Source organism: Streptomyces sp. NPDC042259, assembly GCF_055582085.1.
On the sequence record NZ_JBVJDW010000004.1, the window covers coordinates 166,423 to 221,669 of the forward strand.

50 protein-coding genes and 3 pseudogenes (2 of these 53 only partly in view) are annotated in these 55,247 nt (G+C 72.1%); 29 read left to right on the forward strand and 24 right to left on the reverse strand.

Annotated features, from left to right (window positions below; translation table 11 throughout):
- Positions 1 to 1,712: the 5' portion of a helicase-associated domain-containing protein gene (locus tag ACZ6MA_RS13005; protein ID WP_469433378.1), read on the reverse strand. 805 nt of this gene lie to the left of the window's left edge; the window shows 1,712 of its 2,517 coding nt (coding positions 1-1,712); its start codon is at positions 1,710 to 1,712; its stop codon lies off the left edge, out of view.
- A 163-nt stretch (positions 1,713 to 1,875) separates the two neighbouring features.
- Between ACZ6MA_RS13005 and ACZ6MA_RS13010 the strand changes: the two genes are divergently transcribed.
- Positions 1,876 to 2,871, forward strand: coding sequence for a hypothetical protein (locus ACZ6MA_RS13010; RefSeq protein ID WP_469433380.1), 996 nt, complete (start codon positions 1,876 to 1,878; stop codon positions 2,869 to 2,871).
- Between the two features lie 141 nt (positions 2,872 to 3,012).
- Here the strand turns inward: ACZ6MA_RS13010 and ACZ6MA_RS13015 are convergent, their stop codons facing one another.
- The 3 genes from ACZ6MA_RS13015 to ACZ6MA_RS13025 are packed head-to-tail and all read right to left on the reverse strand — an operon-like array spanning position 3,013 to position 5,956.
- On the reverse strand, positions 3,013 to 3,858 hold the full coding sequence (locus ACZ6MA_RS13015) for an ABC transporter ATP-binding protein (RefSeq protein WP_469433382.1): 846 nt from the start codon (positions 3,856 to 3,858) through the stop codon (positions 3,013 to 3,015).
- A complete protein-coding gene (locus tag ACZ6MA_RS13020) occupies positions 3,855 to 4,928 on the reverse strand; it encodes a FecCD family ABC transporter permease (RefSeq protein WP_469433383.1) in 1,074 nt (357 codons plus the stop codon). The genes ACZ6MA_RS13015 and ACZ6MA_RS13020 overlap by 4 nt, the downstream gene beginning before the upstream one ends.
- Entirely contained in the window at positions 4,925 to 5,956 is a 1,032-nt protein-coding gene (locus tag ACZ6MA_RS13025; protein WP_469433385.1) for a FecCD family ABC transporter permease, read from the reverse strand. The genes ACZ6MA_RS13020 and ACZ6MA_RS13025 overlap by 4 nt, the downstream gene beginning before the upstream one ends.
- Before the next feature lie 126 nt (positions 5,957 to 6,082).
- Between ACZ6MA_RS13025 and ACZ6MA_RS13030 the strand changes: the two genes are divergently transcribed.
- A complete protein-coding gene (locus ACZ6MA_RS13030) occupies positions 6,083 to 6,736 on the forward strand; it encodes an HAD family hydrolase (RefSeq protein WP_469433387.1) in 654 nt (217 codons plus the stop codon).
- Here ACZ6MA_RS13030 and ACZ6MA_RS13035 read toward each other — a convergent pair.
- The gene (locus tag ACZ6MA_RS13035) at positions 6,697 to 6,951 is read right to left on the reverse strand and encodes a hypothetical protein (protein ID WP_469433388.1); all 255 of its coding nucleotides are present in this window, start codon (positions 6,949 to 6,951) and stop codon (positions 6,697 to 6,699) included. The two genes, ACZ6MA_RS13030 and ACZ6MA_RS13035, sit on opposite strands and share 40 nt — an antisense overlap.
- A gap of 231 nt (positions 6,952 to 7,182) precedes the next feature.
- On the opposite strand from ACZ6MA_RS13035, the gene ACZ6MA_RS13040 reads away from it, so the two are divergent.
- The gene (locus ACZ6MA_RS13040) at positions 7,183 to 7,566 is read left to right on the forward strand and encodes a cold-shock protein (RefSeq protein WP_130879373.1); all 384 of its coding nucleotides are present in this window, start codon (positions 7,183 to 7,185) and stop codon (positions 7,564 to 7,566) included.
- Positions 7,567 to 7,602: 36 nt separating this feature from the next.
- Here the strand turns inward: ACZ6MA_RS13040 and ACZ6MA_RS13045 are convergent, their stop codons facing one another.
- The 4 genes from ACZ6MA_RS13045 to ACZ6MA_RS13060 are packed head-to-tail and all read right to left on the reverse strand — an operon-like array spanning position 7,603 to position 11,232.
- Entirely contained in the window at positions 7,603 to 8,454 is an 852-nt protein-coding gene (locus ACZ6MA_RS13045) for a 1,4-dihydroxy-6-naphthoate synthase (protein ID WP_469433390.1), read from the reverse strand.
- Positions 8,451 to 9,167: a futalosine hydrolase gene (locus ACZ6MA_RS13050; protein ID WP_469434082.1), complete on the reverse strand. Its 717-nt coding sequence runs from the start codon at positions 9,165 to 9,167 to the stop codon at positions 8,451 to 8,453. Before ACZ6MA_RS13050 ends, ACZ6MA_RS13045 begins: the two co-directional genes overlap by 4 nt.
- 17 nt (positions 9,168 to 9,184) lie before the next feature.
- Complete coding sequence (locus ACZ6MA_RS13055; protein WP_469433391.1) at positions 9,185 to 9,652, reverse strand: DUF2771 family protein; 468 nt, start codon at positions 9,650 to 9,652, stop codon at positions 9,185 to 9,187.
- A gap of 26 nt (positions 9,653 to 9,678) precedes the next feature.
- Positions 9,679 to 11,232: an MFS transporter gene (locus ACZ6MA_RS13060; protein ID WP_469433393.1), complete on the reverse strand. Its 1,554-nt coding sequence runs from the start codon at positions 11,230 to 11,232 to the stop codon at positions 9,679 to 9,681.
- 303 nt (positions 11,233 to 11,535) lie between these two features.
- On the opposite strand from ACZ6MA_RS13060, the gene ACZ6MA_RS13065 reads away from it, so the two are divergent.
- The 3 genes from ACZ6MA_RS13065 (at position 11,536) to ACZ6MA_RS13075 (ending at position 16,374) form a co-directional block, all read left to right on the forward strand.
- Positions 11,536 to 12,420, forward strand: a complete 885-nt coding sequence (locus ACZ6MA_RS13065; protein WP_469433394.1) for a DUF3027 domain-containing protein — start codon at positions 11,536 to 11,538, stop codon at positions 12,418 to 12,420.
- A 345-nt stretch (positions 12,421 to 12,765) separates the two neighbouring features.
- Positions 12,766 to 16,065 carry a sacsin N-terminal ATP-binding-like domain-containing protein gene (locus ACZ6MA_RS13070; protein WP_469434083.1) on the forward strand — a complete coding sequence of 1,100 codons (3,300 nt, stop codon included), beginning with the start codon at positions 12,766 to 12,768 and terminating at the stop codon, positions 16,063 to 16,065.
- A 117-nt stretch (positions 16,066 to 16,182) separates the two neighbouring features.
- Positions 16,183 to 16,374 (forward strand): DUF1059 domain-containing protein, encoded by a 192-nt coding sequence (locus ACZ6MA_RS13075; RefSeq protein ID WP_356449479.1) that lies wholly within the window; start codon positions 16,183 to 16,185, stop codon positions 16,372 to 16,374.
- A gap of 17 nt (positions 16,375 to 16,391) precedes the next feature.
- Here the strand turns inward: ACZ6MA_RS13075 and ACZ6MA_RS13080 are convergent, their stop codons facing one another.
- Together ACZ6MA_RS13080 and ACZ6MA_RS13085 are read right to left on the reverse strand one after the other, a co-directional pair.
- Positions 16,392 to 18,779 (reverse strand): HAD-IC family P-type ATPase, encoded by a 2,388-nt coding sequence (locus ACZ6MA_RS13080; protein WP_469433395.1) that lies wholly within the window; start codon positions 18,777 to 18,779, stop codon positions 16,392 to 16,394.
- Positions 18,780 to 18,799: 20 nt separating this feature from the next.
- Entirely contained in the window at positions 18,800 to 19,090 is a 291-nt protein-coding gene (locus ACZ6MA_RS13085; protein ID WP_469433397.1) for a DUF2530 domain-containing protein, read from the reverse strand.
- 257 nt (positions 19,091 to 19,347) lie between these two features.
- Between ACZ6MA_RS13085 and ACZ6MA_RS13090 the strand changes: the two genes are divergently transcribed.
- On the forward strand, positions 19,348 to 20,817 hold the full coding sequence (locus ACZ6MA_RS13090; RefSeq protein WP_469433399.1) for an NCS2 family permease: 1,470 nt from the start codon (positions 19,348 to 19,350) through the stop codon (positions 20,815 to 20,817).
- A 27-nt stretch (positions 20,818 to 20,844) separates the two neighbouring features.
- On the opposite strand, the gene ACZ6MA_RS13095 is transcribed toward ACZ6MA_RS13090, so the two are convergent.
- Complete coding sequence (locus ACZ6MA_RS13095; protein ID WP_469433400.1) at positions 20,845 to 21,585, reverse strand: VC0807 family protein; 741 nt, start codon at positions 21,583 to 21,585, stop codon at positions 20,845 to 20,847.
- Positions 21,586 to 21,787: 202 nt separating this feature from the next.
- Between ACZ6MA_RS13095 and ACZ6MA_RS13100 the strand changes: the two genes are divergently transcribed.
- The 3 genes from ACZ6MA_RS13100 to thpR all read left to right on the forward strand — a co-directional run bounded on the left by ACZ6MA_RS13100 (position 21,788) and on the right by thpR (position 24,734).
- Complete coding sequence (locus tag ACZ6MA_RS13100) at positions 21,788 to 22,219, forward strand: MarR family winged helix-turn-helix transcriptional regulator (protein ID WP_184736458.1); 432 nt, start codon at positions 21,788 to 21,790, stop codon at positions 22,217 to 22,219.
- 97 nt (positions 22,220 to 22,316) lie between these two features.
- On the forward strand, positions 22,317 to 23,687 hold the full coding sequence (locus ACZ6MA_RS13105; RefSeq protein WP_469433402.1) for an MFS transporter: 1,371 nt from the start codon (positions 22,317 to 22,319) through the stop codon (positions 23,685 to 23,687).
- Positions 23,688 to 24,170: 483 nt separating this feature from the next.
- Positions 24,171 to 24,734, forward strand: coding sequence for an RNA 2',3'-cyclic phosphodiesterase (gene thpR / locus ACZ6MA_RS13110; protein WP_469433403.1), 564 nt, complete (start codon positions 24,171 to 24,173; stop codon positions 24,732 to 24,734).
- A gap of 167 nt (positions 24,735 to 24,901) precedes the next feature.
- Here thpR and ACZ6MA_RS13115 read toward each other — a convergent pair whose 3' ends face one another.
- The 4 genes from ACZ6MA_RS13115 to ACZ6MA_RS13130 form a co-directional block, all read right to left on the reverse strand.
- On the reverse strand, positions 24,902 to 25,882 hold the full coding sequence (locus tag ACZ6MA_RS13115; protein WP_469433404.1) for an aldo/keto reductase: 981 nt from the start codon (positions 25,880 to 25,882) through the stop codon (positions 24,902 to 24,904).
- Between the two features lie 73 nt (positions 25,883 to 25,955).
- Entirely contained in the window at positions 25,956 to 26,327 is a 372-nt protein-coding gene (locus ACZ6MA_RS13120; RefSeq protein WP_469433405.1) for a VOC family protein, read from the reverse strand.
- A 112-nt stretch (positions 26,328 to 26,439) separates the two neighbouring features.
- The gene (locus ACZ6MA_RS13125; RefSeq protein ID WP_469433406.1) at positions 26,440 to 26,868 is read right to left on the reverse strand and encodes a nitroreductase family deazaflavin-dependent oxidoreductase; all 429 of its coding nucleotides are present in this window, start codon (positions 26,866 to 26,868) and stop codon (positions 26,440 to 26,442) included.
- Positions 26,865 to 27,482 carry an NAD(P)-dependent oxidoreductase gene (locus ACZ6MA_RS13130; RefSeq protein ID WP_469433407.1) on the reverse strand — a complete coding sequence of 206 codons (618 nt, stop codon included), beginning with the start codon at positions 27,480 to 27,482 and terminating at the stop codon, positions 26,865 to 26,867. The genes ACZ6MA_RS13125 and ACZ6MA_RS13130 overlap by 4 nt, the downstream gene beginning before the upstream one ends.
- Positions 27,483 to 27,541: 59 nt before the next feature.
- Here ACZ6MA_RS13130 and ACZ6MA_RS13135 point away from each other — a divergent pair, with 59 nt between their 5' ends.
- The 3 genes from ACZ6MA_RS13135 (at position 27,542) to ACZ6MA_RS13145 (ending at position 30,129) form a co-directional block, all read left to right on the forward strand.
- Positions 27,542 to 27,925 (forward strand): winged helix-turn-helix transcriptional regulator, encoded by a 384-nt coding sequence (locus ACZ6MA_RS13135; RefSeq protein ID WP_469433409.1) that lies wholly within the window; start codon positions 27,542 to 27,544, stop codon positions 27,923 to 27,925.
- 123 nt (positions 27,926 to 28,048) lie between these two features.
- A complete protein-coding gene (locus ACZ6MA_RS13140) occupies positions 28,049 to 28,612 on the forward strand; it encodes a dihydrofolate reductase family protein (protein ID WP_469433411.1) in 564 nt (187 codons plus the stop codon).
- Positions 28,613 to 29,601: 989 nt separating this feature from the next.
- Positions 29,602 to 30,129, forward strand: coding sequence for a hypothetical protein (locus tag ACZ6MA_RS13145; protein ID WP_469433412.1), 528 nt, complete (start codon positions 29,602 to 29,604; stop codon positions 30,127 to 30,129).
- 67 nt (positions 30,130 to 30,196) lie between these two features.
- Here the strand turns inward: ACZ6MA_RS13145 and ACZ6MA_RS13150 are convergent.
- A pseudogene (locus tag ACZ6MA_RS13150) lies at positions 30,197 to 30,748 on the reverse strand (helix-turn-helix domain-containing protein); the annotation flags it as partial.
- Positions 30,749 to 31,152: 404 nt separating this feature from the next.
- On the opposite strand from ACZ6MA_RS13150, the pseudogene ACZ6MA_RS13155 reads away from it, so the two are divergent.
- The 3 genes and pseudogenes from ACZ6MA_RS13155 to ACZ6MA_RS13165 all read left to right on the forward strand — a co-directional run.
- Positions 31,153 to 31,293 (forward strand): annotated as a pseudogene (locus tag ACZ6MA_RS13155) (replication initiator); the annotation flags it as partial.
- A gap of 402 nt (positions 31,294 to 31,695) precedes the next feature.
- Complete coding sequence (locus tag ACZ6MA_RS13160) at positions 31,696 to 32,049, forward strand: hypothetical protein (protein ID WP_469433413.1); 354 nt, start codon at positions 31,696 to 31,698, stop codon at positions 32,047 to 32,049.
- A gap of 95 nt (positions 32,050 to 32,144) precedes the next feature.
- Positions 32,145 to 33,287 (forward strand): hypothetical protein, encoded by a 1,143-nt coding sequence (locus ACZ6MA_RS13165; protein WP_469433415.1) that lies wholly within the window; start codon positions 32,145 to 32,147, stop codon positions 33,285 to 33,287.
- Positions 33,288 to 34,036: 749 nt separating this feature from the next.
- On the opposite strand, the gene ACZ6MA_RS13170 is transcribed toward ACZ6MA_RS13165, so the two are convergent.
- The 5 genes and pseudogenes from ACZ6MA_RS13170 to ACZ6MA_RS13190 all read right to left on the reverse strand — a co-directional run bounded on the left by ACZ6MA_RS13170 (position 34,037) and on the right by ACZ6MA_RS13190 (position 37,311).
- Positions 34,037 to 34,492 carry a transposase gene (locus tag ACZ6MA_RS13170; RefSeq protein ID WP_469433417.1) on the reverse strand — a complete coding sequence of 152 codons (456 nt, stop codon included), beginning with the start codon at positions 34,490 to 34,492 and terminating at the stop codon, positions 34,037 to 34,039.
- 101 nt (positions 34,493 to 34,593) lie between these two features.
- On the reverse strand, positions 34,594 to 35,307 hold the full coding sequence (locus ACZ6MA_RS13175; protein ID WP_469433418.1) for a nuclear transport factor 2 family protein: 714 nt from the start codon (positions 35,305 to 35,307) through the stop codon (positions 34,594 to 34,596).
- 86 nt (positions 35,308 to 35,393) lie between these two features.
- Positions 35,394 to 36,092 carry a helix-turn-helix transcriptional regulator gene (locus ACZ6MA_RS13180; RefSeq protein WP_469433419.1) on the reverse strand — a complete coding sequence of 233 codons (699 nt, stop codon included), beginning with the start codon at positions 36,090 to 36,092 and terminating at the stop codon, positions 35,394 to 35,396.
- A gap of 75 nt (positions 36,093 to 36,167) precedes the next feature.
- A pseudogene (locus ACZ6MA_RS13185) lies at positions 36,168 to 36,826 on the reverse strand (IS5 family transposase); the annotation flags it as partial.
- Between the two features lie 53 nt (positions 36,827 to 36,879).
- Positions 36,880 to 37,311, reverse strand: a complete 432-nt coding sequence (locus ACZ6MA_RS13190) for a hypothetical protein (protein ID WP_469433421.1) — start codon at positions 37,309 to 37,311, stop codon at positions 36,880 to 36,882.
- Positions 37,312 to 37,457: 146 nt separating this feature from the next.
- Between ACZ6MA_RS13190 and ACZ6MA_RS13195 the strand changes: the two genes are divergently transcribed.
- The 3 genes from ACZ6MA_RS13195 to ACZ6MA_RS13205 all read left to right on the forward strand — a co-directional run bounded on the left by ACZ6MA_RS13195 (position 37,458) and on the right by ACZ6MA_RS13205 (position 39,414).
- Entirely contained in the window at positions 37,458 to 37,718 is a 261-nt protein-coding gene (locus ACZ6MA_RS13195) for a GntR family transcriptional regulator (RefSeq protein ID WP_469434085.1), read from the forward strand.
- Between the two features lie 587 nt (positions 37,719 to 38,305).
- Positions 38,306 to 38,683 (forward strand): beta/gamma crystallin domain-containing protein, encoded by a 378-nt coding sequence (locus ACZ6MA_RS13200; protein WP_469433423.1) that lies wholly within the window; start codon positions 38,306 to 38,308, stop codon positions 38,681 to 38,683.
- A 293-nt stretch (positions 38,684 to 38,976) separates the two neighbouring features.
- Positions 38,977 to 39,414 carry an NUDIX domain-containing protein gene (locus tag ACZ6MA_RS13205; RefSeq protein WP_469433424.1) on the forward strand — a complete coding sequence of 146 codons (438 nt, stop codon included), beginning with the start codon at positions 38,977 to 38,979 and terminating at the stop codon, positions 39,412 to 39,414.
- Positions 39,415 to 39,615: 201 nt separating this feature from the next.
- Here ACZ6MA_RS13205 and thrS read toward each other — a convergent pair whose 3' ends face one another.
- Positions 39,616 to 40,890: a threonine--tRNA ligase gene (gene thrS / locus ACZ6MA_RS13210; RefSeq protein WP_469433425.1), complete on the reverse strand. Its 1,275-nt coding sequence runs from the start codon at positions 40,888 to 40,890 to the stop codon at positions 39,616 to 39,618.
- A gap of 187 nt (positions 40,891 to 41,077) precedes the next feature.
- On the opposite strand from thrS, the gene ACZ6MA_RS13215 reads away from it, so the two are divergent.
- Together ACZ6MA_RS13215 and ACZ6MA_RS13220 are read left to right on the forward strand one after the other, a co-directional pair.
- Positions 41,078 to 42,097 (forward strand): hypothetical protein, encoded by a 1,020-nt coding sequence (locus ACZ6MA_RS13215; protein ID WP_469433426.1) that lies wholly within the window; start codon positions 41,078 to 41,080, stop codon positions 42,095 to 42,097.
- A gap of 17 nt (positions 42,098 to 42,114) precedes the next feature.
- Positions 42,115 to 42,471 carry a darcynin family protein gene (locus tag ACZ6MA_RS13220; RefSeq protein ID WP_469433428.1) on the forward strand — a complete coding sequence of 119 codons (357 nt, stop codon included), beginning with the start codon at positions 42,115 to 42,117 and terminating at the stop codon, positions 42,469 to 42,471.
- An 83-nt stretch (positions 42,472 to 42,554) separates the two neighbouring features.
- Here ACZ6MA_RS13220 and serC read toward each other — a convergent pair whose 3' ends face one another.
- Positions 42,555 to 43,673 (reverse strand): phosphoserine transaminase, encoded by a 1,119-nt coding sequence (gene serC / locus ACZ6MA_RS13225; protein ID WP_469433429.1) that lies wholly within the window; start codon positions 43,671 to 43,673, stop codon positions 42,555 to 42,557.
- A 195-nt stretch (positions 43,674 to 43,868) separates the two neighbouring features.
- On the opposite strand from serC, the gene ACZ6MA_RS13230 reads away from it, so the two are divergent.
- The 8 genes from ACZ6MA_RS13230 to ACZ6MA_RS13265 form a co-directional block, all read left to right on the forward strand.
- On the forward strand, positions 43,869 to 46,823 hold the full coding sequence (locus ACZ6MA_RS13230; protein WP_469433431.1) for an FAD-binding and (Fe-S)-binding domain-containing protein: 2,955 nt from the start codon (positions 43,869 to 43,871) through the stop codon (positions 46,821 to 46,823).
- A 121-nt stretch (positions 46,824 to 46,944) separates the two neighbouring features.
- On the forward strand, positions 46,945 to 47,754 hold the full coding sequence (locus ACZ6MA_RS13235; protein WP_469433433.1) for a TIGR03084 family metal-binding protein: 810 nt from the start codon (positions 46,945 to 46,947) through the stop codon (positions 47,752 to 47,754).
- A complete protein-coding gene (locus tag ACZ6MA_RS13240; RefSeq protein WP_469433434.1) occupies positions 47,751 to 49,448 on the forward strand; it encodes an acyclic terpene utilization AtuA family protein in 1,698 nt (565 codons plus the stop codon). Before ACZ6MA_RS13235 ends, ACZ6MA_RS13240 begins: the two co-directional genes overlap by 4 nt.
- Complete coding sequence (locus ACZ6MA_RS13245; RefSeq protein WP_469433436.1) at positions 49,403 to 51,046, forward strand: acyl-CoA carboxylase subunit beta; 1,644 nt, start codon at positions 49,403 to 49,405, stop codon at positions 51,044 to 51,046. Before ACZ6MA_RS13240 ends, ACZ6MA_RS13245 begins: the two co-directional genes overlap by 46 nt.
- A gap of 10 nt (positions 51,047 to 51,056) precedes the next feature.
- Positions 51,057 to 53,282, forward strand: a complete 2,226-nt coding sequence (locus tag ACZ6MA_RS13250) for an acetyl/propionyl/methylcrotonyl-CoA carboxylase subunit alpha (RefSeq protein WP_469433438.1) — start codon at positions 51,057 to 51,059, stop codon at positions 53,280 to 53,282.
- On the forward strand, positions 53,279 to 54,442 hold the full coding sequence (locus tag ACZ6MA_RS13255; RefSeq protein WP_469433439.1) for an acyl-CoA dehydrogenase family protein: 1,164 nt from the start codon (positions 53,279 to 53,281) through the stop codon (positions 54,440 to 54,442). The genes ACZ6MA_RS13250 and ACZ6MA_RS13255 overlap by 4 nt, the downstream gene beginning before the upstream one ends.
- Before the next feature lie 17 nt (positions 54,443 to 54,459).
- Positions 54,460 to 55,200: an enoyl-CoA hydratase family protein gene (locus ACZ6MA_RS13260; protein ID WP_469433441.1), complete on the forward strand. Its 741-nt coding sequence runs from the start codon at positions 54,460 to 54,462 to the stop codon at positions 55,198 to 55,200.
- A protein-coding gene (locus ACZ6MA_RS13265) for a TetR/AcrR family transcriptional regulator (protein ID WP_469433443.1) crosses the window boundary here: on the forward strand, positions 55,188 to 55,247 show its 5' end (the start). 531 nt of this gene lie beyond the right edge of the window; 60 of the gene's 591 nt are visible here — the first part of the coding sequence; it begins with the start codon at positions 55,188 to 55,190; the stop codon falls past the right edge of the window. Before ACZ6MA_RS13260 ends, ACZ6MA_RS13265 begins: the two co-directional genes overlap by 13 nt.

A 55,247-nucleotide genomic window follows, 5' to 3' on the forward strand; every position in this document is an offset into this window, starting at 1 on the left:
TCCGCGAGCACCCCCAGCGTCTGGGCGAGGGGCCGCTCCAGCGGGCCGGGCGCGACGGCCGTCAGGTCGGCCTGCAGCAGTACGTGGTCGAGCGGCTCGGGCAGCAGCGGCGCGAGGAGCGTGGCCGCGGCCGTCTCGACGGGCGAGGCGGCGTCCGGCACCGCCACGGCCAGGGCCCGGCCGTGGGCGGCGAGGGCGCCACGGCTGGTGACGCCCAGCAGGTCCGCCTCGGTCAGGGCCCAGCGGGCGAGCCGGGTGCGGAGGTCCTCGGTGCCCGGTTCGGCGGTGGTCCGCGGGGGGCGTTCCCAGTGCAGCCGGTCCAGGAGCGTCGCCGGGGCGACGGAGGCGCCCGGGGGCAGCGTGGCGAGGAGGGCGAGGACCCGCCGGCGGACCTCGGGGGCCGCGCCGCGGTCCAGGTCGGGGCCGAGGGCCGCGAGGGTCCGGGCCTTGGCGTCGCGTTCCCCGACGAGCCCCGGGGTGCGGGTGGCGGCCAGCCAGGCCGTGGCCAGACGCGTCCAGCGCTCCTCGGCGGGCAGCCGGAGCCAGTCGTCGTACGCGGGGGTCGGGGCGTAGCGTTCGTCCACCTCGCCGTCGGCGGCCAGCAGCCCCGCCGCGTAGGCCAGCTCGATCCAGAACGCGGCGGCGGACTCGGTGGTGTCCAGGGCGGCGGCGGTGCGCTTGAGGTCGCGGACGCTCAGCCCGCCCGCCCGCAGGACCAGCGGGCTGCCGCTCTCCCATTCCTTGAGGAGGTCCTCGACGATCGTCAGTGCCGTGTACGCCTGCCCGGCGGCCGTCGCGTCCACCACCCGCGCGGGGTGCTCGGTGACGGGCGCCAGCTCGGGGGCGACGGGCTCCGGCGCGCGGTGGGCCCGCCCGGGGCGCAGGTGCAGGGCCACCTCGCGGGGCAGCACCACACCACCGGGGCCGGTGGACAGCAGCAGCCCCCGGTCGAGCAGCCAGCGCAGATGGGGGGCGGGATCGGCGGTCACCGTGCCGTACGGCGGGCCCCAGAGCAGCTTGCCGAGCACGGCGGTGGCCTCGGCGGGCGCCTGGGAGAGCAGCGCCGCCATCCGCCGGCGGTCCTCGAACAGTGCGCTCAGCGCCGTCACGGCCGTCACCGGGTCGTGGGTGGCGGGCAGCCCGGCGGCGGCGACGATCTGCTGGACGCGCCCCGGTGACATGCCGGCGGTGGCCTCGGCGACGGTCGGCCCCAGACCCGTGGGGGAGGGGTGGGCGGCGCTGGGCGCCAGCACCTCGCGGACCGTGCGCACCAGCCGCAACCGGTCCTCGCCGCCCCAGACCAGGGCCTGCTCGCGCAGCGTCGCCACCGCGCGCGGCAACTCCTGCCCGATGCGGGGGTCCTCGTCCGTGTCACCGGTCATGAGGGAGCGGAGCGTCTCGTACGGGCATGGGTCGGGGGCCACGGCGAGCGCCTCGGCGACCTGGAGGGCGAAACGGTCCAGCCGCTCCAGCGTCCGCACCACGGAGGCGCGGGTGCCGGCGCGGGTGGCGAGCTGGGTGAGGTCGCCGGGCACGGGGTTGAGCAGGTCGGGGCGGGCGCGCAGCAGCGCGGCGAGGTCGTCGTCGGAGCGGGTGCGCAGCTCGTCGGCGAGCGTGCGGGGCGCGCCGCGGCCGGCTTCGCCCGTGCGGGGCGAGCCGCCCCCGCGGGGCGCTCGGCCCGTCTTCGCTGTCTCCCGCCGCGCAGTGGTCATTCTGTTTACGGTACCGGGTCGCGGGGGGTGGGCCCCGGGCTGCGTCGGCGGCCGTGGCGCGCCCGGGTGCCTCGCCGCGTTCCCTCCGTCGGCCCGGCGCGGAACCGGTACCTTCGGGGAGGTAACGGCTGGTGGGTCTTGGCTGGTGGTTTTAGGGGATTCGGTGGGGATCGAGAGTGATCAGCTTGTTTACGACTACTTGAGCCAGGTCGGGGACCTCGCTCAGCGCAGACCGCTCACCTCCGGCGAGCGCATGCGGCTGGTCACCCGGCTGCGCACGGAGATCGAGCGGCGCCGGTCGGTGGAGGGGGCCGACTCCCCGGCCGCCGTGCGCCGGATCCTCGACGATCTGGGCACCCCGGACGAGGCGGTCTCCGACGCGCAGGCCCCGGGCGGCGGGTCCGGGCCGGGCTCCGGGCCCGGCTCCGGCTCCGGCTCCGGTGACCCGGGCCGGGTGCCGATGCCGCGCCGCGAGGGCGAACCCGTCCGGTTCCCCGCCGCAGCGCCCCCGCACCTGGCGACCGAGGAGGAACTCGGCCGCACCGGTACCGGCGGTGACGCGGCGGACCGCTGGCAGCAGGCGGGCCCGGGGCCGTTCACGGCCGGGGACCGGGTGCACGGGTTCGTCGGCGGCATCGAGATCCCCGAAATGCTGAAGCCGCCGCCGGCCTTCGCTTCGGCCTCGGCTCCGGCTTCGGCTCCGGGCGAGCCGGTGCGGGAGCGGAGCGAGCAGGAGACGGAGGGCGTCGACGACGCCGGGCAGCGCCCCGGCGCGGGCCGCCCCGGACTGTGGCGCTCCGGGGACGGCACCTCCATGAGCCCGCTCCTGCTGCTCGTCGCCACGCTGCTGCTCGTCGGCGCGGTGCTCGGCAACTGGCTCGTGCTCGCCGCGGGGTGGGCACTCGCCTACGTCACCCGCCGGCTCTCGCACACGGAATCGAAGATGGCGGTCATGGGCGTCCCCGGCCTCACCGTCGCCGGTGGCATCGTCTGGCTCTGGGGCCGGGCCCACGGCCGCTGGGGCGCCCCGATCCCGCAGGGCGAACTGGGCACGGCCCTCTCGGCCACGTGGCCCGTGGTCGTCCGCGTCGCCGCCGTTGCCTCGGCGTTGTTCGTGGTGTGGCGGGCCGGTCGCCGCGGGCGGCGGGACGGCTCTTAGCCGAAGGCTGGTGTCGGCTGAGCCCAGCCGTATCAAGCCCGTCCGGCGTTTGAGGACGCGCCCGCAGGGCGCTCGCCGCCGCAGGCGGCCAAGACGGCCCGCAGCCGAAGAAACCGCCGGCCAGGCGAGAGGCGGTCGTCCTCAATCGCCGGACGGGCTAGATGTGGCCACCGACGGCCCGTCGTCCCTCCCGGCCAGAGACCACGGCGCTGACGGCACCACCAAAGGGCTGCCCGTCACCGGATCCGGTACGACCACCGAGTCCAGGCCGAAGACCTCGCGTACCAGGTCCGCCGTGACGATGTCCGACGGGCGGCCCCGGGCGATCACCCGGCCCGCCTTCATCGCCACCAGGTGGTCGGCGTAGCGCGCCGCCTGGTTCAGGTCGTGCAGCACCGCGACGACCGTGCGGCCGCGTTCGTGGTTGAGCTGGCGGACCAGGTCCAGTACCTCCACCTGGTGGGCGATGTCGAGGTACGTGGTCGGCTCGTCCAGCAGCAGCAGGTCCGTCTCCTGGGCCAGTGCCATCGCGATCCACACCCGCTGACGCTGGCCGCCGGAGAGTTCGTCGACGGCCCGTTCGGCGAGGGCCGACACATCCGTGCGGGCCATGGCGTCGGTGACCGCACGCTCGTCTTCGTCCGACCACTGCCGCCACCACCGCTGGTGCGGCTGCCGGCCGCGGGCGACCAGGTCACCGACGGTGATGGCCTCGGGGGCCACGGGCGTCTGCGGCAGCAGGCCGAGCGACTGGGCGATCCGCCGGGTGGGTATCCGGGAGAGTTCCTCGCCGTCCAGCAGCACGGCCCCGCCCTTCGGCTTCAGCAGCCGGCCGAGCGCCCGCAGGAGCGTCGACTTCCCGCAGGCGTTCGGACCGACGACGACCGTGACCTGCCCGTCGGGGACGTCGAGGTCGAGGGCGTCCACGACCGTGCGGTCCTCGTAGGCCAGGGTCAGGGCGCGGGCGGTGAGCCTGGTCTCGGTCACGCTGTGCCTCCGGGGCGGCTGCGAATGATCAGCCAGATCAGATAGGGGGCGCCGACGGCGGCGGTCAGCACGCCCACGGGCAGTTCGGTGGGCTCGAAGAGCTTTCGGGCGAGCAGATCCGCGAAGACCACGATGACCGCGCCCAGCAGCGCCGAGCACAGCAGGGGGATCTGCGCGGTGCGGGCCGTCCGGCGGGCGATCTGCGGGGCGAGCAGGGCCACGAAGTCGACGGGCCCGGCCGCGCCCGTCGCGATCGAGGCGAGCACCACGCCCAGCAGGACCAGCCCGAACCGCACCCGGCCCAGCCGCACGCCCAGGGCGGTGGCCGTGTCGTCGTCCATGGCCACCGTGCGCTGCGCCCGCGCCGCCCAGAGCACGAACGGGGTGAGGGCGAGCAGCGCCCAGCACACCGGCGTCGCCTCGTCCCAGCCGCGCCCGTTGAGCGAGCCGGTCATCCACACCTGGGCCTGCTGGGCGACCAGATAGTCGCCCTTGGTCATGAACAGATGAGTGATCGAGCGCAGCGCCACCGCGAAGCCGATGCCGATGAGCACGAACCTGGCGGCGTGCAGCCCGCGCCGCCAGGCGAAGGCGTAGACGAGGGCGGCGGCGAGCAGTCCGCCGATGACGGACAGGTACGGCAGGAAGGCGTAGGAGGTGACGCCGAAGGTCATCGCCCCGACCGTCAGCGCGCTCGCGCCCTGGGTGACGCCGATGATGTCGGGGCTGGCGAGGGCGTTGCGGGAGACGGTCTGGATCAGCGCCCCGGCGACGCCGAAGGCCGCGCCGATCAGCACTCCGACGGTCATCCGGGGCAGCCGCAGCGTGCCCACGACCAGTTCGTCGGGCGACGGCTGCCCGAGGACGACCCGCACGGCCTCGGTGGGCGCGACGAAGGTCTTGCCGACGCACAGGTACGCCACGCACACGGCGGCGAGCAGCACCACGAGGCCGAGGGCGACGGTCGCGGCCCTCCGGTGGACGAGGAACGAGCCGCGCCCGGCCCGGACGAGCAGATAACCGGCCGGCCGCAGCCGCGCACCAGGTGGGGGAGGGGCGGTGGCCGTCATGCCGCCACCGCCTTGCGGCGGACCAGGGTGACGAGGAAGGGCACGCCGATCAGGGCCGTCATGACCCCCGAGGGCACCTCGCCCGGCGGGAAGAGGATCCGGCCGACGACGTCGGCGACGAGCAGCATGACGGGACCGACGAGCGCGGCCATGGGCAGCACCCAGCGGTGGTCGGAACCGACGATCGCGCGGGCGATGTGCGGGACGGCGAGGCCGACGAAGGCGATCGGCCCGGCGGCGGCGACGCCCACACCGGTGAGGACGGTGGCGCCCAGACCGCCGACGATCCGTACGGTCGCGACGTTCTGCCCGAGGCCCCTGGCGACGTCCTCACCGAGCGCGAGGGCGTCGAGCCCGCGCGCCACGGACACCACCATCACCAGGCCCACCAGCAGGAACGGCCAGATCTGCGCGACGATCTCGGGTTGCCGGCCGGCGAGCGAGCCGACCTGCCAGAACCGGAAGTCGTCCAGCACGCGCGCGTGAGTGGTGAGGATGGCGTGGACGACCGAGACCAGCAGCGCGTTGATCGCGGCGCCCGCGAGCGCGAGCTTGATCGGCGAGGCACCGCCGCGCCCGCGCGAGGCGATGGCGTACACGGCGACGGCCGCGATGCCCGCGCCCGCGAAGGCCCACCACACGAAGCCCGTCAGGGAGTGCACCCCGGCGACGGTGAGCGCCAGGACGACGCCCACCGAGGCGCCCTGGCTGATACCGAGGATGCCGGGGTCGGCGATCGGGTTGCGGGTGATGCCCTGCATGGCCGTGCCCGCCACGGCCAGCGCGGCGCCGACCATCAGACCGATGAGGGTGCGGGGCAGCCGCATCTCCCGGACGACGGTGGCCGTGGTGTCCGTGCCGCCGTGCAGCAGCGCGTCGAGGAGTTCGGAGGGCGGGGTCGGGCGGGCGCCCACGGCGAGGCTGAGTACCACCGCGGCGAGCAGGGCGACGACCGCGGCCGTCGTCCAGCCGACGCGGCGGCGGAGCACGGCGGCTCCGGGGCTGCTGATCGGGACGGCGGCTGACATGGGTTCCACTTCGCGCTCGAAGAACTTCGCGGTCGAAAACGCCGACAACGCTGAGGGCGGGCGGACCGAAGCCCCAACTTAGGCAAGGCTTAGTGTACGGGTGGGGCCGGCGGCACAATGTGGGGCATGACCTCGCTCCCGCGCACGCACCGGTTCACGGTCGGCTTCGACCTCGACCTCACGCTGGTCGACTCCAAGCCCGGCATCCGGGCCGCCTACGAATCCCTGGTCGCCACCACCGGGACGCCCATCGACATCGACCTCGTCTGCGGCCGGCTCGGCCCGCCGCTCGAACACGAGCTGCGCAACTGGTTCCCCGCGGAGAAGGTCGGCTGGGCCGCCGACCTCTACCGGGCCGCGTACCCCAGGCTCGGGATCGTCCCGTCCCCCGCCATGCCCGGCGCCCGCGAGGCCATCGCCGCGGTGCAGGAGCTGGGCGGGCGGGCGATCGTCGTGACCGCGAAGTACCCGGTCAACGCCCGCCTCCACCTCGACCACCTGGGCCTCGCCCCCGACCTCCTCATAGGCGACCTGTGGGCCGAGGACAAGGCGCTGGCGCTGCGCGAGCACGGAGCGAGCGTCTACGTAGGCGACCACGTCGGCGATGTGCGCGGGGCGCGTACGGCCGGTGCGCTGTCCGTCGCGGTCGCGACCGGGCCGTGCGACGGGGAGGAACTGCGCGCGGCGGGCGCCGATGTGCTGCTCGACGACCTCACGGCCTTCCCCGACTGGCTGCGCGGCTACCTGGCCGGGAGGGACGCGGCCGCGTCCCGCGCCTGACGGCGCTGCTCCGCGATCGACCGCAGCACCCCGGCCCCGGCGACGAGGAAACCGACGCCCATCAGCATGCACACGAAGTACGCGGCGGGGGGCAGCGGATCGGCGCCGAGGAAGAGCGGCGCGACCGTCGCCAGGGTGGCGACCGCGCCCACGAGGAAGACGACGGCGCCGACGCGTACCAGCAGATCCCCGGCTCGGGGCGTTTCGTTGCTCACCCGACCAGGGTAGATCCCTACCGGTCGGCGTGGACGCCCATCGCCGTACGGACCGGACAGACGCCAGATGCGCAGAGGTACCACCCGGGGACGTCTTGTCACCGGGCCCGGGACCATTAGCCTTGGGGGTAGCGGGTCTTGCGACCCGCTGTCGTGCTATCCAGAGCTGTTTCGCCGTTGTTTTGTGCAGTTTCCGGCGTTTCCCGACGAGATACGAGGACGAGGACAGACGTGCCTACCGGCAAGGTCAAGTGGTTCAACAGCGAGAAGGGCTTCGGCTTTCTCTCCCGTGACGACGGCGAGGACGTCTTCGTCCACTCCTCGGTGCTCCCGGCCGGGGTCGACACCCTCAAGCCCGGCCAGCGGGTGGAGTTCGGTGTCGTGGCCGGCCAGCGCGGTGACCAGGCGCTCACCGTGACGCTCCTCGACCCCGCCCCCTCGGTAGCGGCCGCCCAGCGCCGCAAGCCCGACGAACTGGCCTCGATCGTCCAGGACCTCACCACCCTGCTGGAGAACGTCACCCAGCAGCTGGAGCGCGGCCGTTACCCCGACAAGGCACACGGCGCGAAGATCGCGGGCATGCTGCGCGCGGTCGCCGACCAGATGGACGTCTGAGACGTCCGAGCGGGATACGGCGGCGCACCGAAGGCGCTACGGAAAAGCGAGCGCGTCACGGCCGAGGGGAGGTACGAGCCCCTCGGCCGCGGCACGCGTGAGCAGACCGCGCACCGCCGCGTAACCGGCCTCGCCGAGGTGGGCCGTGAATTCGTTGACGTACAGCCCGATGTGCTGGTCCGCGACCGCCGGGTCCATCTCCTGCGCGTGCTCCAGCACATACGGCCGCGAGGCGAGCGGGTCGTCCCAGGCCATGCGCACCGACGCCCGTGCCGCCTCGGCCAGTTCGCGCAGCCGTTCCGTGCCCAGCGAACGCTTGGCGATGATCGCGCCGAGCGGGATGGGCAGCCCGGTGGTGGACTCCCAGTGCTCGCCCATGTCGGCGAGGCAGGCCAGCCCGTAGTCCTGATAGGTGAACCGGGCCTCGTGGATCACCAGGCCCGCGTCCACCTTGCCGTCCCGGACGGCCGGCATGATCTCGTGGAACGGCAGCACCACGACCTCGCCGACGCCGCCGGGCACCTCGGTGGCGGCCCACAGCCGGAAGAGCAGATACGCGGTCGAGCGCTCGCTCGGCACGGCGACCGTCTTCCCGGCCAGCCCGGCGGCGCTCCCGCCGTCCTTCGTCAGCACCAGCGGACCGCAGCCCCGGCCGAGCGCACCGCCGCAGGGCAGCAGCGCGTACTCCTCCAGCACCCACGGCAGCACCGCGTACGACACCTTCAGTACATCGAACTCGCCGCGCTCGGCCATGCCGTTGGTGAGGTCGATGTCCGCGAAGGTGACGTCCAGGGCGGGCGCGCCCGGCACCCGGCCGTGCGCCCAGGCGTCGAAGACGAAGGTGTCGTTCGGGCAGGGCGAGTACGCGATCTTGAGGAGCTCGCTCATGGGGTGACCTCGGCTTTCTCGGCGGATGACGCGACGAGCGCGGGCGGGAGCCGGCGGAAGGCGTCCGTGAGTGCGGCCAGCGCGTCACCGATCCGCCAGGCGGCCCGGTCGCGCGGTCCGACCGCGTTGGACACCGCCCGCAGCTCCAGTGCCGGCACCCCGTGCGCGGCGGCGGCCTCGGCGACGCCGAAGCCCTCCATGGCCTCGGCCAGCGCCCGGGGGTGGCGTGCCGTCAGCTCGACGGCCCGTTCGGCGGTCCCGGTCACCGTGGAGACGGTCAGCACCTCGCCGCGCGCCGCCCCGGTCGCCTCGGCCACGGCCCGTACGAGCGGCTCGGGCGCCCGGTGGCCGGTCACCCCGAAACCCAGCTCGGTGACGGACAGGAAACCGTCGGCCGTCCGCGCGCCCAGATCGGCGGCGACGATCACGTCGGACACCACCAGCGAGGCGAGCGGCGCGCCGGGCTGGAAACCGCCCGCGATGCCCGCGGAGACGACCAGGCCGTACGGCTCACCGGCGACGGCCGCGGCGGTCAGCGCGGTCGCGGTCCCCGCCGCCGCGGCGGCGGGGCCGACCCCGGCGGCGAGCACGTCGAAACGCGCCGTGCGGTGCAGGGTCGCACCGCCCGGCAGCGGAACCTCCGCGTGGTGTGGTGCGGCGGCCGTCACCGCCGCACGCTCGGCGGGTACGGCCGTCACCACGAGTACGCGCATCACAGGGGCCCGGTGGGTCAGTCGTTGTCGAGTTCGAGCTTGACGTTCCACACGCCCTCGCTCGTGACCACGTTGAGGACCGTGGACTTCTCCATGCGCTGGGCCTGCTGGTTGACGAAGAGCGACTGCCCGTCCAGGGACGTGTAGGTCTGCTTCGTCTGGGCGGTCTTCTGCTGGCTGTTGGTGGCCACGATCCAGCCCTTGTCGGCGATGTCGGGCTCGACGCCGACGCGCACCTTCTCGCCCGGCTTCACCTTGATGGTCTTGGGGGCCTTGCTCGCCAGGCACTTGGCCAGCGCCTCTTCGTCGAGCTTGGTGCCCTTGTCGAGGCAGACGGCCTCGGTGGTCACCGTGTTCGTACCCACGGTCACGGTCGCCAGCGGCGTCGGCTTGTCGCAGGCGGAGAGGGCGACGAGCCCGAAGGTCACGGCACCGACGGCGGCAGCGGCACGGCGGCGCTTGCCTCGGATAAACGCAGCGGTCATACGGGCAGGCTATCGGGCCCGTCCGCTCACGCCACGCGCGGGTGCGGCGAGCCGCGCCGGGCGGCCGTCAGCAGCCCCCGCACGGCGGTCGCCACGCCGAGCGCGAGGAACCCCGCCGCGACCGACATGCCCAGGACGCCGTTGAGCGGCAGCAGGATGCCGATCGCCCCGCCGACCACCCAGGACATCTGCAGCAGCGTCTCGGAACGGGCGAACGCCGACGTCCGCACCTCCTCCGGCACGTCCCGCTGGATCAGCGAGTCCAGCGACTGCTTGCCCAGCGCCTGCGAGATGCCCGCGACGGCCGCCACGGCGGCGATCGTGACCGGGCTGTAGAGGACGGCCGCGGTGACCGCCATCGCCAGGGACACGGACAGCACCAGCGCGATCATCGCCTCCGGCCCGCGCGAGCGCAGCAGCGCGCCGATGGCGGTGCCCAGCGCGTTCCCCCCGCCCGCCGCGATGGCGACGACACCCAGCGACATCGCCGGGCTCAGCCCCCCGAGCGGGTGAACCCGGAGCATGAAGGCCAGGAAGAACGTGAGGAAACCCGACAGCATGCGCATGGCGCTGTTCGCCTGGAGACCGTGCAGCACCGAGCTGCCCACCGTGCGCAGCCCCGGCTTCTTGTTCTTCTTCCGCTGAGCCCGCTGAGCCCGCCGGGTGCCCTGATCCGCCTGGTTCCCCCGCCTCGCGTACTTCGCGAGGAGCGCCCACGCGGCACGCTTCCCATTCCGCTCCGGCTTCCCCTCCCGCTCCGGCTTCCCGGCGCGCGGGGGGCGGAGTGGACGGTGCTCGCCCGACACCAGACGCGCCCGGGCCTCGCCCTTCGCCGAGTCGACCTTGTGCGGCAGCGAGAAGGACAGGAACGTGCCGAACGCGAACACCGCGCACGCCCCGTAGAGCGGGAACTCCGGCCCCAGCTGATGCAGCCCCGCGCCCAGCGGGGCCGCCAGTCCCGTGGCCAGCAGCCCCCCGAGCGTCACCCGGGAATTCGCCTTGACCAGCGAAATGCGCGGTGGCAGCAGCCGGGGCACCACGGCGGACCGCACCACCCCGTACGCCTTCGAGGCCACCAGCACGCCGAGCGCCGCCGGATACAGCTCCAGACCGCCCGTCGCCACCGCGCCCGACATGGTCAGCGCGAGCAGCGCCCGGGTCAGCATGGCGCCCGCCATCGCCGCCCGGCGGCCGTGCGGGAGCCGGTCCAGCAGCGGCCCGATCACCGGGGCGAGCAGCGCGAACGGTGCCATGGTGACCGCCAGGTACAGCGCCACCCGCCCGCGCGCCTGGTCGGTGGGGACGGAGAAGAAGACCGTGGACGCCAGCGCGATCGTGATCATCATGTCGCCGGCGGAATTCACCGCGTGCAACTCGATCAGTTTGCCGAGCCCGGACTCGCCCGCGCCGTGCGCGTGCGTGGCCTTGCGGACCCCCCGGGCCGCCCCGGTAAAAGGGCTGCGCAAGACCCGGCCCACGCTCCGGCCCGCACGGCGGAGCGGACCGCCTTCGGCTGACCGGATGGCTCCCACCACGCCATACTGCCCCAACTCACACCCCCGATGGCACTTTCGGCGCATCCACGGGCCGGACCGGGCCCGCGATCACCCCGTCCCGGGGCACACCGGCGGGAGGCTCGCCGCAGCCCGGCTATCCCCCGCACGGCCCCGCGGGGTAGCGTGCGTAGCGCGCCACCGGCGGTCGTTCTTGGCCGCGCCCCGAGTCTCGATCCCGCAGAATGGGAGTGACTAGGTGCGCCCGAGGCCGTTCGGGCGCGGACGTCGACGCGGTCCTGCGGTCCGCTCCGTCCGCCGACCCGGCCGTTCGGCAGGCGCACTCGTGAGACGGCGTGGAAGAGAGAATCGATTCTTGTGAGTGCTGCGATGCGAAGCCGTACCCCGGACCGCCTGTGCGCCGAGGCGGTCGAACTCGCCCGTGCGGCGGCCGAGGAGGCCGCGCTGCCCGGAATGGTCGGCGAGCACGTCGAGGTCGCCGCCGACGGGGACCGCGTCGTCACCCACTACTTCGCCTGCGCGGACCCCGGGTACCGCGGCTGGCGCTGGGCCGTCACCGTCGCCCGGGCCTCCCGCGCCAAGGCCGTCACCCTCGACGAGACGGTCCTGCTGCCGGGCCCGGACGCGCTCCTCGCACCCGAATGGGTGCCCTGGAGCGAGCGGCTGCGCCCCGGCGACATGGGCCCCGGCGACCTGCTGCCCACCGAGGCCGACGATCTGCGCCTGGAGCCCGGCTGGACGGGTGAGGACGTCCCGCCGCCGAACTCCGCCGTCTCCGAGGAGATGGCCCAGCTCGCCGAGGCGGAGGACGCCGACATCACGGCCGGGCCGCCCTCCGCGCAGCCCACCACGCCGCTGCGCGGCACGATCGCGGGCGTCGCCGAGGAACTGGGCCTGCGCCGCGCCCGGGTCCTCTCCCGCTACGGCCTGCACACCGCGGCCGACCGCTGGGACGAGACCCACGGCGCCAAGACGCCCATGGCCCAGGCAGCCCCCTCGTCCTGCGAGAGCTGCGGCTTCCTGGTCCGCATCGGCGGCTCCCTGGGCCAGGCGTTCGGCGTCTGCGCCAACGAATTCGGCCCGGCGGACGGCCATGTCGTCTCCCTCGCCTACGGCTGCGGAGGCCACTCCGAAGCCGCGGTCATGCCGAAGCCGCCGCGGCCGTCGGAGCCGGTGATCGACGAAACCCTGGTCGACCCGTTGCCTCTGCGGCAGGCATCCGCCGACTCCTCGGAAGACCTGGGCCACGCCTGACCCCGCGCTTTCCGCTGCGCGGGCGGTGCGGACGCTGTCCTCAATCGCCGGACGGGCTGGTTTGGTGCGTCCTCAGGCGCCGGACGGGCTTGCTGTGCTGTGTCCTCAATCGCCGGACGGGCTTGAAATCAAGCCCGCTGGGGGTCCCCCCAGCGGTAGCTGGGGGAGATTGAGGACAGCGCCCGCAGGGCGCCCGCCGCCGCAGGCGGCAGGACGAGCCCGTAGCCGAAAGTTCGCCGGCAAGGCAAGAGGCTGTACGTTCGGCCGCACGGGCGAGGCCAGTGACACCGGCCGAGCCACAGCGGTCAGCGAAAGCGCAGGGAGACACACGTGAGCGGCACGGCGATGGTGCGGGGCACGGCCGACGGGGCGGATCCCTTCGGGACCGCGCGGTTGCGACGCGGCGTGCTGGACGCCTGGGCGGCGTCGCCCGCCCGGTTCCGGGAGGACGCCAACGCCGAGGAGGACCTCGCCCTCGGCGGCTACCGTGACCGTCTCGTCGTCGAGCTGGCCCAGAACGCCGCCGACGCCGCCGCCCGCGCCGGAGTCCCCGGCCGGCTGCGGCTGACCCTGCACCCCGCCCGGGCCGGTGAGCCCGCCGTGCTGGCCGCCGCCAACACCGGCGCGCCCCTCGACGCCGCCGGCGTGGAGTCCCTGGCCACGCTGCGCGCGTCCGCCAAGCGCGACGACGACACCGGGCCCGGCGAGGGCGACGGTGCCGTCGGCCGGTTCGGCGTCGGCTTCTCCGCCGTGCTGGCCGTCAGCGACGAACCCGCCGTCATCGCCCGTACCGGCGGCGTCCGGTGGTCGCTCGCCGAGGCCCGGGCCCTCGCGGAGGAGACGGCGGCCGGCACCCCCGCCCTCGGTGAGGAGATCCGCCGCCGCGCCGGCCACGTGCCGCTGCTGCGGCTCCCGCTGCCCGCCGAGGGCAGCGCCCCCGACGGCTACGACACCGTCGTCGTGCTGCCGCTGCGCGACGGCGCGGCCGAGGACCTGACCTCCCGTCTGCTGGCCGGGATCGACGACGCGTTGCTGCTGACCCTGCCGGGCCTGACGGAGGTCGTCGTCGAGACGCCGGACGGCACCACGCGGACGGTGACGCGCCGCCAGGAAGGCCCGTACGTCCTCATCGACGACTCCGCGCGGGAGAGCGCCACCCGCTGGCGCGTCGAGCGGGCCGGCGGCCGGCTGGACGCCGCGCTGCTCGCCGACCGGCCCGTGGAGGAGCGGCTGCGCCCGGCCTGGGCGGTGACATGGGCCGTGCCGGTGGGCACGGACGGCGCGCCCGAGCGGCCCCGCACGGCCCCGGTCGTGCACGCCCCCACCCCCACCGACGAGCCCCTGGGCCTGCCGGCCCTGCTCATCGCCACCTTCCCCCTCGAACCCACCCGCCGGCACGCCGCCCCCGGCCCCCTCACGGACTTCCTCGTCGAGCGGGCCGCCGAGTCGTACACCGCGCTGCTGCGCGACTGGCACCCCGTCGGCACCGGCACACTCGACCTGGTCCCGGCCCCGCTCGCGCAGGGCGCCCTGGACGCGGAAATGCGCCGGCTCGTCCTCGACCGGCTGCCCCGGATCCCCTTCCTCCCCGGCGCGGCCTCGAACGGCGGCGCCGAGGGCCAGGAGCCCGTGCCGTCCGGCGGCGGCGTGGAGGGCATCCCCTGGACCGAGGGCCCGGACGCCTCGACCCAGACCCCGCACCCCGCCCCGGCCGGCGCGCACGCCCTGGACGACACCTGGGACGACGCGTTCGCGGCCGCCCCCGGCGGCGAGGCGTACGCCCTGCGGCCCGTCGAGGCGGAGATCGTGGAGGGCGCCGGCGCGGAGACCGTCGCCGTGCTGGGCGAACTGTTCCCGAGCCTGCTGCCCGCCGGGCTGGAGCGCCGCCAAGAGCTGCGCGCGCTCGGCGTCGCCCGGGTGTCGCTGGGCGAGACCATCGACCGGCTGGCGGGCGTCGAACGGGACGCCGCGTGGTGGCGCCGCCTCTACGACAGCCTCGCCGGCGTCGACCCGGACCGGCTCAGCGGACTGCCCGTGCCGCTCGCCGACGGCCGCACGGCCATCGGCCCCCGGCAGGTGCTGCTGCCGCCGCCGGACGGCACGGACCCCGAGCAGACCGAGCGACTCTCCCGCCTCGGGCTGAAGGTCGCCCATCCCGACGCCGCGCACCCCCTGCTGGAGAAGCTCGGGGCCACCCCGGCCTCGCCCCGCGCGATCCTGACGACCCCCCAGGTGCGGGCCGCCGTCGCGCGGTCCCTCGACGCCGACGACATCTGGGACGAGGACGCCCTCGACGCCGACGCCCTGGCCGAGACCGTCCTCACCCTCGTCCGGGACGCCGGTCTGAAGCCCGGCGACGAACCCTGGCTCGGGGCGCTCGCCCTGCCCGACGAGGACGGCGAACCGGCCCCCGCCGGGGAACTCGTCCTGCCCGGCAGCCCCTTCGAGCGCGTCATCCGCCCCGGCGAACTCGCCGCCTGCGACCCCGCGCTCGCCGACCAGTGGGGCGAGCAGCCCCTCACCGCCTGCGGTGTGCTCGCCGACTTCGCCCTCGTTCGCGCCACCGACGTCGTCCTCGACCCCGAGGAACTCGACGCGCGCGAGGGCGACTACGCCGAACCCGACGACGCCGGCCTGCTCGACGCCGTCGACGTGTGGTGCGAAGACGTCCTGGACCAGCTGCCCGACACCCCCGTACCGCCGGTCGCCACCGAGATCGTGGCCGTACGTGACCTGGACCTGGTCGACGACGACGCCTGGCCGCAGGCGCTCGCCCTGCTGTCCCGGCCGCCGCTGCGCGACGCGCTGACCGCGCCCGTACGGATCCTGCTGCCGGACGGCACGACGGAGTCGGTCCGCCCGTACACCGCCTGGTGGCTGCGCGGCCACCCCGTCCTCGGCGGGCGCCGCCCCGCCGGGCTGCGCGTCGCGGGCGGCGACCCGCTGCTGAGCGGCCTGTACGAGGCGGCCGACGCGGGCGGGCTCGCCGACGAGCAGGTCCTGCGGGCCCTGGGCGTCCGCACCTCCGTGGCCGCCCTGCTGGACGAGCCGGGCGGCGCGGCGGAGCTGCTCGCGCGGCTGGCCGACGACCGCCTCCCGGTGGGCGAGGCACAGCTGCACGCCCTGTACGACGCCCTGGCCGACCTCGACCCGGAACAGGTCACCCTCCCCGACGAGCTGCGTGCCGTCGTCGACGGCGAGGTCAGGGTCGTGGACGCGGCGGACGCGCTCGTCGCCGACGCCCCGGATCTGATGCCGCTGGCCGAGGGGCACCCGGTGCTGCCCGTACGGCCGGCGCGGGCGGCGGAACTGGCGGAGCTGTTGCAGGTCCGCCGGGTCAGCGAGGTCTTCCCGGTGGTCGTGCCCGCCGGTGACGGCGAGGTACGCGAGGTCCCGGACGGCGTGCGGGTACTGCTGCCGGGGGCGCCGTCCTCGTACGTCGAACACGGCGAGCTGATCGTCGGCGGCATCGAGCTGGACTGGCGCTACGGGCCGGACGGCGTGCTGCACGCGACGACGCTGGAAGGCGTCGCGGCGGGCCTCGCCTGGGCGGCGGGCCACTGGTCCCGCCGCTTCGAGGCGGCGGCCCTCCTGGAAGACCCCTCCCGCACGCTTGAGCTGGCGCGAGCCCGCTGGTTCGACTAGCCCCTCGCCGGGCGGGCCGTTGCCACGCGGGGTGCGCGAAAACCAGCCCGTCCGGCGATTGAGGACACCACCGATCTACCCTGGAAGCGCGGCTATTCGTACTACCAGGAGCCCGTCATGACCAGGAAAGTCGCCGACTGCCGCCGGTTCCCCAGCGAAACCGACTGCTCCCTCACCATCACCGGTGAAGAGGACGAAGTCATCCGCGCCGCCGCCGAGCACGCCGTCTCCGTCCACCAACATCAGGACAGCCCGGCCCTCCGCGAGCAGATCCGCGAGACCCTCGAGGACGAGAAGTCCAACGCCTGAGCAGCCCCCTGCGAGGGTCACGCAGGGAATCGACGGCCCACCCAGAGCCACATCAGCTCCAGCGCGGCCGAGGCCGCCGCCGCGATGCCGACGGCGGCCCACGGCATCGTCGTGCCGACCAGTTTCAGCGCGAAGAAGTGCTGGAGCCAGGGGACGACCAGCACGATCACGAAGCCCAGTGCCATCGCCAGGACGAGGGCGATCCGCCACCACGTGTACGGGCGGGCGATGATCGCCAGCACCCACATGGAGATCAGGAACAGGGTCAGCGTCGCCGCGCTCGTCTCCGCGTCCAGCGCCCCCGTGCCGCTGTAGTGCTGCCGGGCCAGCAGATACGCGGCGAACGTGGCGAGGCCCGCGATGGCCCCCGCCGGGACGGCGTACCGCATGACGCGCCGCACGAAGTGCGGCTTGGCGCGCTCCTTGTTGGGGGCGAGGGCGAGGAAGAAGGCCGGGACGCCGATGGTCAGGGTCGACAGCAGCGTCAGATGGCGGGGGAGGAACGGATACGGCACCCGTGAGCAGACGACGAGGACGGCGAGCAGCACGGAGTAGACGGTCTTCGTCAGGAACAACGTGGCGACGCGCGTGATGTTGCCGATGACGCGGCGGCCCTCCGCGACCACCGACGGCAGGGTCGCGAAGCTGTTGTCGAGCAGCACGATCTGGGCGACGGCCCGGGTGGCCTCGGAGCCGGAGCCCATGGAGACGCCGATGTCGGCGTCCTTCAGGGCCAGGACGTCGTTGACGCCGTCGCCGGTCATCGCGACGGTGTGGCCACGGGACTGGAGCGCGCTGACCATGTCCCGTTTCTGCTGGGGGGTGACCCGCCCGAAGACCGCGCCCCGGTCCAGGGCCTCGGCCATCGCGTCCCGGTCGGCGGGCAGCTTGCGGGAGTCGACGGGGCTGTCGGCGCCGGGCAGGCCGAGCTTTCCGGCGACGGCGCCGACGGAGACGGCGTTGTCGCCGGAGACGACCTTCGCGGAGACGTCCTGTTCGGCGAAGTAGCGCAGGGTGTCGCCCGCGTCGGGCCGCAGCCGCTGTTCCAGCACGACGAGGGCCGTGGGCCGCACGCCCTCCGTGACGCGCGGGTCGTCCAGCTCGCGGTCGGCGCGGGCGAGGAGCAGCACGCGCATGCCCTGGGCGTTGAGGTCCTCGACCTCGGCGAGCGCCGCGTCGCCCTCGGCGAGCAGCACGTCGGGGGCGCCCAGCAGCCAGCGGCTGCTCTCGGAGTCGGGGCCGTTGAGGGCGGCGCCGCTGTATTTGCGGGCGGAGGAGAAGGGCAGCGATTCCGTGCAGCGCCAGTCGGCGCTGTCGGGGTAGGCGTCGATGACGGCCTGGAGGCTGGCGTTGGGCCGGGGGTCGGACTCGCCGAGGGCGCCGAGCACCTGGCGTACGTAGGAGTCGTCCGCGCCGTCCAGGAGGCGCAGTTCCGTGACGTCCATGCCGCCCTCGGTGAGGGTGCCGGTCTTGTCGAGGCAGACCACGTCGACGCGGGCCAGGCCCTCGATCGCGGGCAGCTCCTGGACGAGGCACTGTTTGCGGCCGAGCCGGATGACGCCGATGGCGAAGGCGACGGAGGTGAGCAGCACCAGGCCCTCGGGCACCATCGGGACGATGCCGGCGACCATCCGCCGGACCGCTTCCCGCCAGTCGTCCCGCTCCACGACGAGCTGGCTGACGATCAGGCCGAGGGCGGTCGGGAGCATCATCCACGTCACGTACTTCAGGATCCGGCTGATGCCGCTGCGCAGCTCGGAGTGGACGAGGGTGAAGCGGGACGCCTCCTCGGCGAGCTGGGCGGCGTAGGCTTCGCGGCCCACCTTGGTCGCGGTGAAGGCGCCGCCGCCGGCGACGACGAACGAGCCGGACATCACGGGGTCGCCGGGCTTCTTGAGGACGGGGTCGGCCTCGCCGGTGAGCAGCGATTCGTCGATCTCCAGTCCGTCGGCCTCCAGCACCTCGCCGTCGACGACGCACTTGTCACCGGGGCCGAGTTCGATGACGTCGTCGAGGACGATCTCGCCGGTGGCCAGGGCGGTGGGGACTCCGTCGCGGCGGACGGTCGGCTTGGACTCGCCGATGACGGCGAGGGAGTCGAGGGTCTTCTTGGCGCGCAGTTCCTGGATGATGCCGATCGCCGTGTTGGCGACGATGACGAAGCCGAACAGGCCGTCCTGGACGGGGCCGACGACCAGGATGATCAGGAACAGCACGCCGATGATGGCGTTGAAGCGGGTGAAGACGTTGGCCCGGACGATTTCCGTGGTGGAGCGCGAGGACCGTACGGGGACGTCGTTGACGTCGCCCCGGTCCACGCGCTCGGCGACCTCGCGGGCGGTGAGGCCGGGGTGCGCGGCCGGCGGTACGGGCTCCTCGACTGCGGTCTGCGCCGGATCGCTCATGCCTCCGACGGTACGGGCGGTCAGCCCGGTTCACCTTCCGAAATGGCGCCTTCGTGCTCGCTCGCGTTCGCCGCATGACGTCGGATGGCCGCTTCGCGACCACGGACGTACCAGATACCGATCAGTCCGAGGCCGCCCCCGGCCAGGCAGGTCCACACCCACCACAGATGGCCGTGGTCCTCGAACCAGCCGTAGAAGGGGAGCTGCACCAGGAAGAGGACGAACCAGAGGATCGTGCCGCCGGTGATGGTGGCGACGACGGGGCCTTCCAGGGGCTCCGGTGCCTCGTGTCTGGGTGTCCACTTCGTCATGGCCGTAAGCCTAGTCCGTGCGCTCCCGGGCCCGCCGTACCGGGCGGAGCCCTTGCCCCATAAGGGTCTACGCGCGGAGATAGCAATTCATCTCTTGTTTATTCATACTGAAACTGACCGGATCCGACTGTGAAGTTTCGTTTGATCATCCAAATGAGATGCGCCGTTCATGATCCGTTCTGAACCCCTGCTTACCCCTGCTTGCCCCCCGCTTGACCCCCGCTCGCCTCACCAGGCCCGTACGACTGAGGTCCCGCATGCCCTCCTCGGCCACCTCCCCGGTCGACGCCCAGCAGCCGTCCCCCACGCCGCCCCCCGGCAACGCCCTCGACCGGTTCTTCCGGATCGGCGAGCGGGGCTCGTCCGTCTCCCGCGAGATGCGCGGCGGTCTGGCCACGTTCTTTGCGATGGCCTACATCATCGTGCTGAACCCGATCATTCTCGGCGCCGGCCAGGACAAGTTCGGGCACCAGCTGGACAACGCCCAGCTGGTCACGGCCACCGCCCTCATGGCGGGCCTCAGCACCGTTCTCATGGGCGTCATCGGCAATGTGCCGATCGCCTGCGCGGCCGGCCTCGGCATCAACGCCGTCGTCTCCCTCCAGCTCGCCCCCAAGATGAGCTGGCCGGACGCGATGGGCATGGTCGTGCTCGCCGGACTGGTGCTGATGCTGCTGGTCGCCTCCGGTCTGCGGCAGCGCGTCATGGACGCGATCCCCGCCGGGCTGCGCCGCGCCATCGCGATCGGCATCGGCCTGTTCATCTCGCTGATCGGCCTGGTCGACTCCGGCTTCGTCACCCGTAACCCCGACGCCGCGCACACCACCGTCCCGCTCGGCCTCGGCCAGGGCGGTCAGCTCCAGGGCTGGCCGGTGCTGATCTTCGTGATCGGCCTCGCGCTCACCTTCATCCTGCTCGTGCGCAAGACGCGTGGCGCGATCCTCATCGGCATCGTCGTGATGACCTTCGTCGCGATCATCATCAACTCGCTCGCCGACATCCCCGACGCCCATTGGGGCCTGAGCGTCCCCCGGGTGCCGGACAGCGTCGTCGGCACGCCCGACTTCGGTCTCGTCGGTGACATCAGCCTCTTCGGCGGCTTCCACGAGGTCGGCCTGCTGACCGGCTGCCTCTTCGTCTTCACCGTGCTGCTCTCGGGCTTCTTCGACGCGATGGGCACCATCATCGGCGTCGGCGAGGAGGCCGGGCTGACGGACGACAAGGGCCAGCTGCCCAACATGGGCCGGATCCTGATGGTCGACGGCGTGGCCGTCGCGGCCGGCGGTGTCGGCTCGGCCTCCGCGAACACCTGCTTCGTGGAGTCCACGGCCGGTGTCGGCGAGGGCGCCCGCACGGGCCTGGCGAACCTGATGACCGGCGGGCTCTTCCTGCTGGCCCTCGTCTTCACCCCGCTCGCGAAGATCGTCCCCTCGCAGGCGGCCACCCCGGCGCTGCTCGTCGTCGGCTTCCTGATCATGGCGGCCAACGTCAAGGAAATCGACTGGAGCGACTTCACGATCGCGATCCCCGCGTTCCTGACGATCGTCTCGATGCCGTTCACCTACAGCATCACCAACGGCATCGGCATCGGCGTGCTCGCCTTCATCCTGCTGCGCGTCGCCGACAAGCGGGCCCGTGAGATCCCCTGGCTGCTCAACGTGGTCGGGCTGTGCTTCCTCGTCTACTTCCTGCTCGACCCCATCGAGCAGGCGCTGGGTGTGAAGTAGTACGGCCCGGTTCCTTCGGCGAGCCGCTCATGCCATCCCGGCGTGGGCGGCTTCGTCGTTCCCCAGGGCGCGGTGGTCCCGGACGTCCGCGTCGACCATCTTCTCCATCGGGTCGGCGGCCAGGGCGCCCGCCACGAGCATCGCGAAGACGATCGCGAACCCGAGGATCACATTGCCCAGCCACACCATCGTGTCGACCGGCAGGACGTACGCCCCGATCACCCGGGCGACGCACTCGGCCAGCAGCGCCCCGCCCCACACCGCCGAGAACGTGCGCTCCGCCCGGCGGAACGGCTCGCGGGAGACGGACAGCCGCTCCCAGGACGCGACCCGTTCGGGCCGCCCCTTGGTCACCCACGGCTTGAGCCCCGTGCTCATCAGCGGCCGCCCGGCGAAGGCGGAGACCAGCACCACGATGCCGACCACACTGCTCACGCCGCTGTCCTTGGCGAGCATCAGCCGGGCGTCCCCCGACATGGTGCTGAACGCCAGCGCCGCGATGTTGACGACCAGGATCAGGGCGGCGAGACCGTTGAGCCGGCGGTCCTTGACCAGGCTCCAGACGGTACGGACGGCGGGCACCACGCTGCTCCAGGCCAGGGCGGCCACGGTGCTCATGCCGGCGCTCTTGAACGCGTAGTACAAGGCCATCGGGACGAGCGCGTCCATGATCAGCGGTGACAGGCTCCGCAGCAGCGCTCGCCCGCGTCCCTCGGCACCGTCGGCCTCCGCCGCCGGCCCTGTGTCGGTGATGGTGCTGCCACTCATGATCGGACCCTTCCCCGTATCGCCGCCGCGCCCTGTGCGGGCTCGGTAGGAACAGCTTGACGGGCGGGGTGACCTGCGCGGCAGGGTCGAGGATCAGCGGCTCGGCATGACTTTTGTCAGGCAACGGGCATAGGGGCCGGGGCGGCGCGGGCGCCTCACCGTCCACTTTATTTAGCCCGGGTAATAAGATAAACTAACTAACATGCTGGAAACCCCGGACAACACAGCCGCCGTGAACTCCCTGCGGTCCGGCGTGATGCGTCTGTCACGGCGGCTCAAGCACCAGCGGGTCGACGAGTCGCTCAGCCCCACCGAGATGTCGGTGCTCGGCACTCTCGCCCGCTGCGGCTCCGCCACCCCTGGCGAGCTGGCCCGCAAGGAGCATGTGCAGCCGCCGTCGATGACCCGCATCGTCGCGCTGTTGGAGGCCAAGGGCCTCGTCCGGCTGGACCCGCACCCCGAGGACCGCCGCCAGAAGGTGGTCACCCAGACCGAGCGGGCCGAGGCCATGCTCGAAGAGAGCCGGCGCAAGCGCAATGTCTGGCTCGCCGAGCTGGTCGGACAGCTCGACGAGGACGAGTGGGCGACGCTCCGCGCCGCCGCGCCCGTATTGGAGAAACTCGCGCACCTGTAGGCGTACGCGCACGACGCGACCGCCCGTGGGTGCCTATAAGGACGGCCTGAGCCGGTACCGACGGCGTCAGGCCTGCCCAGAAGGAGGCGAACGCACTTTGAGTTCGGGACCCGGAGCAGACTCCGCACCCGCACCGAACACCCACGACGACGCACGCACCACCTCCCTGAAGCCCAAGGGAGGCACCTTCAGCTCACTGAAGGTCCGTAATTACCGGCTCTTCGCCACCGGCCAGGTGGTGTCCAACACCGGCACCTGGATGCAGCGCATCGCCCAGGACTGGCTGGTCCTCAGTCTGACCGGCTCCTCCGCCGCCGTCGGCATCACCACGGCGCTGCAGTTCCTGCCCATGCTGCTCTTCGGGCTGTACGGCGGCGTCATCGCCGACCGCTACCCCAAGCGGCGGCTGCTCCTGATCACCCAGCTCGCCATGGGCCTCACAGGCCTGGCCCTCGCAGGCCTCACCCTCTCCGGCCACGTACAGGTCTGGCACGTCTACCTCACCGCCTTCGCGCTCGGTCTCGTCACGGTCGTGGACAACCCCGTCCGCCAGGCGTTCGTCGTCGAGATGGTCGGCCCGGCCGATCTGCGCAACGCCGTCAGTCTGAACTCCGCCAACTTCCAGTCGGCCCGGCTCGTCGGCCCCGCCATCGCGGGCGTGCTGATCACGGCCGTGGGCAGCGGCTGGGCGTTCCTGCTCAACGGACTCTCCTACGCGGCCCCGCTCGCGGGACTGCTGCTGATGCGCACCAGTGAGCTGCACGAGGTCGAGCAAGCGCCGCGCGGCAAGGGCCAGTTGCGGGAGGGCCTGCGGTATGTGGCCGGGCGCCCCGATCTGATCTGGCCGATCGTGCTGGTCGGCTTCATCGGCACGTTCGGCTTCAACTTCCCGATCTGGCTGACGGCGTTCGTCAACGACGTCTTCCACGCGGGGGCCGGTACGTACGGTCTGCTCAACACGCTGATGGCGGCCGGTTCCCTGATCGGCGCCCTGCTCGCCGCCCGCCGGGGCACGTCCCGGCTGCGCTTGCTGGTCGGCGCGGCCGCGCTGTTCGGCCTGCTGGAGATCACGGCGGCGCTGTCACCGACGTTCTGGGTGTTCGCGGCGCTGCTGGTGCCGCTCGGAATGTTCGGCCTGACGATCAATGTGACCGCCAATTCGAGTGTGCAGCTGGCGACGGACCAGGCGATGCGGGGCCGGGTCATGAGCCTGTTCATGATGGTCTTCATGGGCGGCACCCCGCTGGGCGCGCCGCTGGTGGGCTGGGTCACCGACGTCTACGGCGCGAGAGTGGGCTTTCTCGCCGGTGGTGTGGTGTCGCTGCTGGCCGCGTCCGCGATCGGCTTCACGCTGGCCCGGGTGGGTGGCCTGCGCCTGCGGATAGATCTGCGGCGGGGGCGTCGGCATGTGGAGTTCGTGCCGCGCGAGTCCGCGACGCGGCGGGAGGAGCTGGCGGCGACGGCTTGAGGGGTTGTGGGGGGTGCTGGTGCGGGCCGGTGGGCGTGGGCCGGGCGCCGGGGCCTCCGGGGGCGTTCCGGAATCGGATATTTACGGGCGGGGAACCCCAGGGCGCATCGGCACCCCGCACTTCCGCCCACAAATATCCGGCAGCATTCCGGAACGCCCCCGGCGACCCCGTCGCCCTCCGTTCGTCGTCTGCCCCGCCGACCCGGCCAGCCACTTCAAGCCCGTCCGGCGTTTGAGGACGCGCCCGCAGGGCGCCCGCCGCCGCAGGCGGCCATGACGGCCGACAGGCGGAGGTTTGCTGGACCTCTAGCGGGCGAGCGGCTGGGCTCAGCCATATCAAGCCCGTCCGGCGATTGAGGACGCGCCCGCAGGGCGCCTGCCGCCGCAGGCGGGAAGACGGCCCGCAGGTGATAGCCCGTCCGGCCAGGACAACCGTAGGCGAAGATCCGCCGGATCCTCCCGTCCGGCCAGGACACTGGCCACATGCGACTGTTCGCCGCGATCATCCCGCCGGGGTCCGCCCTCGCCGAACTCACCGTCGTCGTCGACGCCCTGCGCCCCCTCCCGGGCTCCGCCCGGCTCCGCTGGGCCGAGCACGCGGGGTGGCATTTCACGCTCGCCTTCCTCGGCGAGGTCGACGAGGGGCTGCTGCCGGAGCTGTCCGTGCGGCTGGAGCGGGCCGCGCGCCGGCACCCGCCGCACGAGCTGCGGCTCGCCGGCGGTGGTCGTTTCGGCGACCGCGTCCTGTGGGTGGGCGCCGACGGCGACCGGGCCGCCCTGCGCGGCCTCGCCCGCTCGACGGCGGCCGGGGCCCGCAGGGCCGGGGTGGACGTGGAGGGTACGCACACCTTCCACGCCCACCTCACCCTCGCCCGGGCCACGGGCGGCGTGGACCTCAAGCCGTACGCGGCGGCCCTCGCGGACTTCCGCGGCACGCCGTGGACGGCGGACCGGCTGGTGCTCGTGCGCAGCCACCCGCCGGTCTCCGGCGTACCGGGGGAGCGCCCCCGGTACGAGGAACTGCGGTCCTGGCCGCTGGGCCACTGAGCCGGGCCACCGAGCCGGTTGCGGTCGCACTCCGCCGGTCCGGTTACGCTCGAAGGGTGGATCCCAAGACCAGAAACCGGATCATGTCCGGTGTGCTCGCCGTCATGCTCGTCGTCATCGCCGTCGTCGCGGCGGTGAAGTGACGTCCTGACGCGTCCGTCCCCGGCCTACCAGGCGAACGCCTCGGGGGACGGGCCCGGCCCGGGGAAGATCTTGTCGAGGCCGGTCAGCACCTCGTCGGACAGCTTCAGCTCGACGGCCCGGAGCGCGGATCCGAGCTGGTCGGCGGTGCGCGGTCCGACGATCGGCCCGGTCACTCCGGGCCGGGTCAGCAGCCAGGCCAGGGCGACCTCGCCGGGCGCGAGACCGTGCTTGTCGAGCAGGTCCTCGTACGCCTGCACCTGCTCGCGGACCTTGGTGTTCGCGAGGGCCTCCACCGACCGCCCCGACGTGCCCTCCCGCTCCTTGCGGATCGCCCCGCCGAGCAGTCCGCCCTGCAGCGGCGACCAGGGGATGACCCCGAGCCCGTACGCCTCGGCCGCCGGGATGACCTCCATCTCGGCGCGCCGCTCGGCGAGGTTGTACAGGCACTGCTCGCTGACGAGCCCGTAGGACCGCCTCCGCCGCGCCGCCTCGTTGGCCTGCGCGATGTGCCAGCCGGCGTGGTTGGAGGACCCCACGTAGAGGATCTTGCCCTGCTGGACGAGGACGTCGACGGCCTGCCAGATCTCGTCCCATGGCGTCGTCCGGTCGACGTGGTGGAACTGGTACAGGTCGATGTGGTCCGTCTGGAGCCGGCGGAGACTGGCGTCGACGGCTCGCCGGATGTTGAGGGCGGACAGCCGGTCCTGGTTGGGCCACACGGGACCGTCGCCGCCCATGCTGCCGAAGACCTTGGTGGCGAGGACGACCTTGTCGCGCCGGTCGCCGCCCTTGGCGAACCAGCTGCCGATGATCTCCTCGGTGCGGCCCTTGTTCTCGCCCCAGCCGTAGACGTTGGCGGTGTCGAAGAAGTTGACGCCCGCGTCGAGCGCGACGTCCATGATGGTGTGACTGTCGGCCTCGTTCGTCTGAGGCCCGAAGTTCATCGTCCCGAGAACGATCCGGCTGACCTTGAGTCCCGTGCGTCCGAGCTGCGTGTACTCCATGCCCGTAGCAAAGGCCCTGGAGCGCGCTCGAAGCAAGGGTCCCGTTGCCGGACGGCGCGTCGGGGGCCCCGGTTCAGCGCTCCTGGAGCACGGAGAGGGTGTTGCCGGCCGGGTCGGTGAACCAGGCGATGTACGGGCCCTCCTGGCGCATGATGCCCTTCTCGTCCTGGGTGAATTCGGGGTAGCGCTCGAAGGCGATCCCGCGCTGGACCAGCTCGTCCACGGCCTTGTCGATGTCGTTCACGGGGAAGTTGAGCACGGTGAAGGACGCCGGCACGTGATCGGCCTTGGGGTAGACGAGGACCTCGCCGCCGCCCTCGATGTGCAGCGTCAGCAGCCCGTGCTGCTCGGTGACCCGCAGCCCGAGCGTCTGCCCGTAGAAGCCCTTGGCCTTTTGCATGTCGTCCACCGCGAAGCTGCTGAACGCCCTGGTGTTCGTGAACATGTTCGGTCTTCCTCTTGGCTCGTGCCGGTGTGCCGGTGCCGGTCGCGGTACGAGTTTTCTTCCTCGGGCCGGGAAATCCGGGCTGCGAACCGGGTGGTTCCCCCGGACGGGCTCACTCCGCGCGGGTGACCAGGATCAGCGGGATCTCCCGGCGCGCCGCGTCCCGGTAGGCCGCGTACGAGGGCATCGCGGCCACCACCACCGGCCACAGGCGCTTCGCCTCGGCCGGGTCCGCGGTGCGGGCGGTCGCCGGGATGGTCTCGGCGCCGACCTGGAGGGTGACGGCGGGGTCCGCGGTCAGGTTCAGGTACCAGGCCGGGTGGCTGTCCGCGCCCGCGTTGGAGGCCGTCAGGACGTAGGCGTCCCCGTCCCGTACGTACGCCAGCGCCGTGCGGCGCAGCTGCCCGGAGCGGCGGCCGCGGGTGGTGAGCAGCAGGTCCGAGACCCCGGGCCGTGGGTGTCCGGCGGTCTCCTCGAAGCGCCGGATGTGGTCGGCGACCCAGGGGTTCGGGTTGTCAACGACGGTTTCGGTACGGGTCATGCCCCGGTCACCCCCGCGTGCGTGCCGTGCAGCGACGGCGCCTCGATCTCGTCGAGCAGGGCCCGGGCGAAGTCCGTGTGCGTGATGCGGGAGGCGGCGTCGGCGGCGGCGAGGGCGTAGCCGGTGGCCGGTCCGCCCGCGTGGTCGAAGTCCCCGGCCGGGCTCAGTACCGCCCAGTCCAGGGCCTGGGGCGCCGTCGCCCGCAGCGTGTCCGTGCCGGCACCGTGGCCGAGGTAGAACTCCCGCCACTCCTGCGGATATCCCGGGGTGTCCATCAGCGGCGTCCCGTCCGCCGTCGGCAGTACGGAGGCCAGTCCGACCGACACCAGCCGCCCGACGCCCGCCCGCGGCAGGCCCTGGGCGAGGGCGCGGGCCGCGGCGGGGAAGAACACACCCGGTGCCGCCCCCTGGTCGTACACGGCGACCACCGCGGCGTCGTGCCCGGCCGCCAGCCGGGCCACGTCCGCCGCCGAGGTGATGTCCCCGTCCGCGCGGCCCGCCTGGGTGACCTCGTATCCGCGTGCCCGCGCCTCGGTGACGGCGGCGCGCCCGACCCGCCCGCCGGCCCCGAACACGATGATCTTGCCCTTGTCGTTCTCTCCGTGGTTCGTCATGGGGCAGACCCTAGGGAAAGGGCTGGTTACCGATCGGATACCGGCCTACCGTACGGATCATGAACCAGCCCCCGTCCCCGCCCGCCCCGCCGCCCTTGGACCCGGAGATGTTCGACCCGGTCTGCCCGTCCCCGCTGGTTCCGTTCCGGGTCGGGGACAAGTGGGCGTCGTCGATCCTGCGCTGCCTCGAGGACGGCCCGCGCCGGTTCTCCGAGCTGAAGGTCCCGCTGCGCGGCATCACGTCGAAGTCCCTGACCCAGTCCCTGCGCGGCCTGGAGCGCGACGGCTTCGTCACCCGGGACGAGCACGAGGGCCCCGAGCGGCGTGTCGAGTACGCGCTGACCACGCTCGGCCGGGGGCTGCTGGGCCCCTTGGACGCGGCGTGCGAGTGGACCCGCGAGCACTGGGACGAGCTGATCGACGCCCAGGAGGCGGGACGGTAGCGGGAGCCCGCCCTGTCGGGCGACGCGGGGGCCGATGTCAGTGGTCGGCCCTAACTTGATCACCGACAGGGGGCCTTCAACGGAACGGGCTCCCGTTGTGTCGCCGATACCTGGGGGTTGGAAATGGGAAAGATCGTCGCGCTGGTCTACGTGTCGCTGGACGGCGTCATGGAAAGCCCGGCCTGGACCGCCCCCTACTTCGACGAGGAGCACGGCCGGTACGCGCACCAGGCGCTGTTCGCCGCCGACGCGCTGCTGCTGGGGCGTGAGACCTACGAGGGCATGTCCCAGGCGTGGCCCGGCATGACGGACGAGGAGGGTTTCGCGGACCGGATCAACGCGATGCCCAAGCACGTCGCCAGCGCCACCCTGGAGTCGGCCGGGTGGAACGCCGAGGTGATCAAGGGCGATCTGGGCCGGGGGGCCACCGCGCTCAAGGAGAAGTACGAGCGCGACATCCTCATATACGGCAGCGGCGCCCTGATCCGCTCGCTCGTCACCGAGGGCCTCGTGGACGAGCTGAAGCTGTGGGTGCACCCGGTCGTCGTCGGCAAGGGCAAGCGGCTCTTCCCGGAGGGTGCCCCGACGTCGACCTGGCAGCTGGGCGGCACCACCACGTTCGCCTCCGGCGCCCTGGTGCTCGACTACCGGCCCGAGGGCCGCGCCTCCCGTACTTGTGCGTCTTGAGGGGTGACTACCTCTCCGCCGAACAGGCGAAAATCTACCCTGGCTGAGGTAGACATTGGGGGTGGGTGTGGTTATGGTTTCTTACGTAGCCGAGATCGAGAAGGGCCCGGCAGAGATGAACTGCCGGGCAGCAGTACCAGAAGTACCCGCAAGTGAAGTGCGCAGGACGGTGCGGCGGTGGAGTACCGAAGCCAGAGCAGGTGCAGGACGGCGACGGGACTGACGGCCGGACCGGGTGGCCCGCAGTGATCAGGGGCCGCCACGAGTGGTACCAGCAGTGAGGTTCCCAGTGGTTCCTCGGTAAAGGCGCCTGACTGCGGGCGCGCGTACCGGGAGGTTCGGCAGTGGGGTTCCAAGCCAGAGTGGACGCAGAACGGGCGACGGGGCTGGCTGCCGGAGGTGGCGCCGTGAGAGGCCACCAGCAGTTCGCAGTATCAGCAGGACGCAGTACGCAGTACCGCTTGGTAAGTGAGTAACCAGAGGGAAGAACGGAGGAGTTGAACGCCATCAGGATCGCCCGGACATGAGAACCGCGTCCGGGTACCGCAGGACATCGTGAGTGAGGTGGTCTCCGGTCAAGCAACCGCGATCCCCGCGTCCCCGACGGCATTTCGGTCGGTGAGCGGAAACGGAACGCCGACGCAGTATCAAAGTCGGCAGATGGTGTAGCAGTTCCTTCGGGGCCCTGGTGCCGTGTGGCACCAGGGCCCCTCCATGTGTTGCCCCCGCCGCTGCCGCTGGATCTGCTGAAGGACGCAGGGTGGGGCGGGGGGGCGTGTCAGCAAGGTGGTCGACGGGCTCTTGTTCCGCCTGCGCGTTCACCCGTGCGTCGGGATATTGGTGCACTGGGTGGCGCACAGGGGTGCGGAGCGGATGATTGGCACGCCAGTGCTGCGCGGGGTTTGGGTCTGGATCTGGCCAAGTGGCCGATACCTCTGGGCTAATGGCTGAACCGTGCACCACTGTCCCGAATAGCCATAGGAGGCACCGTGCCTGTCGGCATACGCTCCCGGACCTTCGGCACCACCCTTGTACTCGCTCTCGCGGTCAGCGGTCTCCTCGTCCCCACCACCGCCCAAGCCGCCGTCGGCGACCTGGAGTGCACGGGGACACAGAAGACCACCTTCGACCCGCCCCTGACCAACACCACCCAGAACACCAAGGTGAAGGTCCGCGAAACGTGGTCCAGCTGCACAGACCCGGCCGGCATCACTTCCGGCCACGGCGCTCTCGAGGTGACCGTCCCCTCGTCCTGCCAGTCCCTCGGCCTCGGCCCGGAGTCCACCGTCGAGTACAAGTGGAACAACGGACTGAAGTCCACTGTGCACTGGACCACCGTCTCGGTGACGAGGCTGACGGCCACCAGTGTGGTGGTGAAGACGGGATCCGTCACCGACGGATACGGCAAGAACGACGCAGCCGTAGAAACGATCACCCTGCTCAACCCCAACCCCCTGGCATGCGCGGGATCGGGGGTATCCAGCGTGGAGGGGACCGGGACACTGACGTTCCAGTAACCCATACGCCGCACCACCGAGCGTGTCCGGCGTGCACTCGCCTGAACTCGTCGGACACGGCCCAGGTGTATTGACCCGTAGCGTTGTTCACACGGCTGATCGGGGGCTGTCCTGCGAGTGCGGTGTGGCAGCGATGGTGGTTGTAGGTGTGGAGGAAGTCTGCCAGGGCGCGGTTCGTTCGTCGTTGCTGGTGTAAGGCCGCAGGTAGGCCCATCGCCGGGGCGGTCGCGTTCGTAGCGGCGGATGACCTGTCCGGTGGGCCGGTCGATCCAGGCGAGTCTGTGCAGGCCGTGCCGGGTGAGTATCCGGTGCACCGTCGAGGCGGGCAGGCCCAGGACGGGCCCGACCCGGGCCGGGCCAAGCTTCCGTGCCGTCCTCAGCTCGCACACACGGGCCTCAAGGGCGGGGCAGGGGTGCGGTGCGGGGTCGTGCACGGGCTGCTGGAGCAGTCCCGCAATCCCGGCTCGCCCTCGGCCCGCCACCGGCGGACCCACTTGTGGGCTGTCGTCCGCGAGATGCCCATTTCCGCCGCGACATGCGCGACGGGACGGCCGGATCGGACACGTTCGACCAGGATCCGTCTGCCGTGAACGGTCAGCCGGGCGTTACGGTGGGACACGAAGGCCTCCGTGCGGTGAAGACTCGACACCTCCACCTCACCGGAGGTCTTCGCCATGATCAAGGCCTGCAAGTGTCACCAACGCTCGTGATCAATACATCTAGAGCCTGGAGATCGGCTTCGAGGGCGGCGACAAGGTGGCGGAGGCCGCCCTCCAGGCCAAGGGGGTGCACGTCGACGACTCGCTGCGTGTCACGTACTGGCTGACGGCGGCGGCGGACGCGCTCACCTGACCGTGCGCGGGCGCTCAGGACCCGCGCACAACACCCGCACGCGGCTCGCCCAACAAGAAAGCCCCGGGCCGACGGCCCGGGGCTTCGAGAGAAGTGCGTGGAGCGGGTGACGAGAATCGAACTCGCGCTCTGAGCTGGGGAATCGTCGATCTTCGAGCCTCTTGTATCCCTCTGGCCAGAGGAAACGGGGCCTCCCGGTGCCCCGCCTGGTCCTGAACGTACGCCGGCGGCACCTACCACCTGATCCGCGCCGGCCTTGTCGGCGCCCCCGACAAGGGCCCCGCAACGATCCGTGACCACCCCCGCGTCTTCATCGCCGGACCGCTGACCCTCTGTGGATGCCCCGCACGGGTGGGAGCGATGCGTGGCGTGGACGGGCGTCACCTGACCGGGTTCCGGTGGAGTGCCGCGCCGAAATAGCCTCTGGCGTCAATCAGCGTGGCTGATAAGCGTTTTTCCGTACCTGTGTGAGTTCGATGCTTCACACGCCCACGCATCCGTTCCGAACGCGCGTGTGTGGCCCGCGATTTACCAGGCACGCCCGTTCGCTATCGTGCGATCCGACGATTTGACTTGCCGCTAATACCGCCGGTAGCAATCGTCGACGCCGCACCCCTTCCGGCATCCAAATCCAGCCGCTGTTTTGCCGGTTCGGCTTTTTACCCGCACGCCGTCGGCGTCGCGTATCCCCCATCGAAAGAGGAGTGAACACTCATGTTCTCCACACGTAATCGCATCGCCGCCGCCCTCGTGGCCGTCGCCGCCTCGGCGATCACCCTGGGCCAGGCGTCCATGGCTCTGGCCGACGACGGCGGCCCCGTCCGTCTGCCCGTCCAGATCACCTACCCGGCTCCGGGGAAGATCACCAAGGAGCGCAAGGTGACGGACACCTACCAGTACGACCAGAAGGCTTCGGGCAGTTCCTCCGACTCGTCCTCCAGCACCCCGCCCCCGGCCCCGGCCGCTCCGGAGCCGGGCCCGATCACGAACGTCAAGGACACGGTCAACTCCGCCGTCTCCACCGTCGCTTCCGGAGGCGCGAGCACGGCCGACTCTGCTCTGAAGTAAACCGCATGAGGGGCCGGCACGGCGTGTGCCGGCCCCGCTGTGCATGCCGGGTGGAGCCACCGCGGCATGACATTCTCCGAGCGAAGGACAACACCGTGTCGAACATCGAGCGATCGATGAGTATGCGCCTGCCCTTGTGGGTGGGTGCGGGGCTGGCCCTGACCAGCCTGCTGGCCGGCGCCATGACCGCGCCCGCGCAGGCGGCGGCGGAGCCGCACGGCGAGCACTTGTTCACCGGGCGCGGAAAATTCACCGTGCCGAAGGGGGTCAAGGCCCTCACCATCTCGGCCTGGGGTTCTGGCGGCCACGGAGGTGGTGGCGCGGGTGGCGGTGGCGGTGGCGGTGGCGGCGGCGGGGGCGAGGCCGGACCTACGTCCGGCGGTGGCGGCGGTGGTGCCGGAGCCGGCGGATCGGCCGGCGGTGGCGGCGGTGGCGGCGGCGCAGGTGGCTTCGTCAAGTGCCAGGTTGTAGTGGAGCCAGGTCAGAAGCTGACCGTCCGGGTCCTCAAACCAGTCGACTCGAAAACGAATTCGGGCAGCAGGGGCGGGGCCGGCGGGAGCAAGGGCGAGGCCGGTGCCACGCTCTTCAGCGGTGGCACCAACGGTTCCTCGGGTGCTTCGAGCGAAAAGGGTGGAACCTACGAACCTCCCACCCTCATCAAGCCTCTGCTCCCTACAGAGGTCTACAGCGAGGACAAGACATACGTGGTGGCGCCCGCAGGTTCCCCGGGAGGCGGCGCGCAGGCAGCTCCGGGTGGCCCGCTCGGTGTGGGGGGCACCAACGGTAAGACCGGTAAGGGCTACGCGGGCGACGGCGGCGATCCGGCGGGCCCGGGCAAGGGCGGGACGGGCGGCGGCCCGACCGACCCCAACGTCTTCAAGTGCGCCGGTCTCCCGGTCGAGTCCATTGACGGCGCACCCGGCGAGAACGGCGCTGACGGTGAGCGCGGCGGTGTCGGCGGTAGCGGAAAGGAGGGAGGTTACGGTGGGAGTTCCTACACGGGAGGGTTCCACGGAGCCGGCGGCACCGGGGCCCCCGCCGTGAACGGCCGCAACTACGGTAAAGGCGGCAAGGGCGGCGACGGCGGCGACGGCGGCCACGGCGGCAGCGGCGGCCAGGGCTCAAGCGGCCGGGAGAAGGACCATCAGAAGGCCTACGACGGCCACGGGGGCGGAAACGGCCAACCGGGTAAGCAGGGCGAGAAGGGCGACCCCGGGGCGGTTCTCATCGAGTGGTGACCCCAGGCGAAATCGCCGAATCACTGCCTGCCGACCACGGTCGGAGTGATTCCCGGTGGGACGGCCGGGAACCTCTCTCTCCGGGCCCGTCCCGCTCAGCTTCGCTCGTTGTCGCGGCCCTTGACGTGCGCGAATGACATGCTGGCCTGGAATGGTCGGAACAACAGCAAAGCCCCAGGTCGCTGACCTGGGGCTTTGCAGTGGAGGGACTTGGTCGCCTGAATCCTGCCTGGCCTGTGTGACGGCGCTTCTAGAGCACATGATTCCGTCTGTGGATCAGCCGGTATTGACCTTGGTTTACCGCCCGTACTGGTGCTCATCTGGTGCGTGACGGTGCGGGCGGCGGTCCCTACGAGGTCGGCGGAGCGGCTTTGGCCCACCTTGTGGGCGCGGGCGGCGACGGCGACCGGCGCCGCCGCGTTGAGCGGCATGGATCTCTAAAGGATCCGGATGCTTGCGGCGTGGGTGGAGGGGCGTGCGGATCCGCGTCGTGGGCCTGGCCACGCCCACGTACCCGGGGCGGAGACCGAGGCGGGAACGACCGGGGGGGACCTCGGGCACATCAGCGGGGCCAAGGACCTGCTCGATACGGCGGCGGTGACGAACCGAGCCGGTTCGGTCGGCCAGTAGGCGGGCTTGCCCGAGATGCTCGCTCGCCTGGCTGTACGCCCCACGGGCCATGTGCGCCTGGGGCGAGATCACAACGAAGCCCGGATGTGGCCCGGATGAACGTCGGATCTGAGAGGGTGTTAAGTCCGTTTCTGGTACTGGCCGCGTCCGGGCTGATTGAGGAGTCCCCGGCGAACGAGTCGTCCGAGGCGGGAGCGGGTGACGTTGATCGAGGGCTCGTCGGCGGGCAGTCCGGGGAGTTCGTGTAAGTCGCGAACCCGGAAGACCTGCTCGGGATGCTCGTTGAAGGCGGTCACGATGCGCTGGTAGGTGGTGGCGGGCTCCTCGGGGGCCTGTGCGCGGTCGGGCAGGGTGAGGCCGTCGATGACCTTGCGGGTGGTGACGATCTCGGTGAGGCGGGCCTCGACCTCGGTGAGGGTGCTGGCGAGGTGCTTGATCTGCTCTCGCAGGCCGTCGGCGCGTGCGGCGGTCTCGTAGTAGAACACCGCCGACCAGGTCGGGAAGTCATATGGCAGGAGCCGCCACTGACGGCCCGTCCGGTTCTGGTACAGCAGCGCGTACGGCATCCGTTCCATGCCCGAACACCATCGTGCACACGACATGCGAGTCGGCCTGAAGGCTTCCGTACCCTCGAGCGGGCGACACCAGAGCATCCGGAAACGAACTTAACGCCCACTCAGTACCGGAACGGACGAGCCCCCGTCAGTGACCACGCGCGCGCGAACCGGCCCGCGCGCACCGTCAGGAGGTCGACTCCGCCGACGGAGGTGCCGTCCACGCTGGTTTCGGCCGTCCAGAGGAGCGCCACATGCCCCCGCGTGGGGTCGACGATGGGCCGCCGGTGGATCGTGAAGGCCGGTAGGTCATCGGTTTGGGCCTGTCGCTTGATCAGGTCGGCGAGCCCGGAGGGGCCGTGCGCGTCGCCGACCGGGTCAGCCCCCGAGAACAGGTCGAAGTCGTCAGTCACCACGTCCAGGGCCGGTTCGACCCGGCCGTTGCGAAGCTGCATCCAGCGGTGGCACAGCTCCTCGATCGCGGCAGGGCCGGTCGTCTCAGCTGCCTCGGGTCCTGGATCGGACTGCGCACAATGCCGCTCTGCCACGAACGTCCAGTTCTCGTGGATGCGGTCGCCCTTGAGAATGTTGACGTCGATGCCGGTCAGTACCTGACCGTCGGCCATCCTGACGTCCCACAGGTAGGCGAACCGGTCACCGGCGTCGACGCATACCCTCGGGCTGAAGATGTTCACATGCCGTGCGCGGTAGGCGGCAATGAACCGTTCCTGCTGGTGCGGGCCGATCACGGTGTCCAGGCCGGCGCTGCGATTCGACCACTGCACGCAATCGTCGGACATCAGGTCGTACGCCAGGGAGGGGTCCTCGTTCCACATACGGCACCACATGGTCATGCGCTTCTCGTTGTCCATGACGAACAGCCTGGCAACCGCTCGCGACACCGCTGTGTCGGTGATTGAGGTCACCACGCGAACGGTTCGGCGTCCAGGCGCTTCAGCTCGGCCTGCCAGTGCGGCTCCCGGGACACCACCCGCTCGCCCGACAGCTCCAGCGAACTGATCCGGTCGAGCTGGAAGCCTCGGATTGCTGACCGCAGTCGGCACCACGCCGCCAGATACCAGCCACTCGGCCCCCACAACAGCCCCAACGGCTCGACGTCGCGCGTTGTCACCGCGCCGGCTCGGTCGGCGTAGGTGAGGTGCAAGACGCGTCCGGAGACCATGGCCTCGACGATGACCTCGCTCAACACACCGTTCACGCTGGGCGTGTGGTCCCCGACCCGGTACACCTGCCGGGTGAGCGCTTCCTCCCGATGTCGCACGTCGGCGGGGAGCACCGCCAGCACCTTCTGACTGGCGCACCGTGCGGCGGCCGCAAACGGAGTGGACGCCGCCGTCCGAAGCGCGACACTGATGGCGAGGGCCTCCGCGGTGCTGAGCGTCATGGGCGGTAGCGTGCGCTCCCGGTCCAGGCTGTATCCCCCGGCCCGACCGGCGTTGCTGCGGATCGGCAGGCCCGACTGCCGCAACGCCTCAAGATCCCGTTCAACAGTGCGCACGCTGACCTCGAAGCGCTGTGCCAGCCACCTGGCGCTGCGTGGCCGCGGCGACACTGCTCGAAGTTCCTCAACCAGGGCGTACAAGCGATCGGTGCGATTCACCACCCCAGCCTAGGCTTTGAACTTCTCGGTGGGTTTCGCGCTGACGTCCGATGGGGTGTGTCCACTGAACGGTCAAATGGTGTGCTTGATCTGCCGACGCCGCAGGTATCGGCGGTTCCGGCGGGTGAGTATGCCTTGTCGCCACCCAGGTGATCAGGGCGCGTGCGCGGGTGACCACCGGCCGGATGCGGGACACTGATGCGTTCAAGGACAGGGATCAGTCGCGGGGCGTCACCCCACCGGCCGGGTGTGATGACGAACGCGAGCGGCCACCGGCCGCCTTCACCGGCCAGATGGATCTTGCAGGTCAGCCCGCCACGGTAGCGGCCCGGGGCCTCATCCGAACGATGGTGAGCAGGCTGGCTCCGCCGTCCGGGGATACGTACCGCGCCAGTGCGGGCGCCCGCAGCATGCTGATGGGCACGACAGGACGTCGAGTCCGCACTGACCATCCTCCAGTCGATCCGGCCTTCCGCGTCGGCGTCGGCCTCGACGGCCCGAAGGATCCTCTCCCACGTGCCGTCCGCCGACCACCTTCGGTGCCTGTCGTGCACCGTCTTCCACTTCCCGAACCGCGCTGGCAGATCACGCCCCGGAACACCGGTCCGCCGCCGGAAGAGAATGCCATTGATCACCCTGCGATGGCTCTTCCAACGACCGCCACGTCCCACGTTCTTCGGCAAGTGCGGCTCAAGCCGAGCCCACTCCCGATCCGACAGATCACCCCGCCCCACACCAGTCGGCACGATGCGACTGCCGACCCGGCCACGCGACCATCGGACAGGCCCTAGTGGGGTCGGCTCGCTTGTGCAGCGTCCGCTGCCAGGAGGTTCAGCCGCTCGACGGAGTTGGCGGCTCGGACGCTGCACGCCTTCCAGGTGTAGTCGTTCGGATGCTCGACGCGGATCATCCCGTCGGCGGCCACGGCCCGCACCCGGCCCATGCCGCCGGTGACGGTGTCGACGACCATGCTCCCGAGCGCGAAACCGGACTCGGGCGGCACGTGGCGGGGCGCCGTGGGGCGGGGCCTGATGTCGAAACCGTGGGCACTCACCCATAGGCCGACCTCGCCGCCGCCGGTCAGAGTGCCGTCGAGGCTGGGCGGGATTCTCGGCTCGGAAGGGGCGGTGGGCGGTGCGATGCCCGGGTCCTGGGCGGGAGTGGCGGGCTGGAACAGAGCCCTCGCCCGGGCCAGGAGGCGGGAGATAGAGTTCTTCACGTCATCAGCTCCTTGGAGGCTGGTGGCCATGCCCCCGGATCGGTCGCACGGTCGCGGGGGTCTTTCGCGCATCACCCTAGCCCTGCCTAGACCCCCCTGTCCATGCCTATTCAAGGACAGTAGTGTCTATGTTCGGTTGGATACAGATGCATACAGTCCTGCACGTGATTGAGTACGACCCGACGCGCCCCAAGTGGATACAGATTGCCGACGTGATCCGAGAGCGCATCGCGACCGGCGAATACCCGCCGCGCCAGCTCATCTCCGAGGTGCGCATGGAGCAGGAATTCGACGTCGCGCGAGGAACCGTCCGGAAGGTCACGGCCGCCCTTCGCGAGGAGGGGCTGATCGTCACCACCCCCGGCATGGGGTCGTTCGTCGCCGCGCGGCCGGATTCGGGCAACTGACCCGACTGACCGACAACGGCGACAGGCCCCGCCGGTCGAGCAGTTCTTCAAACGGAGTGGACCGGACGGCTCCACCGTCGTCTGCAAGGTGCGGCGCACGCCAACCACCTTCATGTATCGGCCATTCAACTAACTCTTCGCTGGCCGGTTTGCCGGTGCTCGCCGAGGCGCAAGGGGGAGTGGAGGCAGCGGCCGGCGGTCCCTGCGGAGACCTCCTCGACGCCGGTTGTTCATCAGACCCGCCGATAGCGCCCGGAAACGTGATGCCACTCACATATAACCCTTGATTTCGCCCTCGTGTGCCACGGAGTGCCACCGCCCTCCTGTGGGGCGGGGGCGGGGAGAAGCGGAAAGGCGTTGAGTCGCAGACGTCCGAAAGGCGAGGGGCGGCCTTTCCCGGTCTCGGAGAGCTGGCCAATTCCATTGCGACGCTCTTTCGGGTCGATTGAGTGTCCGGTATTGGCGGGCGACCGTTTGTGTGGACATGCCAATGGCATGAGAAGTTGGCCGGGAAAGGTGCTTTCGGGGAGCTTGTGGCGTGTGCGACGGTGAGGACTCCTGCACCGCAAGGAGATAAGGGAGAGAGAATGAAGCTTCTCGTGGGACGTTCCCTAGGTGTCGCCGCCGCGGCTGTTGCCGCGCTGGCCGCCACCGCCCTGCCCGCCGTTGCAGCATCCGACGCGACAGCCCGCGCCCAGATTAACCGCACGAACTGCAACCAGAGGGACTACCTCGAAATACACAACAACAACGGCCGCGACACGCTCTGCTTCGCCAACGCCGGGGAAACGGGTGTCGCCATTTACGGCGTCAACTGGGTCGAGTCGGGGAACAACACCGTCACCTTCCAGTTCCAGCGCAATGAGAGCGACCCGAGGCTCGAGACCGTCACCATGAACAAGTGGGGTCAGTGGCACCCGGGTCAGCCTTACATCCACAAGATCATCTGGATCAAGATTCACTGATACCGACGACTTGCTGCCGGTGATTTGACACCAGCGATATAACGCAAGCGATGTGCCGTCGGTGGTTTGCCGGGTTGTGAAAGGGGGTGCCCTTCGGGGCACCCCCTTTTCTCGCACCGAATCCCGGCGGGGAACCCTCCACACGACGCTGCGGCCACTGCTGGAACGCGGCCTGGAAGCCGGCGAACGGTTCGACCCCTCCCGCATGCAGGCCCTGATGGCAGCCGCCTGGTTTTCGGATCAGACGGTGAATGCTGCCGTATGACGAACCCTCACGTCACTACGGTGTCGGGATGCACTCCGACACCGCCACCGCCGAGGGCCCGACCACCGCCCGCGGGGCCGTCGCGATCATCGCCAACCGCAGGGGCGAAGTGCTGATGCACCTGCGCGACGACCTCCCCGCCATCGCCTGGCCCGCTCACTGGAGCCTCCTCGGCGGGGGCACCGACCCGGGCGAGAGCCAGGCCGAGACGATCGTCCGCGAACTCGAAGAGGAAGCCGGCCTCACGGCTCTAAACCTGACCGAGCTGTTCGAGGTCCGCGACGAGGACGGCTCAGGCCAGCTCATCACCTTCTTCGCCGCCACCTGGGACGGCGACGAGAAGACCCTCCCCCTGGCCGAGGGCGTCAAGCTCCGGTTCTTCGCCCCCGAACGCCTCCAGCTCCTAACGATCCCGCCGTTCATCCGGGACGGGATCACCCGCTATCTGGCCGCCCGGCCCGCCTGACACCCCGCCCTTCCGGACGGGGGCAACAGGGGGTGGACCCTGGCGGCCCCACCCCCTCCCTTTGGGAAGGACGAGTTCATGAAGCTCACCGTATGCGGCTGGGTTCAGCCACAACCAGCCCGTCCGGCGCTTGAGGACACCGCCGCGCAGCGGGGGTGAGGGCGACGCGGCCCTCGGGCCCGCGAGGGCAGAGCCACCCGCCTACGCGGCAGCCGCAGCCGCGTCCCCCTCCCACAGTCCCCCGCCGCGTGCCGCGATCACCGCGCCCATGCGGGCCAGCGCCTCCGGTTCCGGCATGGCCTCCAGGCGGCGGCCGTCGCGCAGGCGCAGTGCGACCTGGGCGGCGGTGGCTTCCCGGGCGCCGATCACCGCCTGGTACGGGACGAGCCGGGCGGCGCGAACGCGGGCGCCGAGGGTGCCGTGTTCCGGGCCCGAGATTTCCGCGCGCAGGCCCGCCTCGACGCAGCGGCGTACAAAGGCGGCGGCCTGCGGGGTCTCCGCTTCGGAGACCGGGAGGACGACCAGCTGGGTGGGGGCCAGCCAGGCGGGGAAGGCGCCGCCGTACTGTTCGATGAGGTGGGCCACGGCCCGCTCGATGCTGCCGATGATGCTGCGGTGGACCATGACCGGCCGGTGTTTCGCGCCGTCCGGGCCGATGTAGTGCAGATCGAACCGCTCGGGCTGGTGGAAGTCGATCTGGACGGTGGACAGGGTGAATTCACGGCCCGCGCTGTCGGTGAGCTGGACGTCGATCTTCGGGCCGTAGAACGCCGCCTCCCCTTCGGCGGTCTCGTAGGGGACGCCGGACGCGTCGAGGACCTCGGTCAGCAGGGCGGTGGCACGCTGCCACATCCCGGGATCCGCCACGTACTTGCCGCCCGCGCCGGGAAGGGAGAGCCGGTAGCGGGTGGGGCGGATGCCGAGGGCGTCGTAGGCCCGGCGGATCAGCTCCAGGGACGCGCGCGCCTCGTCGGCCACCTGGTCGGGGGTGCAGAAGACGTGCCCGTCGTTCAGCTGGATGGCGCGGACGCGGGTCAGTCCGCCGAGGACGCCGGAGAGTTCGGAGCGGTACATGCCGCCCAGCTCGGCGAACCGGAGCGGCAGTTCGCGGTAGCTGTGGGCGCGGGAGCGGTAGATCAGGGCGTGGTGGGGGCACAGGCTCGGACGGAGGACGACCTGCTCGCCGCCGAGGTCCATCGGGGGGAACATGTCGTCGCGGTAGTGCGCCCAGTGGCCGGAGACCTCGTACAACTCCCGTTTGGCCAGGGCGGGGGAGTACACGTGCCGGTAGCCCGCGCGGCGCTCGGCGTCGCGGATGTACTCCTCCAGCGCGTGCCGCACGGCCGCGCCGTCGGGCAGCCAGTACGGCAGGCCCGCGCCCATCAGCGGGTCGGTGTCGAAGAAGTCCAGCTCGCGGCCGAGCTTGCGGTGGTCGTGCATCGTGATCTCCTCACGGGGGGTGAGGCGAGTGACCACACGGCGAAGCCCCGGGGCACTCGCCCCGGGGCTTCGGACAAAGACAGCTGTCAGCGCGCCGGGACACTCTCCGGCGTCGTCGTCATGCACATAGCAGCGCGCTTCATGCCGGGAACTGTAACGGACGCGTCCACCGACGCGCGATCATTTTTTTCGGACCCGCCGCGCGTAATGGCAGGCTTGGGCCATGCGTCCGCTCCTGTGTGCCCCCGGAATCGCCGCGCTGACCGCGCTCGCCGCACTCACCGTGCTGCCCGCCGCCACGCCCGCCGTGGCCGACGGCGGGACGCCCTCCGCGTTCACCATCGAGGACCCCAAGATCAAGGAGTCGAGCGGTCTCGCCGCGAGCCGTACGCACCCGGGGGTGTACTGGACGCACAACGACAGCGACGACGGCCCGTACGTCTACGCCGTCGACAGCCGCACGGGCCGCACGGTCGCGACCGTCACGCTCTCCGGTATCGACCCCCGTGACGTGGAGGCCATTTCGATCGGCCCCGACGGGAACGTCTACGTGGGGGACATCGGCGACAACCTCGGGGGCACGTGGCCCAAGGTGTGGATCTACCGGTTCGCCGAGCCGAAGGAACTCAAGGACGTCACCGTCACCCCGGTCCGGTACACGGTCCAGTACGAGGGCGGGCCGCGCGACGCCGAGTCGCTGATGGTGCACCCCAAGACCGGGCGGGTCTACATCGCGAGCAAGCACCGGTCCGGCGGCGGGCTCTACGCCGGGCCCGAGAAGCTGTCCGCCTCCGGCACCAACGTCTTCCGGCGCGTCGCCGACCTCCAACTGTGGGCCACGGACGGGGCGTTCTCCCCGGACGGCACGCGGCTCGTGGTGCGCGGTTACTTCGACGCCCGCGCGTACCGGTGGGAGGACGGTCGCCCCAAGGAGATCGGCCGGCCGAACGTGCCCCTGCAACGGCAGGGCGAGTCCGTCACGTTCACCCCGGACGGCCGGACGCTGATGTACGGCACGGAGGGCGTCCGCAGCCAGGTCTCGCCCGTCCCGCTGGAGGGCGAGCTGCTGCCCGAGCACGCCGCGAAGGCGCCCTCCGACGACAAGAGCGGCGGTCAAGGGCAGAACGGCGCCCAGGGGGGTGGCGGTGACGACCGCAACCGCAACCTCGCCCTCGGCGCCGGTACCTTCGCCGTCGCGACGCTGCTGGTCCTGGGGCTGCGGCGGCTGTTCCGTCGGCGGTGACCGGCACAATGGCGGGCATGAGTACCACCCAGCCGCAGCCGCGGTTCACCATATTCGTCCACCTCACGGCCCTGCCCGCGTGGCTCGCGCTGGAGCGCCGTGAGCGCCAGCAGTTGATCGCCGATCACGTGCAGCCCCTGCTGGAGCGGCACGACGCCGTCCAGGTCCGGTGGTTCGACGCAGAGGCGTGGGCCGCCGCCCCGTCGGACGTCCTCGTCGCGACGACCGACGACCTGACCGCGTGGTCGGACCTGTTCGAGGGCCTTCGCGACAGCCCGCTGTGGAGCGTGCCCTACTTCCGGGTGGAGCTGGTGCTGCCGACCGTGGAGGACGGCTTCGCCGACTACGAGCGCCGGACCGGGCAGCGCGACTGAGCCCCGGGCCGAAGCCGGCACCCCCTCCATGACGCCGGACGGGCCGGGCGGGGCCGGACTCGGCCCCGCCCGCCACCAACGCGCTACAGGCGCTCGATCACATAGTCGACGCAGGCGGTCAGCGCCTCGACGTCCGCCGGGTCGATCGCCGGGAACATCGCCACGCGCAGCTGGTTGCGGCCGAGCTTGCGGTACGGCTCGGTGTCGACGATGCCGTTGGCGCGCAGCACCTTGGCGATCGCCGCCGCGTCGACGTCGTCGGAGAAGTCGATCGTGCCGATGACGGCCGAACGCTTCGCCGGGTCGGTGACGAACGGGTTCGCGTGCTTGGACGCCTCGGCCCAGCCGTAGAGGGCGCGCGCCGACGTCGCCGTGCGGCGTACCGCGAAGTCCAGGCCGCCCTGGCCGTTGAGCCATTCGAGCTGCTCGTTGAGCAGGAAGAGCGTCGAGAGGGCCGGGGTGTTGTACGTCTGGTTCTTGAGGGAGTTGTCGATCGCGGTCGGCAGCGAGAAGAACTCCGGGATATGCCGGCCGGACGCGTGGACGCGGGCCGCGCGCTCCAGGGCCGCCGGGGAGAACGCCGCCAGCCACAGTCCGCCGTCGGAGGCGAAGGACTTCTGCGGGGCGAAGTAGTAGACGTCGCTCTCGGTGATGTCCACGGGCAGACCGCCCGCGCCGGACGTCGCGTCCACCAGGACGAGCGCGCCCTCGTCGGCGCCCGCGACGCGCTCGATCGGCGCGGCGACACCGGTGGAGGTCTCGTTGTGGGTGAGGGCGTAGACGTCGACGCCCGCCTCGGCCACCGGCTCGGGGTGCGTGCCCGGCTCGGAGGAGATCACGGTCGGCTCGGCCAGCCACGGGGCGAGCTTCGCGGCCTTGGCGAACTTCGACGAGAACTCGCCGAAGGTGAGGTGCTGCGACTTGGCCTCGATGAGCCCGTGCGTCGCGATGTCCCAGAAGGCGGTGGAGCCGCCGTTGCCGAGGATCACCTCGTAGCCCTCGGGGAGGGAGAAGAGGTCCCGGACGCCGTCGCGCACCTTGCCGACCAGGTTCTTGACCGGGGCCTGGCGGTGGGACGTGCCGAGAAGAGAGGTTCCGGTGGCAGCCAGGGCGCCGAGCGCCTCCGTACGCACCTTGGACGGGCCCGCGCCGAAGCGACCGTCGGCGGGCTTGATGTCAGCGGGGATCTGGATATCAGCCACGTGGGCAGCCTAATCCGTCCCGGCGCGCCGCACGGGAGGCTGTCCGCCGGATGAGACGCAGGTAACGGACGGGAGGGAAGTGGCGGACGGGCGTCCGGTCCCGGGTCCGGGTGTTCCCCCGGGGCGCCGGTGCGCCCCGCCGGATGCCGGTGTTCTTTCCCGGGTGGCGGCGGCCCCTTCGGGCAGGCTGGATCCATGGCTGATCACGATGGACTGCCGGCCGCGCTCCGCGCCACCGTCCGGGGTGACGTCGACTTCGGCGCCGCCGCCCGCGCGTTGACGACCATGGACGCCTCGAACTACCGCCGCGTACCGCTGGGCGTCGTCGCCCCGAAGGACGCCGACGACGTCGCCGCCGCGCTCGCCGTGTGCCGCGAGCGCGGGGTGCCGGTGGTGGCGCGCGGCGGCGGGACGTCGATCGCCGGGCAGGCCACCGGCGTGGGGGTGGTGCTCGACTTCACCCGGCACATGAACGCGATCGTCCGGATCGATCCGGAGGCCCGTACGGCCGTCGTGCGGCCCGGTGTGGTCCTCGACGAGCTGCGGACGGCGGCGGCCGCGCACGGGCTGACGTTCGGGCCCGACCCCTCCACGCACGCCCGCTGCACGCTCGGCGGAATGATCGGCAACAACGCGTGCGGCGCCCACTCCGTGGCGTGGGGGACCACCGCCGACAACGTGCGCGCCCTCGACGTCCTCACCTACGACGGGGAACGGGCCCGGCTCGGGCAGGGCTGGGACGGTCTGCCGCCACGGCTCGCGGACGGCCTGCGGGCCCTGGTGGACGGGGAGTTGGCACGGCTGCGCACCGGCTTCCCCGAGCTGCCCCGGCGGATCTCGGGATACGCCCTGGACGCGCTGCTGCCCGAGCGGCGCACCGACGTGGCGCGGGCCTTCACCGGCAGCGAGGGCACGCTCGGGGTGCTGACGGAAGCGACGCTGCGCCTCGTGGAGACGCCCGGCGCCAGGGCCCTGGCGGTGCTGGCGTACGCCGACGAGAGCGGCGCGGCGGACGCGGCGCCGCTGCTGCTGCCGCACGGGCCGCTGACCGTCGAGGGCATGGCCGCCGACCTGGTGGGCGACGTCCCGGGGCTGCCCGAGGGCGGCGCGTGGCTGTTCGTCGAGGTCGGCGGGGCGACGCCCGGCGAGGCGGCGGCGCGGGCCGCCGCACTGGGCCGGGTGGCGGTCGCGGACGGCGCGGCCGGGCACACCGTCGTCACCGATCCGGGCGGACAGCGGGCCCTGTGGCGGGTCCGGGAGGAGGCCGCCGGCACCGCGACCCGGATGCCCGACGGCAGCGAGGCATGGCCGGGCTGGGAGGACTGCGCGGTGCCACCGGCCCGGCTCGGCGCGTATCTGCGGGACTTCCGCGCCCTGCTGGCCCAGCACGGGCTGCGTGGCGCGCCCTACGGGCACTTCGGCGACGGCTGCGTGCACGTACGGATCGACTTCGACCTGCTGGGCGCGGCGGGGGTGCGCCGCTTCCGGGAGTTCTCCGGTGACCTGGCCGATCTGGTCGTCGCGCACGGCGGCTCGCTCTCGGGCGAGCACGGGGACGGGCAGGCGCGGGCGGCACTGCTGCCCCGGATGTACGGGCCGGAGCTGGTGGCCCTCTTCGAGCGCGTCAAGGACCTGTGGGACCCGGCGGGCGGCCTCAACCCCGGCATCCTCGCCCGCCCGCACCGCCTGGACGAGAACCTGCGCTTCTCGGTACTGCCGAGGCGGCCGGTGCCGGTGGAGTTCGGCTACCCGCGCGACGGCGGCGACTTCACGGCGGCCGTGCGGCGGTGCGTGGGGGTGGCCAAGTGCCGGGACACGGCCGTGGGCCCGGGGGCCGGCGTGATGTGCCCGTCGTACCGCGTGACGCGCGAGGAGCGGCACTCCACGCGCGGGCGCGCGCGACTGCTGTACGAAATGCTCGCGGGCGGGCGGGGCGGGGTGGTCACGGACGGCTGGCGTTCGACGGAGGTGCGGGAGGCGCTCGACCTGTGCCTGGCGTGCAAGGGGTGCCGTGGTGACTGCCCGGTGGAGGTGGACATGGCCACGTACAAGGCGGAGTTCCTCCACCACCACTACGCGGGCCGGCTCCGCCCCGCCGCGCACTACGCCATGGGATGGCTGCCGGTGTGGCTGCGGGTCGCGGGGGCCGCCCGGATCGCCCCGGTCGTCAACGCGGCATTTGGTGTGGGCCCGGTGGCTGCTCTCGCCAAGCGGATCGGGGGGATCGCGGCGGAACGGGCGCTCCCGGAGCTCGCCCCGGAACCCTTCACCCGCTGGTGGCGGGCGCGGAGCGCGGCGGCGGAGGCCGGGGGCGCGGGCGGGCGGCGCGGCCCGGCCGGGGCCGGGGCCGGGGTCGGGGCCGGGGAGCGTGCGCACCGCCCTCGCGCGGTGTCCGCCGGTCCGGCCCCCGCACGCGAGCGCACCGTCGTCCTGTGGCCCGACACCTTCACCAATCACCTGTCCCCGGCCGTCGGCCGGTCGGCCGTGGCCGTGCTGGAGGCCGCCGGGCTGCGCGTCGTCGTGCCGCCGAAGGCGGTGTGCTGCGGGCTGACGTGGGTCTCGACCGGGCAACTGGGCCGCGCCCGGGCCGTCATGCGCGGGATGCTCGACGTCATGGCACCCGCCCTCGCCGCCGGGCTGCCCGTCGTCGGCCTGGAGCCGAGCTGTACGGCCGCACTCCGCACCGACCTGCCGGAACTGCTGCCCGACGATCCGCGCGCGGCACGCCTCGCCTCGGCCGTGCGGACCTTCGCCCAGGTGATCGAGGAACGCGCCCCCGCCTGGGAGCCCCCGCGTCTCGACCGGCCCGTGGTCGGCCAGACGCACTGCCATCAGCACGCCGTCCTGGGTGACGCGGCCGAGCATCGCCTTCGCGAGCGCGCCGGGCTGACCGGCGCGTTGAGCGGCGGCTGCTGCGGTCTCGCCGGGAACTTCGGCTTCGAGCGGGGGCACTACGACGTGTCGGTCGCCTGCGCGGAGGAGCGGCTGCTGCCCTCGGTGCGGGAAGCGCCCGAAGGGGCGGAGGTGCTGGCGGACGGGTTCTCCTGCCGCACCCAGCTCGACCAGCTCGCCGGGCGGCGCGGGCGGCATCTCGCCGAGGTCCTCGCGGAGGCGCTCGGTGCGCCCGGCGGTGAGGACGGCCGAAAATAATGCAAGCACGCTTGCTTGTTTCCCGGTCCCCTGCCACGCTCACGACGGGCGTGACGACAGGGCTGATGCTTCGTCAACTCGCCTTGTCCATGAGGAGTTGACCCTTCGAGGGGAGCGCGGCGTGGCCGACCCGGCGGATGTACTCGCGGACGTACTCGCGGACCTGCGGGCGGAAGGCGCGGAGCTGGACGCACTGGTGGGAGAGCTGACCGCCGAGGGCTGGCAGCGGACGACCCCCGCCCCGGGGTGGACCGTCGCCCACCAGATCGCGCACCTGGCGTGGACCGACGAGCGGGCCATGCGGTCCGCCACCGACCCCGAGGGCTTCGCCCGCGAGGCCGAGGAGGCCCTCGCGGCACCGGAGACCTTCGTCGACGAGGCCGCGCGGGCCGGGGCCCAGGCGCCGCCCGGCGAGCTGCTGGCACGCTGGCGCGCCGGGCGCGTGGAGCTGGCCGCAACGCTGGCGGCGATGCCGAAGGCGGTCAGAATGCCCTGGTACGGGACGGCCATGAGCCCCGCCTCCATGGCCACCGGCCGGCTGATGGAGACCTGGGCGCACGGCCAGGACGTCGCCGACGCGCTGGGCGTCCACCGCGCGGGAACGGACCGGCTGCGGCACGTGGCGCGGATGGGGGTCCGGGCCCGGGACCACGCGTACGCGGTGCGCGGACTCCCCGCGCCCACGGAGGCGTTCCGGGTCGAACTCCTCGCCCCCGACGGACGCACCCGGTGGACGTTCGGGCCGGACGACGCGGCCCAGCGCGTCACCGGCCCCGCCCTGGACTTCTGTCTGCTGGCCACCCGGCGCGCCCACCGCGCCGACCTCGCCCTTCGGGTCACCGGACCCGACGCGGACCGCTGGCTGGACATCGTCCAGGCCTTCGCCGGCCCGCCGGGCCCCGGCCGCGCCCCCGGGGAGGCGGCCCGGTGACCCCGCCGCCCCCGCTGCGCATCGGCAACGCCTCCGGCTTCTACGGCGACCGCTTCGACGCCCTGCGCGAGATGCTGACCGGCGGCCCCCTCGACGTACTGACCGGTGACTACCTCGCCGAACTCACCCTGCTCATCCTCGGCCGCGACCGGCTGAAGGACCCCGGCCTCGGATACGCCAAGACCTTCCTCGCCCAGCTGGAGGAAGGGCTCCAACTGGCCGCCGACCGGAACGTCAAGATCGTCACCAACGCGGGCGGGCTCAACCCCGCCGCCCTCGCCCGGCGGATCGAGGAGCTGGCCCGGCGGATCGGCGTGCCCGTCCGGGTCGCGCACGTCACCGGGGACGACCTGCTGGAGGCGCGCCCGTGGGACCAGGGCGTCCTCACCGCCAACGCCTACCTGGGCGGCGCGGGGATCGCCGCGTGTCTGCGGGCCGGCGCCGACGTCGTCGTGACCGGCCGGGTCACCGACGCGGCACTGGTCACCGGGCCCGCCACCGCGCACTTCGGGTGGACCGCCGCCGACCTCGACCCCCTCGCGGGCGCGGTCGTCGCCGGACACGTCCTCGAATGCGGCGCACAGGCCACCGGCGGCAACTACTCCTTCTTCCGCGAGCACGACGTGCGCCACCCCGGCTTCCCCCTCGCCGAGATCCACGCCGACGGCTCGGCCGTCATCACCAAACACCCCGGCAGCGGCGGTGCCGTCACCGTCGGCACGGTCACCGCGCAACTGCTGTACGAGACGGCGGGCCCCCGCTACCCCGGGCCCGATGTGACGGCCCGGCTGGACACGGCCCGGCTGACCCCCGACGGCCCGGACCGGGTGCGGATCTCGGGGGTGCGCGGCGAGGCCCCCCCGCCCACGCTCAAGGTCGGCCTCACCCGGATCGGCGGCTTCCGCAACGAGGTGGTGTTCGTCCTGACCGGCCTCGACATCGAGGCCAAGGCGGCCCTGGTGCGCGACCAGTTCGAGGCCGTCTTCGCGACGTCCCGCCCGGCCGAGGTCCGGTGGACCCTCGCCCGGACGGACCGGGCCGACGCGCCGGTCCAGGAGGAGGCGAGCGCGCTGCTGCGGCTCGTCGTGCGCGACCGGGACCCCGAGGCCGTGGGCCGGGCCGTCAGCGCCGCCGCCGTCGAACTGGCCCTCTCCGGCTACCCCGGCTTCCACCTCACCGCCCCGCCCGGCAAGGGCGCGCCCTACGGCGTCTTCGAGGCCGCGTACGTGGACCCCGGCGAGGTGCCGCACACCGCCGTCCTCCCGGACGGCACGTGCGTCCCCGTGCTGCCGCCGTCCCCGGCCGCCGTGCCGGTCGCGCTTCCCGCCGAGGAGCCGCTCCCCGCCCCGCTCCCCGCCGGCCCCACCCGCCGTGTCCCCCTCGGGCTCATCGCCGGGGCCCGCAGCGGGGACAAGGGCGGCAGCGCGAACGTCGGCGTGTGGGTCCGCACCGAGGCCGCCTGGCGGTGGCTCGCCCACGAGCTGACCGTGGCGCGGTTCGCCGAACTCCTGCCGGAGGTAGGCGGGTTCGCCGTCGAACGGCATCTCCTGCCGAACCTCCGCGCGCTCAACTTCACCGTCTACGGGCTGCTCGGCGACGGCGTCGCCTCCCAGGCGCGCTTCGACCCGCAGGCCAAAGCGGTGGGCGAATGGCTGCGCTCCCGCCATCTGGAGATACCGGAGGTGCTGCTGTGACCCTGCTGGCGTCCGGGCTCGATCCGACGAGCCCCGAGTACACGGCCAACCGCGAAGCGATGCTCGCCAAACTGGCCGAGCTGGACACCGCGCACGCCCAGGCCGTCGCCGGTGGCGGCGAGAAGTACACCGCCCGGCACCGCGCACGCGGCAAACTCCTCGCCCGCGAACGCGTCGAACTGCTCCTCGACCCCGACACGCCCTTCCTCGAACTGTCCCCCCTCGCGGCCTGGGGCAGCGACTACACCGTCGGTGCCTCCCTCGTCACCGGCATCGGCGTCGTCGAGGGCGTCGAGTGCCTCATCACGGCCAACGACCCGACCGTACGCGGCGGCGCCAGCAACCCCTGGACCCTCAAGAAGGCCCTGCGCGCCAACGAGATCGCCTACGCCAACCGGCTCCCGTGCGTCAGCCTCGTGGAGTCCGGCGGCGCGGACCTGCCCAGCCAGAAGGAGATCTTCATCCCCGGCGGGGCGCTCTTCCGGGACCTGACCCGGCTCTCCGCCGCCGGCATCCCGACCGTCGCCGTGGTCTTCGGGAACTCCACGGCGGGCGGCGCGTACGTCCCCGGCATGTCCGACCACGTGATCATGGTGAAGGACCGGGCGAAGGTCTTCCTCGGCGGACCCCCGCTGGTGAAGATGGCCACCGGCGAGGAATCCGACGACGAATCGCTCGGCGGCGCGGACATGCACGCCCGCGTCTCGGGCCTCGCCGACCACTTCGCCGTCGACGAGCCGGACGCGCTGCGCCAGGCACGGCGGGTGGTGGCACGCCTGAACCGGCACAAGGCGCACCCTGACGCGGTCTCTTTCGCCGAGCCTCCCAGGTATGACGAGGACGAGCTGCTCGGCATCGTGCCCGGCGACTTGAAGGTGCCCTTCGACCCCCGCGAGGTCGTCGCCCGGATCGTCGACGGCTCGGACTTCGACGAGTTCAAGCCCCTGTACGGGGCCAGCCTGACGACCGGATGGGCCCGGCTGCACGGCTACCCCATCGGCGTGCTGGCCAACGCCCAAGGTGTCCTCTTCAGCGCGGAGTCGCAGAAGGCCGCGCAGTTCATCCAGCTCGCCAACCAGCGGGACATCCCGCTGGTCTTCCTCCACAACACCACCGGCTACATGGTCGGCCGTGACTACGAACAAGGCGGCATCATCAAGCACGGCGCGATGATGATCAACGCGGTGTCGAACTCGCGCGTGCCGCACCTGTCCGTCCTCATGGGCGCCTCCTACGGGGCCGGGCACTACGGGATGTGCGGGCGGGCCTACGACCCGCGCTTCCTCTTCGCGTGGCCCAGCGCCAAGTCCGCCGTCATGGGCCCCCAGCAGCTCGCCGGAGTGCTGTCGATCGTCGCCCGCGCGTCCGCTGCCGCGAAGGGGCAGCCGTACGACGAGGAGGCCGACGCCGGGCTGCGGGCCGTGGTCGAGGCGCAGATCGAGTCGGAGTCGCTGCCCCTGTTCCTGTCCGGGCGGCTGTACGACGACGGCGTCATCGACCCGCGCGACACGCGGACCGTGCTGGGGCTGTGCCTGTCCGCGATCCACACGGCGCCCGTCGAGGGCGCGCGCGGTGGCTTCGGCGTCTTCCGGATGTGAGGTCGTGACCGTGATCCGCTCAGTGCTGGTCGCCAACCGTGGCGAGATCGCCCGCCGCGTCTTCCGTACCTGCCGGTCGCTCGGCATCGGCACGGTCGCCGTGTACTCCGACGCCGACGAATCCGCCGCGCACGTGTGGGAGGCGGACGCCGCCGTGCGACTGCCGGGGTCGGCGGCGGCCGATACGTATCTGCGGGGCGACCTCGTCGTGGCGGCCGCGCGCGCGGCGGGCGCGGACGCCGTCCACCCGGGGTACGGCTTCCTCTCCGAGGACGCCGGGTTCGCGCGGGCCGTGACCGACGCCGGGCTGGTGTGGATCGGGCCGCCGCCGTCGGCTATCTCGGCCATGGCGTCCAAGACGCGGGCGAAGGCGCTGATGGCGGCGGCGGGGGTGCCGCTGCTGTCGTCCCTGGAGCCGGCCTCGGTCGCCGCCGCCGATCTGCCGGTGCTGGTCAAGGCCTCCTTCGGCGGCGGGGGGCGGGGGATGCGGGTCGTTCGTGACCTTCCCGACCTGCCCGGCGAGTTGACCTCCGCCCGCGCCGAGGCCGCCGCCGCCTTCGGGGACGCGTCGGTGTTCGTCGAGCCGTACGTGGAGGGCGGGCGGCATGTGGAGGTACAGATCCTCGCCGACGCGCACGGGACGGTGTGGACGTTGGGTACGCGTGACTGCTCGCTTCAACGCCGGCACCAGAAGGTGGTGGAGGAGGCGCCCGCGCCTGGGCTGCCGGAAGGGCTGCGGGAGACGTTGAGTTCGGCCGCTGTGGCGGCGGCCTCGGCGGTCGACTACCGGGGGGCCGGGACGGTCGAGTTCCTGGTGTCGCCGGGTGGGCGGGCGTTCTTTCTGGAGATGAACACGCGGCTGCAGGTGGAGCATCCGGTGACCGAGTGCGTGTACGGGGTGGATCTGGTGGCGCTCCAGATCCGGGTCGCGGAGGGGGCGGCGCTGGGCGCGCCGCCTTCCCCGGTGGGACACGCGGTGTCCGCCCGGCTGTACGCGGAGGATCCGGCGCGGTCGTGGCGGCCTTGGGCGGGTGTGGTGCACCGGCTGTCGGTGGGGGCCGGTGCGTGGGGGGTCCGGCGCCGGGGCCTCCGGGGCGGGGGTCCGGGATCGTATATTTACGGGCCCGGAACCCGGAATCCCTTGGTCGCCCCGAACTTGGGCCCGCAAATACACGGCAGCATCCCGGACCCCCACCCCTGCGACCCCGTCACCTCCCGTGACCTCTCGGCTGCTGGTGGCGCGGAGCACCGCTTGGACGGCCCGGTCGATCGCCTGGGCCTTTCCTCGGCCGTCAGCGCCCCCAGTCTGCGTGTTGATTCCGGTGTCGAGGACGGTGACGTCGTCGGTGTTCATTACGACCCCATGCTCGCCAAGGTCATCGCTTGGGCTCCCACGCGGGACGAAGCTGTTCGGCGGCTCGCCTACGAGCTGGAGCACGCCCGTATCCATGGGCCCGTGACCAACCGCTCGCTGCTCGTACGGTCCCTCCGGCACCCGGAGTTCCTCGCGGGGGCGATGGACACCGGCTTCTATGATCGGTATCTCGACGAGCTGACCTGTGCCGACGAGGGTGGCGCGCTGCGGCTCGCCGCTCTGGCCGCTGCCCTTGCCGACGCTGCCGCGCGGCGCGTGGGGGCCCTGGGGGGCCAACCCCCGGATGCCCAGGGCGGGCGGGTGGGAGAAACATCCGTACCGCACCGCATCGGCGGCTGGCGCAACATTCCCTCCCAGCCGCAGGTCAAGCGCTACCGCGTCGGCGATGACGAGGTCGAGGTCCGCTATCGGCTGGGGCGTGGCGGGCTCTTCGCCGAGGGGTTCGACGACGTCCGGCTGGTGTCCGCCGCTCCCGAGTGCGTCGTTCTCGACGTGGGCGGGGTCCGGCGGGACTTCGAGGTGGCCCGCTACCCCAGCGGGAGCGTCTACGTGGATTCCGCCTCCCTCGGCTCCTTCGCCTTCACCGCCCTGCCCCGTTTCCCCGACCCCACCACCCGTACCGAGCCCGGTTCGTTGCTCGCCCCCATGCCCGGCACCGTCACCCGGGTCGCGCCGGGCCTTTGCGTGGGGGAGTCCGTACGGGCCGGGCAGCCGTTGCTGTGGCTGGAGGCGATGAAGATGGAACACCGCGTCGTCGCGCCAGCCGACGGCACGCTCACCGCTCTGCACGCCGTCCCCGGCCGTCAGGTCGAGGTCGGAGCCCTGCTCGCCGTCGTCACCACCCGGGAGACCACGTCATGAGTCATGCCATCGTCGAGACCGAGCAAGACCGTGATCTGCGCTCCGCCGTCGCCGGGCTGGGCGCTCGCTACGGGCGGGAGTACTTTGCCTCCGTCGTACGCGACGGCAAACACACCGACGAGCTGTGGGCGGAGGCCGGCAAGCTCGGTTACCTCGGGGTGAACCTGCCCGAGGAGTACGGCGGGGGAGGCGGCGGCGTCACCGAACTCGCCATCGTGCTGGAGGAGTTGGGTGCCGCCGGGTGCCCCCTGCTGATGATGGTCGTCTCGCCCGCCATCTGCGGCACGGTCATCGCCCGTTTCGGCACGGACGCGCAGAAACGCGCCTGGCTGCCGGGGCTCGCGGCCGGTACGACGAAGATGGCCTTCGGGATCACCGAGCCGGACGCCGGGTCCAACTCCCACCGGCTGACCACGACGGCGCGCAGGGATGGCGACGACTGGATCCTCACCGGCCGCAAGGTCTTCGTTTCCGGTGTGGACATCGCTGACGCGACCCTCATCGTCGGGCGGACCGAGGATGCCCGGACGGGCACGCTCAAGCCCTGTCTGTTCATCGTGGGCCGTGACACGCCCGGGTTCTCCCGCCGCCGGATCGCCATGGAACTCGCCGCGCCGGAAAAGCAGTTCGAGCTGGTGCTGGACGGGGTGCGGCTGCCCGCCGACGCGCTCGTCGGTGACGAGGACGCGGGCCTGCTGCAACTCTTCGCCGGGCTCAACCCCGAGCGCGTCATGACCGCCGCCTTCGCGATCGGGATGGGCCGGTACGCCGTGACCAGGGCCGTCGACTACGCCCGCACCCGCGAGGTGTGGGACCGGCCGATCGGTGCCCACCAGGCCGTCGCGCACCCGCTGGCACAGGCGCACATCGCACTGGAACTGGCGCGGCTGATGACGCGGAAGGCCGCCGCGCTGTACGACGCGGGCGACGACGCCGGTGCGGGCGAGGCCGCCAACATGGCGAAGTACGCGGCCGCGGAAGCCGCCGTCCACGCCGTCGACCAGGCGGTGCACACCCTCGGTGGCAACGGGCTGACCTCGGAGTACGGGCTCGCCTCGCTGATCACCGCGGCCCGGGTGGCGCGGGTGGCGCCGGTCAGCCGCGAGATGATCCTCAACTACGTCTCGCACCGGACGCTGGGCCTGCCCAAGTCGTACTGAGGAAAGGTGGTTCGCGGATGTTGGTCCGCCGCTCCCACGAGCACGGCATCACCACCCTGACCCTGGATTCCCCGCACAACCGCAACGCGCTCTCCGCCCGGCTGGTGGCCGAACTCCACGACGGCCTTGCACGGGCCGGCCAGGACGCGGACACGCGTGCCGTACTGCTGACACACACCGGCAACACCTTCTGCGCGGGCGCCGACCTGAGCGAGGCCGGATCGGACGCGACGGCCCCGCTGGGGCTGGCCCGGCTGCTGCGCGCCGTCGTGGAACTGCCCAAGCCGGTCGTCGCCCGCGTCACCGGGCACGTACGGGCCGGCGGGCTCGGGCTGCTGGGGGCGTGCGACATCGCGGCGGCGGGAGCGGACGCGTCGTTCGCGTTCACCGAAGCGCGGCTGGGGCTGGCACCCGCCGTCATCTCGCTGCCGCTGCTGCCGCGCCTCGACGCGCGGGCCGCCTCCCGGTACTACCTGACGGGCGAGCGGTTCGACGCCGGGGAAGCGGCCCGGATCGGGCTGATCACCCTCGCCGGGGACCCGGACGAGACGCTCGCCCCCGTGCTCGACGGGCTGCGCCGGGCCTCGCCGCAAGGGCTCGCCGAGTCCAAGCGGCTGGTGACGGCGGACGTCCTGCGGGCCTTCGACCGCGACACGGAGGCGATGGCCGGACGGTCGGCGCGGCTGTTCGCGTCACCGGAGGCGCGGGAGGGAATGACGGCGTTCTTGGAGCGGCGGGACCCCGTATGGGCACGGTGAGCGCGCCCAAACAGGACCGCAGCCGGGCCACCCGGCGGCGGCTGCTG

Bases quoted from the DNA above. Each gene is read 5' to 3' on its own strand.
- ACZ6MA_RS13020 (WP_469433383.1), bottom strand. From the start codon at position 4,928: ATGACGGCCACCGCCCCTCCCCCACCTGGTGCGCGGCTGCGGCCGGCC.
- ACZ6MA_RS13025 (WP_469433385.1), bottom strand. From the start codon at position 5,956: ATGTCAGCCGCCGTCCCGATCAGCAGCCCCGGAGCCGCCGTGCTCCGC.
- ACZ6MA_RS13030 (WP_469433387.1), top strand. From the start codon at position 6,083: ATGACCTCGCTCCCGCGCACGCACCGGTTCACGGTCGGCTTCGACCTC.
- ACZ6MA_RS13045 (WP_469433390.1), bottom strand. From the start codon at position 8,454: ATGAGCGAGCTCCTCAAGATCGCGTACTCGCCCTGCCCGAACGACACC.
- ACZ6MA_RS13050 (WP_469434082.1), bottom strand. From the start codon at position 9,167: ATGCGCGTACTCGTGGTGACGGCCGTACCCGCCGAGCGTGCGGCGGTG.
- ACZ6MA_RS13055 (WP_469433391.1), bottom strand. From the start codon at position 9,652: ATGACCGCTGCGTTTATCCGAGGCAAGCGCCGCCGTGCCGCTGCCGCC.
- ACZ6MA_RS13060 (WP_469433393.1), bottom strand. From the start codon at position 11,232: ATGCGCCGAAAGTGCCATCGGGGGTGTGAGTTGGGGCAGTATGGCGTG.
- ACZ6MA_RS13065 (WP_469433394.1), top strand. From the start codon at position 11,536: ATGCGAAGCCGTACCCCGGACCGCCTGTGCGCCGAGGCGGTCGAACTC.
- ACZ6MA_RS13070 (WP_469434083.1), top strand. From the start codon at position 12,766: ATGGTGCGGGGCACGGCCGACGGGGCGGATCCCTTCGGGACCGCGCGG.
- ACZ6MA_RS13075 (WP_356449479.1), top strand. From the start codon at position 16,183: ATGACCAGGAAAGTCGCCGACTGCCGCCGGTTCCCCAGCGAAACCGAC.
- ACZ6MA_RS13080 (WP_469433395.1), bottom strand. From the start codon at position 18,779: ATGAGCGATCCGGCGCAGACCGCAGTCGAGGAGCCCGTACCGCCGGCC.
- ACZ6MA_RS13085 (WP_469433397.1), bottom strand. From the start codon at position 19,090: ATGACGAAGTGGACACCCAGACACGAGGCACCGGAGCCCCTGGAAGGC.
- ACZ6MA_RS13090 (WP_469433399.1), top strand. From the start codon at position 19,348: ATGCCCTCCTCGGCCACCTCCCCGGTCGACGCCCAGCAGCCGTCCCCC.
- ACZ6MA_RS13095 (WP_469433400.1), bottom strand. From the start codon at position 21,585: ATGAGTGGCAGCACCATCACCGACACAGGGCCGGCGGCGGAGGCCGAC.
- ACZ6MA_RS13100 (WP_184736458.1), top strand. From the start codon at position 21,788: ATGCTGGAAACCCCGGACAACACAGCCGCCGTGAACTCCCTGCGGTCC.
- thpR (WP_469433403.1), top strand. From the start codon at position 24,171: ATGCGACTGTTCGCCGCGATCATCCCGCCGGGGTCCGCCCTCGCCGAA.
- ACZ6MA_RS13115 (WP_469433404.1), bottom strand. From the start codon at position 25,882: ATGGAGTACACGCAGCTCGGACGCACGGGACTCAAGGTCAGCCGGATC.
- ACZ6MA_RS13120 (WP_469433405.1), bottom strand. From the start codon at position 26,327: ATGTTCACGAACACCAGGGCGTTCAGCAGCTTCGCGGTGGACGACATG.
- ACZ6MA_RS13125 (WP_469433406.1), bottom strand. From the start codon at position 26,868: ATGACCCGTACCGAAACCGTCGTTGACAACCCGAACCCCTGGGTCGCC.
- ACZ6MA_RS13130 (WP_469433407.1), bottom strand. From the start codon at position 27,482: ATGACGAACCACGGAGAGAACGACAAGGGCAAGATCATCGTGTTCGGG.
- ACZ6MA_RS13135 (WP_469433409.1), top strand. From the start codon at position 27,542: ATGAACCAGCCCCCGTCCCCGCCCGCCCCGCCGCCCTTGGACCCGGAG.
- ACZ6MA_RS13140 (WP_469433411.1), top strand. From the start codon at position 28,049: ATGGGAAAGATCGTCGCGCTGGTCTACGTGTCGCTGGACGGCGTCATG.
- ACZ6MA_RS13160 (WP_469433413.1), top strand. From the start codon at position 31,696: ATGTTCTCCACACGTAATCGCATCGCCGCCGCCCTCGTGGCCGTCGCC.
- ACZ6MA_RS13170 (WP_469433417.1), bottom strand. From the start codon at position 34,492: ATGGAACGGATGCCGTACGCGCTGCTGTACCAGAACCGGACGGGCCGT.
- ACZ6MA_RS13175 (WP_469433418.1), bottom strand. From the start codon at position 35,307: ATGTGGAACGAGGACCCCTCCCTGGCGTACGACCTGATGTCCGACGAT.
- ACZ6MA_RS13195 (WP_469434085.1), top strand. From the start codon at position 37,458: ATGCATACAGTCCTGCACGTGATTGAGTACGACCCGACGCGCCCCAAG.
- ACZ6MA_RS13200 (WP_469433423.1), top strand. From the start codon at position 38,306: ATGAAGCTTCTCGTGGGACGTTCCCTAGGTGTCGCCGCCGCGGCTGTT.
- ACZ6MA_RS13205 (WP_469433424.1), top strand. From the start codon at position 38,977: ATGCACTCCGACACCGCCACCGCCGAGGGCCCGACCACCGCCCGCGGG.
- ACZ6MA_RS13215 (WP_469433426.1), top strand. From the start codon at position 41,078: ATGCGTCCGCTCCTGTGTGCCCCCGGAATCGCCGCGCTGACCGCGCTC.
- ACZ6MA_RS13220 (WP_469433428.1), top strand. From the start codon at position 42,115: ATGAGTACCACCCAGCCGCAGCCGCGGTTCACCATATTCGTCCACCTC.
- ACZ6MA_RS13230 (WP_469433431.1), top strand. From the start codon at position 43,869: ATGGCTGATCACGATGGACTGCCGGCCGCGCTCCGCGCCACCGTCCGG.
- ACZ6MA_RS13245 (WP_469433436.1), top strand. From the start codon at position 49,403: ATGGCTGCGCTCCCGCCATCTGGAGATACCGGAGGTGCTGCTGTGACC.
- ACZ6MA_RS13255 (WP_469433439.1), top strand. From the start codon at position 53,279: ATGAGTCATGCCATCGTCGAGACCGAGCAAGACCGTGATCTGCGCTCC.
- ACZ6MA_RS13260 (WP_469433441.1), top strand. From the start codon at position 54,460: ATGTTGGTCCGCCGCTCCCACGAGCACGGCATCACCACCCTGACCCTG.